53 protein-coding genes, 7 tRNA genes and 1 pseudogene (1 of these 61 only partly in view) are annotated in these 55,401 nt (G+C 66.1%); 22 read left to right on the top strand and 39 right to left on the bottom strand.

The annotated features are described in order from the left end of the window. Window positions 1–688: the 3' portion of a ChaN family lipoprotein gene (locus tag AC5P7A_RS20520; RefSeq protein ID WP_495220554.1), read on the top strand. 113 nt of this gene lie to the left of the window's left edge; only the last 688 of its 801 coding nucleotides appear in the window; the start codon falls outside the window, past its left edge; its stop codon occupies window positions 686–688. After that, the gene (locus AC5P7A_RS20515) at window positions 681–1,394 is read left to right on the top strand and encodes an energy transducer TonB family protein (protein ID WP_049406194.1); all 714 of its coding nucleotides are present in this window, start codon (window positions 681–683) and stop codon (window positions 1,392–1,394) included. Before AC5P7A_RS20520 ends, AC5P7A_RS20515 begins: the two co-directional genes overlap by 8 nt. Here AC5P7A_RS20515 and AC5P7A_RS20510 read toward each other — a convergent pair. From AC5P7A_RS20510 to AC5P7A_RS20475, 8 genes are all read right to left on the bottom strand, one after another. After that, window positions 1,391–1,825 (bottom strand): RidA family protein, encoded by a 435-nt coding sequence (locus AC5P7A_RS20510; protein ID WP_075075601.1) that lies wholly within the window; start codon window positions 1,823–1,825, stop codon window positions 1,391–1,393. The two genes, AC5P7A_RS20515 and AC5P7A_RS20510, sit on opposite strands and share 4 nt — an antisense overlap. Window positions 1,826–2,010: 185 nt before the next feature. After that, complete coding sequence (locus AC5P7A_RS20505; protein WP_032957286.1) at window positions 2,011–2,913, bottom strand: cation diffusion facilitator family transporter; 903 nt, start codon at window positions 2,911–2,913, stop codon at window positions 2,011–2,013. A gap of 28 nt (window positions 2,914–2,941) precedes the next feature. Then, a complete protein-coding gene (locus AC5P7A_RS20500; RefSeq protein ID WP_032957288.1) occupies window positions 2,942–5,230 on the bottom strand; it encodes an Orn/Lys/Arg family decarboxylase in 2,289 nt (762 codons plus the stop codon). 20 nt (window positions 5,231–5,250) lie between these two features. Next, window positions 5,251–6,603, bottom strand: coding sequence for an arginine/agmatine antiporter (gene adiC / locus AC5P7A_RS20495; RefSeq protein WP_021204506.1), 1,353 nt, complete (start codon window positions 6,601–6,603; stop codon window positions 5,251–5,253). Between the two features lie 76 nt (window positions 6,604–6,679). After that, window positions 6,680–8,113, bottom strand: a complete 1,434-nt coding sequence (locus tag AC5P7A_RS20490) for a DcaP family trimeric outer membrane transporter (RefSeq protein WP_495220553.1) — start codon at window positions 8,111–8,113, stop codon at window positions 6,680–6,682. A gap of 525 nt (window positions 8,114–8,638) precedes the next feature. Continuing rightward, window positions 8,639–9,481: a thiol:disulfide interchange protein DsbG gene (gene dsbG / locus AC5P7A_RS20485; protein WP_032957294.1), complete on the bottom strand. Its 843-nt coding sequence runs from the start codon at window positions 9,479–9,481 to the stop codon at window positions 8,639–8,641. Between the two features lie 30 nt (window positions 9,482–9,511). Next, window positions 9,512–10,315, bottom strand: a complete 804-nt coding sequence (locus AC5P7A_RS20480) for a redoxin family protein (protein ID WP_032957295.1) — start codon at window positions 10,313–10,315, stop codon at window positions 9,512–9,514. An 81-nt stretch (window positions 10,316–10,396) separates the two neighbouring features. Further along, on the bottom strand, window positions 10,397–11,464 hold the full coding sequence (locus AC5P7A_RS20475) for a GlxA family transcriptional regulator (RefSeq protein WP_180834939.1): 1,068 nt from the start codon (window positions 11,462–11,464) through the stop codon (window positions 10,397–10,399). A gap of 186 nt (window positions 11,465–11,650) precedes the next feature. On the opposite strand from AC5P7A_RS20475, the gene AC5P7A_RS20470 reads away from it, so the two are divergent. The 7 genes from AC5P7A_RS20470 (at window position 11,651) to AC5P7A_RS20440 (ending at window position 12,962) form a co-directional block, all read left to right on the top strand. After that, window positions 11,651–12,049, top strand: coding sequence for a heavy metal-responsive transcriptional regulator (locus AC5P7A_RS20470; protein WP_014647531.1), 399 nt, complete (start codon window positions 11,651–11,653; stop codon window positions 12,047–12,049). 78 nt (window positions 12,050–12,127) lie between these two features. Continuing rightward, window positions 12,128–12,203: transfer RNA gene (locus tag AC5P7A_RS20465), tRNA-Ala, on the top strand. 54 nt (window positions 12,204–12,257) lie between these two features. Next, window positions 12,258–12,333 (top strand) — tRNA-Glu (locus AC5P7A_RS20460). Between the two features lie 184 nt (window positions 12,334–12,517). Continuing rightward, window positions 12,518–12,593: transfer RNA gene (locus AC5P7A_RS20455), tRNA-Ala, on the top strand. A 49-nt stretch (window positions 12,594–12,642) separates the two neighbouring features. After that, window positions 12,643–12,718, top strand: a tRNA-Glu gene (locus AC5P7A_RS20450). 45 nt (window positions 12,719–12,763) lie between these two features. Continuing rightward, window positions 12,764–12,839 (top strand) — tRNA-Ala (locus AC5P7A_RS20445). A 47-nt stretch (window positions 12,840–12,886) separates the two neighbouring features. Further along, window positions 12,887–12,962: transfer RNA gene (locus tag AC5P7A_RS20440), tRNA-Glu, on the top strand. Between the two features lie 101 nt (window positions 12,963–13,063). Here the strand turns inward: AC5P7A_RS20440 and AC5P7A_RS20435 are convergent. Then, a complete protein-coding gene (locus tag AC5P7A_RS20435; protein ID WP_014647532.1) occupies window positions 13,064–13,480 on the bottom strand; it encodes a GNAT family N-acetyltransferase in 417 nt (138 codons plus the stop codon). A 76-nt stretch (window positions 13,481–13,556) separates the two neighbouring features. Here AC5P7A_RS20435 and AC5P7A_RS20430 point away from each other — a divergent pair, with 76 nt between their 5' ends. Next, window positions 13,557–14,513 carry an SOS response-associated peptidase family protein gene (locus AC5P7A_RS20430; RefSeq protein WP_049404942.1) on the top strand — a complete coding sequence of 319 codons (957 nt, stop codon included), beginning with the start codon at window positions 13,557–13,559 and terminating at the stop codon, window positions 14,511–14,513. Between the two features lie 123 nt (window positions 14,514–14,636). On the opposite strand, the gene AC5P7A_RS20425 is transcribed toward AC5P7A_RS20430, so the two are convergent. Further along, complete coding sequence (locus tag AC5P7A_RS20425; RefSeq protein WP_032957303.1) at window positions 14,637–15,017, bottom strand: response regulator; 381 nt, start codon at window positions 15,015–15,017, stop codon at window positions 14,637–14,639. Between the two features lie 132 nt (window positions 15,018–15,149). Here AC5P7A_RS20425 and AC5P7A_RS20420 point away from each other — a divergent pair. Together AC5P7A_RS20420 and AC5P7A_RS20415 are read left to right on the top strand one after the other, a co-directional pair. Then, window positions 15,150–15,235, top strand: a tRNA-Leu gene (locus AC5P7A_RS20420). A gap of 305 nt (window positions 15,236–15,540) precedes the next feature. Continuing rightward, complete coding sequence (locus tag AC5P7A_RS20415) at window positions 15,541–16,980, top strand: GGDEF domain-containing protein (RefSeq protein WP_014647535.1); 1,440 nt, start codon at window positions 15,541–15,543, stop codon at window positions 16,978–16,980. On the opposite strand, the gene AC5P7A_RS20410 is transcribed toward AC5P7A_RS20415, so the two are convergent. Next, window positions 16,977–18,803 (bottom strand): methyl-accepting chemotaxis protein, encoded by a 1,827-nt coding sequence (locus AC5P7A_RS20410; RefSeq protein WP_495220552.1) that lies wholly within the window; start codon window positions 18,801–18,803, stop codon window positions 16,977–16,979. The genes AC5P7A_RS20415 and AC5P7A_RS20410 overlap by 4 nt on opposite strands. A 580-nt stretch (window positions 18,804–19,383) precedes the next feature. On the opposite strand from AC5P7A_RS20410, the gene AC5P7A_RS20405 reads away from it, so the two are divergent. From AC5P7A_RS20405 to AC5P7A_RS20395, 3 genes are all read left to right on the top strand, one after another. Then, window positions 19,384–20,472 (top strand): DUF5694 domain-containing protein, encoded by a 1,089-nt coding sequence (locus AC5P7A_RS20405; protein ID WP_495220551.1) that lies wholly within the window; start codon window positions 19,384–19,386, stop codon window positions 20,470–20,472. Window positions 20,473–20,534: 62 nt separating this feature from the next. Next, entirely contained in the window at window positions 20,535–20,825 is a 291-nt protein-coding gene (locus tag AC5P7A_RS20400) for a putative quinol monooxygenase (protein WP_046431272.1), read from the top strand. 19 nt (window positions 20,826–20,844) lie between these two features. Next, window positions 20,845–20,991, top strand: coding sequence for a hypothetical protein (locus AC5P7A_RS20395; RefSeq protein WP_153643295.1), 147 nt, complete (start codon window positions 20,845–20,847; stop codon window positions 20,989–20,991). Between the two features lie 140 nt (window positions 20,992–21,131). Here AC5P7A_RS20395 and AC5P7A_RS20390 read toward each other — a convergent pair whose 3' ends face one another. The 14 genes from AC5P7A_RS20390 to ppsR form a co-directional block, all read right to left on the bottom strand. Then, window positions 21,132–23,321: a PAS domain S-box protein gene (locus AC5P7A_RS20390; protein WP_014647539.1), complete on the bottom strand. Its 2,190-nt coding sequence runs from the start codon at window positions 23,319–23,321 to the stop codon at window positions 21,132–21,134. Window positions 23,322–23,528: 207 nt separating this feature from the next. Further along, the gene (locus tag AC5P7A_RS20385; RefSeq protein ID WP_495220550.1) at window positions 23,529–25,916 is read right to left on the bottom strand and encodes a Tex family protein; all 2,388 of its coding nucleotides are present in this window, start codon (window positions 25,914–25,916) and stop codon (window positions 23,529–23,531) included. Between the two features lie 207 nt (window positions 25,917–26,123). After that, window positions 26,124–26,339 (bottom strand): hypothetical protein, encoded by a 216-nt coding sequence (locus AC5P7A_RS20380; RefSeq protein WP_005410085.1) that lies wholly within the window; start codon window positions 26,337–26,339, stop codon window positions 26,124–26,126. A 751-nt stretch (window positions 26,340–27,090) separates the two neighbouring features. Beyond that, complete coding sequence (locus AC5P7A_RS20375; RefSeq protein WP_169412771.1) at window positions 27,091–27,543, bottom strand: hypothetical protein; 453 nt, start codon at window positions 27,541–27,543, stop codon at window positions 27,091–27,093. Continuing rightward, complete coding sequence (locus tag AC5P7A_RS20370; protein ID WP_014647543.1) at window positions 27,540–27,743, bottom strand: PspC domain-containing protein; 204 nt, start codon at window positions 27,741–27,743, stop codon at window positions 27,540–27,542. Before AC5P7A_RS20370 ends, AC5P7A_RS20375 begins: the two co-directional genes overlap by 4 nt. Before the next feature lie 64 nt (window positions 27,744–27,807). Continuing rightward, on the bottom strand, window positions 27,808–28,176 hold the full coding sequence (locus AC5P7A_RS20365; protein WP_014647544.1) for a YfeK family protein: 369 nt from the start codon (window positions 28,174–28,176) through the stop codon (window positions 27,808–27,810). Between the two features lie 33 nt (window positions 28,177–28,209). After that, complete coding sequence (gene phaC, locus AC5P7A_RS20360; protein ID WP_046431281.1) at window positions 28,210–29,277, bottom strand: class III poly(R)-hydroxyalkanoic acid synthase subunit PhaC; 1,068 nt, start codon at window positions 29,275–29,277, stop codon at window positions 28,210–28,212. Continuing rightward, on the bottom strand, window positions 29,274–30,353 hold the full coding sequence (gene phaE / locus AC5P7A_RS20355) for a class III poly(R)-hydroxyalkanoic acid synthase subunit PhaE (protein WP_495220549.1): 1,080 nt from the start codon (window positions 30,351–30,353) through the stop codon (window positions 29,274–29,276). Before phaE ends, phaC begins: the two co-directional genes overlap by 4 nt. A 22-nt stretch (window positions 30,354–30,375) precedes the next feature. Then, a complete protein-coding gene (locus AC5P7A_RS20350; RefSeq protein ID WP_014647547.1) occupies window positions 30,376–30,990 on the bottom strand; it encodes a CDP-alcohol phosphatidyltransferase family protein in 615 nt (204 codons plus the stop codon). A gap of 455 nt (window positions 30,991–31,445) precedes the next feature. Beyond that, the gene (locus AC5P7A_RS20345) at window positions 31,446–32,807 is read right to left on the bottom strand and encodes an MATE family efflux transporter (RefSeq protein ID WP_495220548.1); all 1,362 of its coding nucleotides are present in this window, start codon (window positions 32,805–32,807) and stop codon (window positions 31,446–31,448) included. A 118-nt stretch (window positions 32,808–32,925) separates the two neighbouring features. Continuing rightward, entirely contained in the window at window positions 32,926–33,543 is a 618-nt protein-coding gene (locus AC5P7A_RS20340; RefSeq protein ID WP_032956104.1) for a DUF2239 family protein, read from the bottom strand. Between the two features lie 124 nt (window positions 33,544–33,667). Next, window positions 33,668–34,156: an NUDIX hydrolase gene (locus AC5P7A_RS20335; protein ID WP_014647550.1), complete on the bottom strand. Its 489-nt coding sequence runs from the start codon at window positions 34,154–34,156 to the stop codon at window positions 33,668–33,670. Between the two features lie 41 nt (window positions 34,157–34,197). Continuing rightward, window positions 34,198–34,707, bottom strand: coding sequence for a DUF1249 domain-containing protein (locus tag AC5P7A_RS20330; protein WP_032956108.1), 510 nt, complete (start codon window positions 34,705–34,707; stop codon window positions 34,198–34,200). A gap of 178 nt (window positions 34,708–34,885) precedes the next feature. Beyond that, a complete protein-coding gene (gene ppsR / locus AC5P7A_RS20325; protein ID WP_014647552.1) occupies window positions 34,886–35,707 on the bottom strand; it encodes a posphoenolpyruvate synthetase regulatory kinase/phosphorylase PpsR in 822 nt (273 codons plus the stop codon). Between the two features lie 144 nt (window positions 35,708–35,851). Here ppsR and ppsA point away from each other — a divergent pair, with 144 nt between their 5' ends. Next, a complete protein-coding gene (gene ppsA / locus AC5P7A_RS20320; RefSeq protein ID WP_014647553.1) occupies window positions 35,852–38,230 on the top strand; it encodes a phosphoenolpyruvate synthase in 2,379 nt (792 codons plus the stop codon). 148 nt (window positions 38,231–38,378) lie between these two features. Further along, complete coding sequence (locus AC5P7A_RS20315; RefSeq protein WP_136191781.1) at window positions 38,379–39,272, top strand: mechanosensitive ion channel family protein; 894 nt, start codon at window positions 38,379–38,381, stop codon at window positions 39,270–39,272. A gap of 89 nt (window positions 39,273–39,361) precedes the next feature. On the opposite strand, the gene AC5P7A_RS20310 is transcribed toward AC5P7A_RS20315, so the two are convergent. The 5 genes from AC5P7A_RS20310 to AC5P7A_RS20290 form a co-directional block, all read right to left on the bottom strand. Further along, window positions 39,362–40,477: an alkene reductase gene (locus AC5P7A_RS20310; RefSeq protein WP_014647555.1), complete on the bottom strand. Its 1,116-nt coding sequence runs from the start codon at window positions 40,475–40,477 to the stop codon at window positions 39,362–39,364. 200 nt (window positions 40,478–40,677) lie between these two features. Further along, window positions 40,678–41,550 (bottom strand): EcsC family protein, encoded by an 873-nt coding sequence (locus AC5P7A_RS20305; protein ID WP_046431294.1) that lies wholly within the window; start codon window positions 41,548–41,550, stop codon window positions 40,678–40,680. 170 nt (window positions 41,551–41,720) lie between these two features. Further along, window positions 41,721–42,293 (bottom strand): oligoribonuclease, encoded by a 573-nt coding sequence (gene orn, locus AC5P7A_RS20300; RefSeq protein ID WP_014647557.1) that lies wholly within the window; start codon window positions 42,291–42,293, stop codon window positions 41,721–41,723. 75 nt (window positions 42,294–42,368) lie between these two features. Further along, window positions 42,369–42,893 (bottom strand): tRNA adenosine(34) deaminase TadA, encoded by a 525-nt coding sequence (tadA, locus tag AC5P7A_RS20295; RefSeq protein ID WP_014647558.1) that lies wholly within the window; start codon window positions 42,891–42,893, stop codon window positions 42,369–42,371. Between the two features lie 75 nt (window positions 42,894–42,968). Next, complete coding sequence (locus AC5P7A_RS20290) at window positions 42,969–43,328, bottom strand: winged helix-turn-helix transcriptional regulator (protein ID WP_049441669.1); 360 nt, start codon at window positions 43,326–43,328, stop codon at window positions 42,969–42,971. 78 nt (window positions 43,329–43,406) lie between these two features. Between AC5P7A_RS20290 and AC5P7A_RS20285 the strand changes: the two genes are divergently transcribed. Together AC5P7A_RS20285 and AC5P7A_RS20280 are read left to right on the top strand one after the other, a co-directional pair. Continuing rightward, complete coding sequence (locus AC5P7A_RS20285; RefSeq protein ID WP_111205482.1) at window positions 43,407–44,174, top strand: NAD(P)H-dependent oxidoreductase; 768 nt, start codon at window positions 43,407–43,409, stop codon at window positions 44,172–44,174. 68 nt (window positions 44,175–44,242) lie between these two features. Next, window positions 44,243–44,680: an acetyltransferase gene (locus tag AC5P7A_RS20280; RefSeq protein ID WP_495220547.1), complete on the top strand. Its 438-nt coding sequence runs from the start codon at window positions 44,243–44,245 to the stop codon at window positions 44,678–44,680. A gap of 33 nt (window positions 44,681–44,713) precedes the next feature. Here the strand turns inward: AC5P7A_RS20280 and AC5P7A_RS20275 are convergent, their stop codons facing one another. Beyond that, window positions 44,714–45,220, bottom strand: a complete 507-nt coding sequence (locus AC5P7A_RS20275; RefSeq protein ID WP_049441675.1) for a GNAT family N-acetyltransferase — start codon at window positions 45,218–45,220, stop codon at window positions 44,714–44,716. Window positions 45,221–45,480: 260 nt separating this feature from the next. Here AC5P7A_RS20275 and AC5P7A_RS20270 point away from each other — a divergent pair, with 260 nt between their 5' ends. From AC5P7A_RS20270 to AC5P7A_RS20260, 3 genes are read left to right on the top strand one after another with little or no spacing between them, the layout of a single operon-like run. Further along, window positions 45,481–46,137, top strand: coding sequence for a hypothetical protein (locus AC5P7A_RS20270; RefSeq protein WP_229653708.1), 657 nt, complete (start codon window positions 45,481–45,483; stop codon window positions 46,135–46,137). 43 nt (window positions 46,138–46,180) lie between these two features. Then, window positions 46,181–46,834 (top strand): hypothetical protein, encoded by a 654-nt coding sequence (locus tag AC5P7A_RS20265; protein WP_014647564.1) that lies wholly within the window; start codon window positions 46,181–46,183, stop codon window positions 46,832–46,834. After that, entirely contained in the window at window positions 46,831–48,159 is a 1,329-nt protein-coding gene (locus AC5P7A_RS20260; RefSeq protein WP_049408125.1) for an XVIPCD domain-containing protein, read from the top strand. The genes AC5P7A_RS20265 and AC5P7A_RS20260 overlap by 4 nt, the downstream gene beginning before the upstream one ends. Window positions 48,160–48,213: 54 nt before the next feature. On the opposite strand, the gene AC5P7A_RS20255 is transcribed toward AC5P7A_RS20260, so the two are convergent. The 8 genes and pseudogenes from AC5P7A_RS20255 to AC5P7A_RS20220 all read right to left on the bottom strand — a co-directional run. After that, a complete protein-coding gene (locus AC5P7A_RS20255; protein WP_425604365.1) occupies window positions 48,214–49,482 on the bottom strand; it encodes a hypothetical protein in 1,269 nt (422 codons plus the stop codon). 96 nt (window positions 49,483–49,578) lie between these two features. After that, the gene (locus AC5P7A_RS20250) at window positions 49,579–50,586 is read right to left on the bottom strand and encodes an XVIPCD domain-containing protein (protein WP_075075582.1); all 1,008 of its coding nucleotides are present in this window, start codon (window positions 50,584–50,586) and stop codon (window positions 49,579–49,581) included. A 57-nt stretch (window positions 50,587–50,643) separates the two neighbouring features. Further along, window positions 50,644–51,180 carry a hypothetical protein gene (locus AC5P7A_RS20245; RefSeq protein WP_014647568.1) on the bottom strand — a complete coding sequence of 179 codons (537 nt, stop codon included), beginning with the start codon at window positions 51,178–51,180 and terminating at the stop codon, window positions 50,644–50,646. A gap of 490 nt (window positions 51,181–51,670) precedes the next feature. Beyond that, a complete protein-coding gene (locus AC5P7A_RS20240) occupies window positions 51,671–52,684 on the bottom strand; it encodes a hypothetical protein (protein WP_227863895.1) in 1,014 nt (337 codons plus the stop codon). 366 nt (window positions 52,685–53,050) lie between these two features. Further along, window positions 53,051–53,527 (bottom strand): DUF4189 domain-containing protein, encoded by a 477-nt coding sequence (locus AC5P7A_RS20235; RefSeq protein ID WP_197606893.1) that lies wholly within the window; start codon window positions 53,525–53,527, stop codon window positions 53,051–53,053. 3 nt (window positions 53,528–53,530) lie between these two features. Then, window positions 53,531–54,055 (bottom strand): DUF4189 domain-containing protein, encoded by a 525-nt coding sequence (locus AC5P7A_RS20230; protein WP_401729547.1) that lies wholly within the window; start codon window positions 54,053–54,055, stop codon window positions 53,531–53,533. Window positions 54,056–54,362: 307 nt separating this feature from the next. Beyond that, window positions 54,363–54,851 carry a DUF4189 domain-containing protein gene (locus AC5P7A_RS20225; RefSeq protein WP_495220558.1) on the bottom strand — a complete coding sequence of 163 codons (489 nt, stop codon included), beginning with the start codon at window positions 54,849–54,851 and terminating at the stop codon, window positions 54,363–54,365. A gap of 66 nt (window positions 54,852–54,917) precedes the next feature. Next, a pseudogene (locus AC5P7A_RS20220) lies at window positions 54,918–55,401 on the bottom strand (TrbL/VirB6 family protein); the annotation flags it as partial.

The following is a 55,401-nucleotide window of genomic DNA, read 5'->3' as shown; positions in this document are numbered from 1 at the left end:
GGACGAAGCCGCGTTCGTGAAGCGTGCAGCGAACGCCCCGCGGCTGCTGCTGGGCGAACGCCACGACCTGGCCGGTGACCACGCCGCCCAGCGCTGGCTGCTGCACGCGCTGCAACGGCAGCGTCCACAAGGCGCGCTGGTGATGGAGATGATCGCCAGTGAACGCCAACCGCGCCTGCAGCGGGTGCAGCGCTGGCTGGCCAAGGGCAACCATGCCGATGGTGCGCGCCTGCAGGCGCTGCTGGGCTGGGATACACGCTGGACATGGGCCACCTATGGCGGGCTGGTACAGGACGCCACCGCCGCCGGCATCCCCCTGTTCGGCGGCAACCTGTCGCGTGCCGAGGTCAATGCGTTGCTTGCCTCCAACACGTCGGTGCGGTTTCCGATGCCCACCGCCCGGCAACGCCTGTCGGCCGTGGTGCTGGCCCAGCACGCAGACGCCGCACCGATGCTGGAAGGGATGCTGGCCGTGCAACAGGCCCGCGACACCCGCATGGCACAGGCACTGACCGCAGCCCCTGCACCCGCGCTGCTGGTGGCCGGCCGCTGGCATGTACTGCGCGGCACCGGCGTGCCGGGCTACCTGCCACCGGAGGTACCGGCACTGGTGATCGCGCTTGCGTCACCCGACGAAGGCGTCGATGCGGCCGACGCCGATCTGCTGTGGGTGCCGGGCGATGAGTGAACGCGGCCAACACTGGCAGGCGATTGCCATCAGCATCGGCCTGCACCTGTTGCCCTTGCTGCTGTTGGTGCACTGGATGGCCGCGCCACCGTTGCTGCCGCCGCCTGAGCAGGATGTGCGCATCAGCCTGCGCCTGCTGGCACCGGCTACGCCTCCCCAGCCGGTCGAAGAGCGCCTGGCCGACACCCCCAGCCAGGCGCAGCAGGCGCGCGCGTCGCAACCGGCGAAGTCGCCCCCTCCGCCAAAGCCCACCGCCGCGCGCGAGGGCGAGGTGGCCGCCAGCGAGCTCGGTGGCCCTGGCCGGCAAGCCCTGCCGGTCGCCCCGCCTGCGGCCGTGACCGATGCGAGTCCCGCACCGGCATCGATCACGGCCGCGCCGCCCGCTCCCGACGCACCACCGGCGGACTTCCAGGCCGGCGCCGCCAGCGACCAGTGGGAAGCCCGCCTGATGGCGCGGCTGGAGCGTTATCGCTACTACCCCGCCGTCGCGCGCTCGCGCCGGCAGCAGGGAACGACTTGGGTCAGGGCCAGCATCGATCGCGAGGGACGCCTGCAGGCCCTGCGGCTGGAGCAGTCCAGCGGCCAACCGATGCTCGACGACGCCGCACTGCAGACGTTCCGCCGCGCGCAGCCGCTGCCGCCCATTCCCATGGAAATGAAGGCACCGCAGGAACTGGTGGTGCCGGTGGAGTACTACCTGCGCTAGGCGGCGTAGGCCTCCGCCTCGATCTCGAACAGCATGCCGTCCAGCGCCAGCCGTGGCACAGGAATCAGGGTGCAGGTCGGCGCTGCGCCGTTCGGCCAACGCCGCCGTACCTGCCGGGCGATGATGCCCAGCCGGTCCTCGTCGTGGTCGACCACCAGGATGCGCAACCGCGCGACATCGGCCAGGCTGGCCTGCGCCGAACGCAATGCGATCTGCAGGTTGTCCAGTGCCTGCTCGACCTGTTCCCCGAAGCCGGGGGAGAGATGACCATCGGCATCCTCACCGCCCTGCCCGGCGATATGGATCACCCGCGCCGGCAACCGCACCACGGCCACGTGTGAGTACCCATTGGCGGCAGGGTCGTAGAGGCCGGGAGGATTGAACAGCTCCAGCAGGCCGTGACTGAGGTCCGGGGTGGTCAGCAGGTTCATGCCGCATGCCTCATGGGGAATGCGAGGCAGTCTGCGACCTCAACCAGAGTTGAGGTCAAACCGATCCGCTGCAACAGTCCGGTCCGCCATGCGCAACGATCGTGCCCACGTGTAGAGCCGAGCCCACGCTCGGCTGCTCAGCGCGAATGGCAGCCGAGCATGGGCTCGGCTCTACCGTTCCCGGCTCACGTCCACGCCGGGTCTGCGGTGAAATCGATGGTCAACCAGAAAGTACTGCCCCGCGCATCCAGCCGCACCGCGATCTCATCGCGCATCGCATCGACTTCGCCTACCGACCCCAGCGGCGTGATCGGGTCAGCCAATACATGGATCTCGATGAAGCGCATCCGCCCCATCTTCGCCACATGGCTGGTGAAACCGGCATAGCCACGCTCGGCCACGAACGCCTGCATCACCTGCTGCACGCGCCGGTCCAGATCATCCGGCGCCACCTGCAGCACTTCGCGCATGGCCTTCCACGCGCTGCGCGCCGGCACCGGCAGCATCGCTAGGCTGATCAATGCCAGCACGATCGAATCCAGGTACGGCACCCAATGGTGCCACTCACCACCGTGCAGGACCAGCGCCAACACGAAGGCCAGCACCACTGCCAGGCTCATCAACCCGCCCAGCAGCCAGCCACGCACATCCAGCCATAACAGCGCCGAGCGCAGATGCCGCGCCCGCTGCGCAACGAACGCCGCCATCGCCAGGTTGCTGGCACTCAGCAGCGCCGCCCACCACAGCGCGGGCCCGAATTTCACTTCGTGCCCGCCCGTGGTCAGGCCGATCACCGCGTTGGCCAGCGCATACACGCAGGCCAGCGACAGGATCACACCACCCAGCGCTTCGACCATCGGCTCCAGGTGCCAGTAGCCATACTGGAAGCGCGGGCTTTGTTCCCGCGCCACCAGCCGCAGCACCGACAACGACACCAGGGTCAGGGCGACGTCGACCAGGCTGTACACGCCGTCGAACAGGATGGCCTGCGATCCCACCAGCAGGCCACCGCCGAAGCCGACCGCGCTCACCGCAAGGGTGACCCCGATCGAGAACGTCAGGATGCGTTGCTCGCGCGCGGTATCCATCGTTCGCCGATGAGCCGACCGTTACGGGTCAGGCCTTCAGCACCTCCACCTTGTACGAGACCGCATCACCCTCCTGCTCGATGATGAGCCCGTGCACGTCCGATTCGAAGCCCGGGAAACGGGCGTTCTGCTCGCGGGCGATGCGCAGCGACTGGATGATCGGCTCGTCGCTGTCGCCGAAGCGCTCGCCCGGCATGATGGTCGGGATGCCCGGCGGGTACGGCACCAGCATGGTCGCCGCGATGCGGCCACTGATCTGCTCGATGTCGACCCGCTCGATCTCGCCCTTGACCAGGTGGTTGTAGGCATCGGCCGGGGTCATCACCGGCGTCGGCAGGTCCACGTACATCTCGCGCATCACCTTGGCCACGGCAAATTCCTGGTTGAACGCATGCAGCGCGTCGCACAGGTCACGCAGGCCCCAGCCGGCGTAGGCATTCGGATAATCGGCGGCCAGCGTCGGCAGTGCCTGGCTCAGCGGCGCATTGCGGTCGTACAGTTCCTTGAACGCCATCAGCTCGGTGACCAGGGTGCTCCACTTGCCCTTGGTGATGCCCATCGAGAACAGGAACAGCACCGAGTACAGGTTGGTCTTTTCCACGGTGATGCCGCGGCCCCACAGGAACTTGCTCAGCACCGCCGCCGGGATGCCCAGCCTGCCCATGCTGCCGTCCATTGCCAGGCCAGGGGTCAGCAGGGTCACCTTGATCGGATCGATCAGAACATAGTCATCAACCAGGTTCTCGAAGCCGTGCCAGTGCGCGTCCGGCCGCAGGTACCACTCCTCGCGCTTGGCCACCAGCGGTGCCGGCGTATCGCCCTTGTCCAGGCTGCGCTCGACCTGGGTTGGCTGCCACACGCTGAACCACCAGTCGTCGCGACCGAGATCATCGCGGACGTGCAGCATCGCGCGGCGGAAGGCAATTGCCTCGTCATGCATTTCCTGCACCAGCGAACGGCCGGCGTCGCCTTCCATCATCTTCGAGGCCACGTCACAGGCGGCAATCACCCCGTAGTGCGGGCTGGTCGAGGTGTGCATCATGAACGACTCATTGAAGCGCTCGGCATCAAGGTTGCGTTGCGCCGAGTTGCGGACGTGGATCATCGACGCCTGCGAGAACGCAGCCAGCAGCTTGTGGGTGGAATGCGTGGTGAAAATGATCGCATCCTGCTCACGCGGCTTGCCCTTGGCCATGCCGTAGTGGTTCTCGTAGAACGGGTGGAACGCGGCGTAGGCGTACCAGGCTTCGTCGAAATGCAGGAAATCAACTGCGCTGCCGATCTCGTCAGCGATCTTCTCGGCGTTGTAGCACAGGCCGTCGTAGGTCGAGTTGGTGACCACCGCGATGCGCGGCTTGGAGCCGGCCTTGTAGGCGTGGCTGGCCAGCGGATTGGCGGCGATGCGCTGCTGCAGCGACTCCGGCGTGAACTGGTCCAGGCTGATCGGGCCGATGATCCCGTGCGCGTTGCGACTGGGCGTGAAGTACACCGGCACCGCACCCGTCATGATCAGCGCGTGCAGCAGCGACTTGTGGCAGTTGCGGTCAACGAACACCACGTCGCCGCGGGCCACCGTGCCATGCCAGACGATCTTGTTGGCGGTGGAGGTGCCATTGGTGACGAAGAAGGTGTGGTCGGCACCGAAGTTGCGTGCCGCCTCGTTCTCGGCATCCTTGATCGGGCCGGTGTGATCGAGCAGCGAGCCCAGCTCCGGCACCGAGATCGACAGATCGCTGCGCAGGGTGTTCTCGCCATAGAACTGATGGAATGCGCGGCCGACCGGCGACTTGGTGAATGCCACGCCGCCGGCATGGCCCGGCGTATGCCAGGAATAGTTCGACTCGGCCGCATGATGGATCAGCGCCTTGAAGAACGGCGGCAGCAGGTTCTTCATGTAGTCTTCGGCCGCGCGCATCACCTGCCGCGAGATGAAGCTCTTGGTGTCTTCGAACAGGAAGATGAAACCGTGGATGTACTTGAGCAGCTTGCTCGGCACCTTCTCGATGGTGCGGCGCTCGCCGTACAGGAACACCGGCAGATTGGCACGGCGTGCGCTCTGCTCGCGCAGGAAGGCGGTCAGGCGCTGGAACTCGCCATCCACCTCTTCGCTGCCATCGATCGAGATCAGCACCGCCGAGGCCGCCACGTAGGTGCGGGCACCGGCCCGGGCGTCATCCAGGTTCAGCCCGCACAGCACGCGCTGGTCGTTGCTGCGCAGCTCTTCCACCAGCGCACGGATCAGGATGCCACCGATGCGCGGCGACTCGTAGTCGTTGTCGATGACAATGACCGGGTAGTCCAGGGACTTGAAGTACACGTTGATTCTCCTTGTCGAACTCAGGAATGCCGGGCACCGGCGCTGATCGCCGAGGCCTCGCGGGCGCGCTGCCGCTGCTGGCGGCGCTCCTCGCTGAAGAAGGGATAGAACACGGTGATGAACAGCACGAACAGGAAGGCGTACTGCACGATGGTCCCCGACGAGCCGTAGATCGCCCACAGGCAGTACACGACGGTCAGGCTGGTCAGCGTCCAGAACGCACCGGTGTGGACCAGGGTGTGCGAACGCTCGACCACGAAGTAGCACGCCACGCACGAGTAGATGTAGGGCAGCAGGGTCAGCACCACGGCCGCCGACGTGATCACGTCGAACTGGGCCGACGCGGTTTCCGAGGTGGAAGTCACCAGCACCGCCAGGGTCATCAGCACCGCCACGATCAGCACGCCCTTGACCGGCACGTCGTCCTTGTTGGTCTTGCTGAAGATGCTCGGGAACAGGCCGTCATCCGACGCTGCCTTGGCACTCTGCGCGGTCAGCAGGATCCAGCCACCCAGCGAGCCGGCGGCACCGATGAAGGCGCACAGGCTGACCAGCGCGCCGCCCCAGCCACCGACCGCCTTGGCCGCCGCCAGCGCGAACGGTGCGTCGGACACCTGCAGTTCCGCGTTCGGCACCATGCCCATGATCACCGACGAACTGGCGATGTAGGCGATGGCAGCCAGGAACACGCCGGCCAGCGTCGCGCGGGCGACGTTCTTCTCCGGATTTTCGACCACACCGGCAGTCACCGATGCAGACTCGACGCCGATGAAGGCCCACAGGGTCAGTGCCGCGGCGCTCGAGATCGCACCGAAGTTCGACTCGCCAGACACGTTGTAGGCGCCCTTGAAGATGTCGGCATCGAAGAAGAACCAGCCGAAAATGGCGATGCCCAGGATCGGCACCAACGCAAAGCTGGTGGTGACCGTCTGCACGCGGCTGACGAAGGCCGGACCGATCACGTTGGCAAAGCTCAGTGCCCACACCAGCACCAGCACCGCGATGCAACGCACCAGCGGCTCGGACAGGATCGGGAAGAAATAGCTGAAATAGCCCACCGCCGCGATCGGAATGGCGACGTTGCCGATCCAGTTGGCGAACCAGTAGATGGTGTTGGTCTGGAAGCCCATGTACGGCCCGAACCAGTCGCGCGCGTAGGCATAGGGACCGCCCGCCTTGGGTGCGAGCTTGCCCAGCTTGGCGAACACGAAGGCCAGCAGCAGCGCACCGGCGGTGGTGATCAGCCAGCCCCAGATCGAGGCGGTACCGATCTTGGCCAGGCTGGACGGCAACAGGAACACGCCTGAGCCCATCATGTTGCCGGCGACGAGGAAGGTGGCTCCGACCACCCCGATTTTCTTTGCTTCTGCCATGACGATCTCCGGTACTGGCATGAGCCCGGCAGCACCGGGCGTGGGGACGGTTACGCTGGCGTACGACCGCTGGCGTCTATTTGATGAAGTTGTATTGCAGGCTGCCCTGCACCCGGACCGTGTCGCCGCGTGCGCCGCCCTGCTGTTCCAGCCGGCCGTACAGCAGCTCCATGCCCATCGTCCAGGACGGCGCCGGGCTCCAGATCAGGTTGAACACGCCGTAGCGGCTCTGCCGGAATGCATCAGCGGCGAGTGCGGCGTTGCGCTCCAGGGTCAGCTGGCCAAAGATCATGTTGGAGCGCCACAGCGCGGACCAGTAATGGGTGTAGCCGACGAAACCGCCGTGCAGGTCCAACGCGGCGAGGCGGCCATCGGCACCGACCACTGCGTCCAGTCCGGAGCCGGTCAGGTCGGCGGTGTAGCGACTGAGGCCGCGCCCGCCGAGTACGCCGAACAGCAGCAGGTCGCGCTCGCCCACTGACGCCGAGCCGCTCAGCTGCAGGCCACCGGCCATGCGCCGGTCGCGCTCGCCATCGCCGTCGTAGGCCAGGCTGCGTGCCACCGCGCCCAGCTGCAGGTGGCCCCAGTCGCGCTCCAGGCGCGCGGTCACGGTCACATCGGGCAGGCGGTTGACTGCCGTGCGAGCATCGCTGGCGCCGGCGAGTTCAGTCTTCGGGTCTTCAGCAGCGACGGTCAGGGTGTTGCCCTTGCCTATCGCAAAACTGTGGTGGATGCCCGCCACCAGCAGGTATCCGGCGCCGCCCGGCCCGGCGAAGTCAAGCGTATCGGGCAGGCTGTCCGGGTCCATGAAGCTGGAGTAGCCATAGCCGGCATAGGTGTTGCCAAGCTGTCCATAGGCGTGTCGCAGGCGGAACTCATACCCCTCACTGCTGCCGTAGAAATCGTTCTCCAGGTAGAAACGCAGGTTGCCGTGCGTGGTCGGGCGCCGCGCCTCGAAGCTGAAGCGGGTCTGCTTGGCATGGATGTTGAAATTGGAGACATCGCGATGGCTGCCACCCACCGGCATCGACGACGGAATGAACTGATCTTCGTCACCGGCCGCACGCGAATCGGCAATCGCATCGAGCTTGGCGTAGCCGCCAATGCGGATCACCGTATCGGTGCCGGGAATGGTGAAGAAGCCTTTCAGATCGGGGTCGGTCGGACCGGCTGCGCTGTCGGGACGCGACGCCGCCGTTGAGGGATCGGCCACCGATTCGCGCTGCGGCAGCACCGGTTGCGCCACGCCCGGCACCTGGGTCGGGTGCAGCATGCTGGCGCTGCCGCCCGCCGTTGCTGCCGGGGTCGGGGCCTGCGCCACGGCGGCAGGCGCTGAGCCCTCGCGCTGCTCAAGCCGATCCAGGCGCTGCTGCATGCCTTCCAATGCCTGGCGCATGGCAGCGATTTCCTGCCGCAACGCCTGCGCATCTTCCTGGCCATGCTGCTGCGCATACGCTGGCGCGATCGCCAGTGCGGTCGAACAGGCCAGACTCAGTACAGCCAAGCGCATTGCATCCTCCCTGGACAAACACTCGCAGCGCGCTGGCCGGATACAGGCGCACAGTGCCCTGGCCTCGCGTTGCCGTTGCTGGAAATGCGGATACTGCGTTGACGACACCGGCCAGCCTGCATCCGGCAGGCAACAGGACGATGACACTGCCCTGCCCGCACCGGTGTCGAGTCCATCAAGGCCGCGCTGCCAGAGAGGTGGCGACCGCAGCGGTCTGGGTAACAATCGGGGAGTGAGAGTGTCGTGAATGGCTGTGCCGACCGCCCTGGTTCAAGGCATGTCTGGCGCGGCATCCATGGCGCGTTGACGCTGTATTCCATGCGTCAACAGGCTAATCCGCCTGTCGTTTTTGACCTTGATTGGAATCAAGGCGCGATGCTTGATGTCAGTCACGATTCAGATGTGACGACGAACAGCTGCTGCGCAGCCCTGCTGCCCTCTCCGCCCGCCGCAGGAGCGCCGAAATGCAACAGGCCCGCATGCTGCCATGCGGGCCTGTCGGTTACATCACGACGTTGGCGGCGATCAGCGCGGACCCAGCACCGTCTGCAGGTCGGCGCCCTGCGGCAGGCCCGCGCGACGCTGCACCTGCCCTTGTGCATCCTGGAACAGGATGCCCGGCGTGCCCTGGAAGCCCATCTCGATCATCAGGACCTGGTTGGCATCAAGCTTGCCTGCGATCTCGCGACTGATGCTCGGTAGCGCCTTGATGCCGCCACGGTCGAACTGGTGCTCATTCTCCAGCAGCGCCGCGCTCGGATCACGCGCCGCGAGGATGGCGGCGGCCTTGGCCGGGCTGTCCTCGCGGATCACGCCAACCATGATGTGGCGCAACTGCACCTTGCCGGCGTCAACCCACGGACGCGCCGCTTCCCAGAACTTGTGGCAGTACGGGCAGTTGGCATCGCTGAAGGTATAGACCACACGCGGTGCATCGGCCTTGCCGTCACGCACCCAGGCGCTGGCTTCCAGCTTGGTCCACATCTTGGCCGACATCGGTGCAGCGACCAGCTTCTCCACCGCCTCGGCGGCCACATCGTTGCCTTCGGCATCGAACAGGCTGCCCACCAGCACATGCTTGCCGTCGGCGGTCACGTACGCGGCGGCGGGCTGCTGCCCCCCCACCACGCCGGCGAAGCCACGCAGGCCACCCGGTGCATCAAACTCGGCAACGACTTCGAAGCCGTGCTTCTCGATGCCTTTCAGCACTGCGGGACGGTCACCCTTGGCCGCGGTGGCCGGAGCGCCGGCGGCCGGCGCTGCCGCCGTCTTGCCCGGCGGGGTCTGGGCCTGGCTGCAGGCGGCCAATGCCAGCATGACCGGCAGCAACAGCACCGCCGGAGCGATGCGCAGGGAAGTCGACAACATGGGAACTCCGTAATGAGATGCCCGCGCAGGCTACCGCAGCCGGCGCAGTTTGTGTTCAAGACCCGCGGCCGTCAGTTCGCCAAGGTGCAGTTCACGCAGGCGACCTTCGGCGTCGAAGAACAGCGTCGACGGATAGGCCTGCACACCCAGCACGGTTGACGCCGAGGCGGTATCGTCCAGCAGCACATTGCCCAGCCGGAGCTGTTCGGATGCAATGAAACCCTTCACTTCGTCCAGGGTTTCCCCCTGGTTGAGGAACACGAACTGCACGTCGGTGTGGGTCTGCTGTGCGGATGCCAGCACCGGCATCTCGCGCCGGCAGGGCCCACACCAGCTGGCCCAGAGATTCAGCACCAGTGGCTTGCCCCGGAACTGCTGCAGGTCGATCACGCGCCCCTGCAGATCGGCCACCTGCACCGCCGGCAGCGGCATCCGCTGCTCCTGCCAGGCTGACAGCAGGTGGCTGCCCACCACCCACGACACCACGCCCACCAGTGCGCCCGCCAGCACCGGCGCACGCAACGCGCGCCAGAGCCGCAGCCGCCAGGTGCCCCACGCCAGGCCCGCAGCCAGCACGACTGCAAGGTGATACCCACCGTCGGCGATCTGCAGGATGCTCCACGGGGCCTCACGGTAAAGCGCGAAGTTCAAGGCGACGAAGCTGATGCGTCCGCACAGCAGGCCGATCAGCAACATGTCCAGAACCAGGCTGGCCGCGGAAGGCACTGCCATCCCGTCTTTCCGACGCGGCCACAGGCGTGCTACCGCCATGGCCAGCAGCACGCACATCAGGATCAACACCACCGGCATCGGTACCGGTCCCACACTCGACATCAGCCCACCGGCCCCATCATCCGTTACCTGCATGGTCGAAGCGTCGCGCCCAGGTTGCAAGCGCGACGCCTACTGCAGGCATCAGGCCACGCTGCGCGGCATCTGCATGCCGGGCGCCGGTTGCAGCCCGCGCAGGCTGCCTGCCACCGATGACAACAGCGGCCGCTCGCGCCGCTTGTTGTGGACCAGCCGGCGATAGTTGGCCGGCGTCATTCCAACAATGCGCAGGAACAGACGACGGAATGCGCTCTGGTCGGCATAGCCCACGCCCCAGGCCACTTCATCGATGCCCGCCCCCTGCTGCAACAGCGTCTGCGCCTTGGCGATACGCAACCGCTGGCAATACTCGATCGGGCGCAGGCCGGTGGCCTTCAGGAAGCGCCGCTGCAGGGTGCGCGGCTCCAGCCCGGAAATCTCACAGATCGCACCGAGCGTGGCGCCGCGCGCAGCGGTGGTATGCAGCCAGCGTTGCGCCTTCAGTACGTCGCGATCGCCGTGGGCGAAGTTGGCACTGAAACGCTCGAGATCCTGCTGGATCGCCGCCGGAACCGTGATCCCCAGCTGCTGCGCCACGGAACTCGCCACGCCCTGGCCGTGCAGCCGGTACAGCAGGCGCAGGGCGAGGAAGCGCCAGGCCTGGGAACCGGCCACCGTCAGCAGGTCGCCGTCATCGACCAGCGCGCGCTCGCTGGGTACCCAGCTGGCCGACTGCCCCTGCAGGCCCGGATGGCGCCCGAGGTCCGGACCACTGACGGTGCGCCCAGCCAGCAGACCGGCGCGTGCCAGCATGCTGACACCGTCGCTGGCGGCAGCCAGCAGACTGCCACCGTCGTAATGCGCGCGCAGCCAATCCAGCAGCACCTCATCGGCGCGCAGGCAGACGCCCTGGCTGATCTGGCCAGGCACGGCGATCACGGCGGGGATGTCCGCCTCGAGCATCTCCGCGCCGGCAATGCGATGCACGCCGGTCTGGCTGGCCGGCACGATCCAGCGGGTCACCAGGACACGCTTGAACGGACGGCGCTGCTGCTGGGCAAGCCGGTTGGCGACATGTGCCATCTCGGTCAGCACGGAGGCGGCCGACGGGTCGCCTCCTGGGTATTCGACCACCGCGACCTCGACGAATCCTTCGTTCCTGAATCCTTCCACAGACCATCTCCTCGGTTCGTTGCAGGCCGTCCAGCGGCCGGTTCAGGCGCAGGGTAGGAACTGCCACGACGGTGGGGCTATGAAGAAAGTTGCAAAGTGCGCTGAATGCGCCGTCAGCGACGAGACCTTGACCCTAGACCAGACTCAAGGCTTCACAATGAGCGGCAGCATCCGCAGGAATCCGCCATGAACATTGGTCAACTGGCACGCCGGGCCGGCGTGCCGATCGATACGGTGCGCTACTACGAACGCCAGCAGTTGCTGCCCACGGCGGCACGCTCGGCCGGGGGCTACCGCATCTTCGGTGAGCAGGACCTGCGCCGGCTGCGCTTCATCCGCCGCGCCAAGACGCTGGGCTTCAGCCTGGAAGAAATCGCCGAACTGCTGGCGCTCAGTGACCGCCACTCACAGGACATGGGCAGTGTGCGCGACACGGCGCAGGCCCGGCTGCAGGACATTGCACAACGCATGGCCGAACTGCAGCGCATGCACACCGCGCTTTCTCAGCTGGTCGACGCCTGCCCCGGCCACGGCACGCTGGATCAGTGCCCGATCCTGGCGGCGCTGACCGACGACGCGGCATAGCAACGCGCGTGAAGAAAAGTGCAACAAATGCTTGCCAACCCCCGGGGGCAAGGCTATTATTTCGCTCCTCAGCGACGTGGGGCCATAGCTCAGCTGGGAGAGCGCCTGCATGGCATGCAGGAGGTCAGCGGTTCGATCCCGCTTGGCTCCACCAATCTTTCGGCATTAGGCCGTCGAAAGGTCGCTAAAGAACATTGATGAGAATTGCGTCCCCATCGTCTAGAGGCCTAGGACATCACCCTTTCACGGTGGCGACCGGGGTTCGAATCCCCGTGGGGACGCCACTCATCACGAACAACGAGGACCCGGCCGATAACCGGGTCTTTTTTGTTCACCGCCTACCGGCATTCAGGTTGTGGCGTTGCGGTTCCCCTGCCCTCGTGGCGACGGTCGAACCGGAACGAAAAAAGTTCAAAAAAAACTTCCACAAACGTGAACACGCAGGTATGATAGGCGGCTCGGTAACACGGGGCCATAGCTCAGCTGGGAGAGCGCCTGCATGGCATGCAGGAGGTCAGCGGTTCGATCCCGCTTGGCTCCACCACTTTCGACATTAGGCCGTCGAAGGTTCTACAACTTGAAGTTTTTCGTGCGTCCCCATCGTCTAGAGGCCTAGGACATCACCCTTTCACGGTGGCGACCGGGGTTCGAATCCCCGTGGGGACGCCAGTTTCAAAACGGACTCTGCTCCCGGCAGATCATCCGGAGTTTCATGGGGCCATAGCTCAGCTGGGAGAGCGCCTGCATGGCATGCAGGAGGTCAGCGGTTCGATCCCGCTTGGCTCCACCACTTCGACATTAGGCCGTCGAAGGTTCTACAACTTGAAGTTTTCGTGCGTCCCCATCGTCTAGAGGCCTAGGACATCACCCTTTCACGGTGGCGACCGGGGTTCGAATCCCCGTGGGGACGCCAATTCTTGAAAACCCCGACTCCGATCGGGGTTTTTCTTTGCCTGTGATTCCTGGGAAGGCCCTATCCACGCATGGTGTGGATGGCTTCACCCCGATTACGGCTCAGAACCGCCGATACATCCCGATCGATGCCGGTGCCGTGGGCGCGAAACCAAACTGTGCGTACAACCGATGCGCCTCGCCATCGGCCAGCAGGCTGACGTACGCCGATGGCGGCAGGTTGGCCTGCATCCAGCCATCCAGGCGCCGCATCACTTCCTTGCCCAGGCCCTGCCCCTGCAACCGCGGCAGCACCGCGATATCACAGACCTGCAGGTGGCAGCCGCCATCGCCGACGATACGGCCCATCGCCACCAGCTCAGTGCCCTGGTAGGCACACACGCCGAACAGCGTATTGGGCAGCGCGCGGGCGGCCGCTTCCCGGGCCTTGGCACTGAGGCCTGCAAGCACGCGCAACCGGCAGTAGTCCTCGACCGTGGGCACGGCTTCGCGGAACTGGCAGGTGATGGAATCAGTCATGCGGCATCTCCAGATGGGTCGGGCTATCCTGCCGCATCCACGTCGCAGCCGCTGCGACCCAGGCCCCCAGAGTCCCATGTGCTATTCCGCCCTGATCCGCGCTGACTACGCCAAGCTGGTACGCGAGTTCGGCGCCATCCTGTCGCTGGAGGAGTTCGCCGAACTGTACGCACACGATCCAGGCAAGAAGCGGCCGAAGACGCCGAAGGCGATGGATGACGGGTTCGCCGGTGCGCGTACCGAACAGGGCCGGGACATCGTGGCGAAGATCCAGCAATGGCATGCGCAGGAGCAGCAGGCGCTGGAGGCTGAACTGGTCCGGCAGCGCGAACGACGCGATATTGCCCATGCCACGCTGGCCACCCGGCCCACGCAGAAAGCGCGCAATGACCTGCGCGTGGCTGGCAACCGCATCGAGCGCGCGCAGGCCCGGCTGGACGACCTGCATCGGGTGCAGCTGCTGCCGCGCGACAACCGCATTTTCCCCGGCACCTACGCGCCGGTGATGGTCAGCGAGAACGGCCGGCGCGTGATCAAGCCGATGCGCTACCAGTGCCGGTTGCCGGACAAGCCGGCGCGCAACGACGTGCTGTACCCCGGCACCTACAACGCGCGGCGCGACAGCCTGGAAGGTTACTGGCGGGGTGCGTTCGGACTGCGCCACGGCGTGGTGGTGGTGCAGGCTTTCTACGAGCACGTGCCCCGCCACGCCATCGCCGGCCGCAGCCTCGGTGCCGACGAAAAGGAGCAGGACGTGGTGCTCGAATTCCGCCCCGATCCACCCCGCGACCTGCTGCTGGCCTGCCTCTGGGCGGAATGGGAAGGACCGGAAGGCCGCCTGCTTTCGTTTGCCACGATCACCGACACACCGCCCAGCGACGTCGCCGCTGCCGGGCATGACCGCGGCGTGGTACCGATCCGCAGGGAACACCTGGACGCCTGGCTCAACCCCGAACCGGATGATCTGGCGCGCCAGTACCGCATCCTCGATGACCGCGAGGAAATCCGTTACGTGTACGAGGAAGCGGGCTGAGCGCCGGACGCGAATGAAAAACCGCGCGTGGGCAGGGCTCCTGGATCAGGGGTTGCCGCCGCGCATCGCAGACGTGAGGATTCAGCCCCCGCAGCTTCCCCCTGCCGGTGCGTGGCGAGCGGCTCAGGCCTTGGCGCTGGAGCGTCCCACCGCACGCGCCAGCGCCCGCGACAGATCGGCCGACAGGTACGGCTTGACCAGCAACAGGCCGGCCAGCATCGGCGCAGGCAGCTGCTCGGCCAGCATCCCGGTGGCCAGCACGAACGGAATGCCACGCGCCGAAAGCGCTGCAGCCACTGGCTCACTGGTCTCGTTGCGGGCCAGCCGGTAATCCAGCAGGGCCACGTCAGGAGTGCTCTGCTCCAGCAGCCGCAGGGCCTCGGACACACTCGCGGCAAGCCCGACCACAGTCGCACCGGCATGCACCAGCTGCATCTGCAGCAGGGCCGCACTCATCTCGTCGTTCTCGACCACCAGCACCCTCAGGTCCTGCAACACTGTCATCAGCTACCGCTCCTGGAGGCAATTGCACGTCGGGAGTATAGCTACCAAGGGGCCAATGCCGACAGGAACCGCCCTGATAGGCTCTCCTACTAGGCATCTCCTGCCGACCTCGGTTACACTCGCACGCTGCCTGCCGGTGTGGCGGAATGGTATACGCAGCTGACTCAAAATCAGCCGGGGGTGACCCCATGAAGGTTCGAGTCCTTTCACCGGCACCACTGCATCAAAGGCCAGGTCCATGACCTGGCCTTTTGCATTTCCCGGACCGGAGCGCCGACACTGGCGAGGATGCCCCAGCATGCCCCTCCCACGCTCGCCGACATACTGCGCGCCCATCGCCACGTGCGGGGGCAGCCCCGCGACTTCTGGACGTACGCCCACGGCAACGCCGTCGTGTCACCCCGATGAAACGAAAATGTGACAGCCGACAAGGTTGCGAATAGCACTAGCGCACACTTTTCTTGCCAGCCTCACCTACTTCTGCCTATCGTGATCCCAGCCGGATCTGGGGGCGGGGGAATGCATGACGTTGCGTGCGGCACTGTTTTTCATGGTCACGCACGCGCTCGTCATTGCCTTGATCGGCCCGCAGGACCCGGTTGGCTCCTACCTGATGCTGATCACCGCCCCCCTTCTGGCCGCTCTGGCCTGCGTGCGACGCGCGCGCGACAGCCAGGCGGCCTGCAAGTGGCGAACGCTGGGCGCTGCCGTCGGCCTGTTCTCGCTGGCCCTGCTGGCCCTGCTGTATCGCAATGTGGCCGGCCTCAGCCCTGCGCAGATGACCGCCTCGTCGCTGATCCTGTATGTGTTCTACCGGATTCCGCTGACCTACGTTGCCGCCAGCCCAGGCGGCGGCAACCGCTGTATCCGTGCGGTGGACCTGGCGGTCATCGCGCTGCTGTGGTTGCTGTACTTCGTGCATACGCGGGCGATGGCACACCTCAACACCGCATTGTGGACGCAATGCCTGCACACCCTGAGCAACGTGCAGAACAGCCTGGTGTTCTGCTTCGCGCTGATCCGCTTCCTGGCCGAGGACAATGCCGACCGCCGCGACTTCTTCCGCACGTTGACGATCTACGCGCTCGGCTACTTCCTGATGGCGCTCTACATCAATACCTGGCAGCCGCAGGTACCCGATGGTGGCTGGGGCGACCTGCTGATCAGCGGGCTGTTCGTGCTGCTGGCAGTGCTGGCCGGCAGCACGTACCGCCCACCGGCGGTGGCTGTGCCGCGCAACCTCCGCCGCATCGTCGATGCCGGCGTGCCGCTGATGCTGCCGTTGCTGCTGATGATGGTGGCGCTGCTGGTGGCACGCCTGCAGCCGACCCTGGCCACCGTGGGGTTCATCGGTGCCATGCTCGGCCATGCCCTGCGCAGCGTGCTCACCCAGGTGCAGATCCAGCGTGAGCGCGACGAGCTGGCGCTGCTGGCCCGGCGCGATCCGTTGACCGGGCTCGGCAACCGGCGCAACTTCGATGAAGCGCTCGGCAGCGCGCACGGCCGCGCCCGTCGCCAGGGCGTGGGGCTGGCGGTGCTGATGATCGATATCGACCACTTCAAGCGACTCAACGACACCTACGGGCATCCGGAAGGTGATCGCCGCCTGCAGGCGGTCGCCGCGATCCTCGACGGCTGCCTGCAACGCGGTGATGACCTGCTGGCCCGCTACGGCGGCGAGGAGTTCATCGCCGCCCTGCCCGCGCCCGACATCGGCCACGCCCTGGGCCTGGGCGAGCGCCTGCGCGCCGCCGTGGAAGCCGCCGCCCTGCCCGCTGCCCAGGCCCACGTGACCATCAGCATCGGCGTGGCCTGGCAGGCCGCGCATGATGAGGGTGACCCGCGCAGCCTGGTCGAGCGTGCCGACCAGGCCCTGTACCGGGCCAAGCATGCCGGCCGCAACTGCGTGCACGCCGCCCCGGCCGTCGAGGCCGGGGAACAACACGCCGACCGCCGCGCCTAGACCGCGCGCAGCACCGCCGCACCATGCATGTGCCCCGCCCCACCCTGCACGCGGAAGCTGGCCACCGTCTGCAGCAGCTGCGCCGACTGTTCTTCCATGCTGCGCGCCGCGGCCGAAGCTTCCTCGACCAGCGCGGCGTTCTGCTGGGTGCCCTGGTCGATCAGATCGACGGCATGGTTCATCTGCTGGATGTCGTCGCTCTGCTGCTGCGCGGCCGTGCTGATCTCGGACATCAGGTCGCTGACCCGGCGCACGTTGACCACGATCTCGTCCATGGTGCGGCCGGCGCTCTCAACCTGCGCGGTACCGGCACCGACATTGGCCACCGACGCATCGATCAGCTGCTTGATCTCCTTGGCGGCACTGGCCGAGCGCTGCGACAGTTCCCGGATCTCGGTGGCGACCACGGCGAAGCCACGCCCGTGTTCGCCCGCACGCGCGGCTTCCACCGCGGCGTTCAGGGCAAGGATGTTGGTCTGGAAGGCGATGCCGTCGATCACGCCGATGATGTCGACGATGCGGCGCGAGGACGCGTTGATCACCGCCATGGTTTCCACCACTTCGTGCACTACGTTACCGCCGCGCGCGGCGACATCGGCGGCACCACCAGCCAGCTGACTGGCCTGCCGTGCGTTGGTCGCGGTGCGCTGCACGGTCTCGGCCAGGCCCTTCATCGACACCGCGGTCTCCTCCAGCGACGCTGCCTGCTGCTCGGTGCGCTGCGACAGATCGCTGTTGCCCTGCGCGATCTCGGTGGCACCGACGGCGATGGTGTCAGCGGCGAACTTGATCTGGCCGATGATCGCGGCCATCGCCTCGACCAGCGAATTCACCCCTTCGCACAGCTCGGCGATCGGCCCGGTCTTGTCGGCGGTGGCCACGCGCCGGGTCAGGTCGCCCTCCTTGGCGGCCGCCACCACTTCACGGGTCTGCGCCACGGCACGCTGCATGGCCTGGTTCTCATGCACCTGCGCGGTGATGTCGGTGGCGTACTTGACCACCTTGAACGGCTTCCCGTTGAGGTCCAGGATCGGGTTGTAGGACGCCTGGATCCAGACCTCGCGTCCGCCCTTGCCGAGGCGCCGGTACTGGCCGGCATCATATTCGCCACGGCCGAGCTTTTCCCAGAACTGCCGATACTCGGCACTGCTGCGATACTCAGGTTCGACGAACAGCGAGTGGTGCTGGCCACGCACATCATCCAGGCTGTAACCGGTGGCAGCCAGGAAGTTGTCGTTGGCCGACAGGATGCGGCCATCCATGCTGAACTCGATCACCGCCTGCGACTTGTCGATCGCCGCCAGCTGGCCGGCCGAGTCGGCCGCCTGCAGCTTCTGCGCAGTGATGTCAGTGGCGAACTTGACCACCTTGTACGGACGCCCCTGTCGGTCCAGCACCGGGTTGTACGAGGCCTGGATCCAGATCTCGCGCTGGTTCTTGCCAAAACGCCGGTACTGGCCCGCGTCATATTCGCCACGACCCAGCCGCGCCCAGAAGTCACGGTATCCGGCGCTGCGCGCCTGCTCGGGGTCGACGAACAGGGAATGATGCTTGCCCTGGATCTCCTCCAGCCGGTAACCCATCGCCTGCAGGAAGTTGTCGTTGGCCTGCAGGATGGTGCCATCAAGGGCGAACTCGATGACCGCCTGGACCCGGTGCAGCGCCGCGACCTGCGCCTCCAGCTCGGCACGGCCATCGGCCGCCGCCTCGACGCCGCTGCGGTGCTGCGGTGCCAGCGCGCCCAGCAGGGCGCGCCACGGCGACCAACGGGTATGCAGCTCGGCCGGCGCCTGCGCGCCCGCCGTAAAGCCTGGAATGAGCATTGTCTGATCCTCGGTGTCCGGTAAGCGGTTGCGACCCGACGGGCGGGATGCCCGGCGGCAACTTCAGTTGCTTGGGACTACAGGTACCGGCAGGCACCCCTCGAGCGGCTGGCAAGAACGTCTGGTGCGGGTGCGATCGGCATAGGGAGCGGCGGAACACACAGCGCGGGCCGCCCGTCGGGGGCAGCCTGGGGTCCTGCAGCGGGCGACTTGAGCGGGATCCAGAGGGAATATCGGCGATGCGATCGGTGGCTTTAGCCGGATTCCGCGACGTCCGTCGCATCTTCAGATGCTGCTGCAGGGATGCGGTAGACAATCGCGATGCACTTCACATTCTGCTCACGCGCGACAGGGGCACCGCCGAGCGGTTTCGCCAGGCGCCGGCTGGGCAGGTTCTGCTCGGCACCGGGTGTCGTCAGGGCATATGTCGCGCGTTGTCGCCGTCACTGGGCATAGCCTTGCCCGGCACGCGGATGCAGTTCAAGCGGAAAAGGTTTGCATGACCAACGGGAGATCCGATGGCAGATGAAACTGGCCAGCATGCAGCGAACCGCAGGACGCTCACTGACACGGAGATCGCATGTTCCCACGCCTGGCCAGTTTCCTCATCCTGGGCCTGTGCAGCAGCGGCGCCTTCGCTGCCGACGCCACCTACCGCCCCAGCTTCCATCCCGACCAGCTGAAGGGCCCGCCTGCCGGGCGCCCGAACGAAGTGCTGGTACTGGGCACCACCCACTTGTCCGGCCTGCCCAAGTCCTTCCAGCCCGCCTTGCTTGAACCGTTGCTGCAGCGACTGGTCGCCTGGAAGCCCGAGCTGATCGCCACCGAAGACCTGTCAGGCCTGCAGTGCGATTTCATGCGTCGCTACCCGGCACGCTATGCGGAGAGCGTGGCCACCTACTGCTTCGACACCACCGCTGCGCAGGCTGCGACCGGACTGGACGTGCCTACGGCGAACACCCAGGCCGAGCACCTGCTTGCGACCTGGCCGGACGAGCCGACGCCCGCCCAGCGTCGTCGGCTCGCAGCATTGTTCCTGGCAGCGGGTGAACGCGGCTCGGCGCAGGTGCAGTGGCTGCGCCTGCCTGCGTCCGAGCGCAAAGGCGGTGATGGACTGACACCTGCCTTGGTCGAGATCCTCGAAAAAGGCCTGGTTCGCCGCAATGAAACCCACCTGATCGCCGCCGAGGTCGCCGCCCGCCTCGGGCAGGAACGCCTGTGGGCCGTGGACGACCACACGGCCGATTCGCCCACGCCCGCCGAGGATGAAGCGGCGGCCAGCGCGGCCATCACCGGTGCCTGGAACAATACGCACTCGCGCGCGCGGCGGGAGGCCGATGAACGCCTCGTGGCCGATCTGGACAAGCCCGCCGGTGTCATGGCGCTGTATCGGGACTACAACAGCCCGGCGGCGGCGATGGCCGCCTACCAGAGCGACTTCGGCGCGACGCTCGTCGAGCCGTCCTCCAAGGCGTTCGGCCGGATGTACGTCGGTTACTGGGAAACCCGCAACCTGCGCATGGTCGCCAACATCCGCGACGTGCTGAGCCAGCATCCTGGCAGACGCATGCTGGCCATCGTGGGTGCCTCGCACAAGGGCTACTACGAGGCCTACCTCAATCAGATGCATGACGTGCGGCTGGTCAGTGCGGACACGGTATTGCGTTGACGGGAACAGGTGCCGGCCATGCGCCGGCGCTATCCTGCAAGGCCCGATTCGCAGGTGCCGACATGCTGAAAGTGATCGCCGAGGATTTCATCCATCCCGATGCGGTGGACACCGTGCTTCCCCTGTACCGGGAGCTGGTCGCATGCACGCTGCGCGAGCCGCGCTGCCTCGGCTATGAACTGTTCGTCGACCAGAAGGATCCGGGCCACTTCATCTTCATCGAGCTGTGGCCCGACCGCGCCGCGCTCGACCTGCACTGTGCCAGCGAACACTTCCAGCGCCTTGTGCCACAGATCAATGCCTTCCAGTGTGCGCCGTGCCGGTTCCTGCTGATGGATGCCGTACGGGTGTAGTGCCTGCAGCGGGATGCACATGATCGCTGCGGCCATGCCGCCACAGCAACAGGCAGGCCGCAACCGTGCAGGACAGGCTCAGGACCAGCAGCGCGACTGCACCTTGCTGCAACACGGGCAACAACGCCCGTGCGTGCAGGTCGCCGCGCAGCTGTTCGGCGCGTAGACAGGCGGCCAGCGCCAGGCACCAGCCGATCAGGGCCGGAATGAACTTGCGTACCGCAACCGGGTTCCAGGCATTCATGGAGGTTACCTGCGTGAGTGGAGTGCGCGCAGTATTCGCGCGCGTCCTCTCACAGGCTGAGATCAGTCCTCCGCGGCGTCGGGATCGTCACCCGGAAGCTGGGACAACTCGCCCTGCACCTGCACGTTGTTGCGCCCCATCGCCTTGGCCCGGTAGCACTGGGCATCGGCCGCAGCCACCGCCTGGTCCACGCTCATGCCGCCGGCCAGCGGCGCGATACCGATGCTGGCACCGATCCGCAGCCGGTCCTGGTCCCACGGAATGGACAGCGCGGCCAGGGTGTGCAGCAGCTCGCCCCCGATGCGGGCCGCACGCCGCGGCGTGCAACCGGACAGGATGACCGCGAATTCGTCGCCGCCCAACCGTGCCACCACGTCCGAATCGCGCACGCCATGGCGCAGCACGCTGGCCACCGCCCACAGCACGGCATCGCCGGCCAGATGGCCCCAGGTGTCGTTGACCGGCTTGAAGCGGTCCAGATCGATGTACATCAGCGAGGCAGCCTGGCCGGTGCGCTCCACGCGGGTGATCGCCTGCTGCAGGTGTACCTCGAAACCGCGGCGGTTGCTCAGTTCGGTGAGCGGATCGATCTCGGCCAGGTGGCGGGCTTCGCGCTGGCGTGCCCGCTGCTGGGTGTCGTCGCGCAGCACCCACACCGCGCCGCGCACGTGGCCTTCGTCATCGCGCAGCCAGGCGCGGGTCAGGTCCACCGGCACCGTTGCCGTGCCCAGGCGCAGCAGCAGGTCGGCGTGCAGGTCCACCGCGTTGCTCTCCGGGTCCAGCAGCACCGTCACATCCAGTACCGAACCGGGCGCGTACTCGGTGGTCAGCGCCAGCACGTCCTGAACCTTGTGCCCGGCCAGCGACAATGCGCCATCACCGGCCAGGGTGCGCACCGCAGCCGCGTTGGCGTAGTCGATGCGGCCATCAAGGCTGACGCTGAGCACCAGGTCGGCCACCGCATCCAGCGTGATTCGGCTGCGTTGTTCACTCTCGAACAGGCGCTGCTCGCTGCTGCGCTGGGCGGTGATGTCCTGGATCTGCGACACGAAATGCAGCGGTTCGCCATGCTCGTTGCGCACCAGCGACACCGACAGCCGCGCCCAGATGATGCGGCCGTCGCGGTCGAGGTAGCGCTTTTCCAGGTGATAGTGGCTGCGTCGCCCGGCCAACAGGTCCTGTACCAGGGCCAGGTCGGTCTGCAGGTCATCGGGATGGGTCAGGCGCTGGAAATCGACCTGCAGCAGCTCTTCTCGCGGGTAGCCCAGTATCCGGCACAGCGCGTCGTTGACATCCAGCCAGCGTCCTTCCAGCGACACCAGTGCCATGCCCAGTGCGGCGGAGGTGAACGCGCCAGCGAACTTCTCTGCCGAAAGTCGTGCTTCGGCGCGTGCCTGCAGGATCTCGGTAATGTCGATGGCCATGCCGACGTAGCCGATGCGCGTTCCATCGGCACTCTCCATGCGGCTGATCGACAGGCGTACCTGGCGTGACTGGCCATCCTTGCGCAGCAGCGTCCACTGCCGCGAGTAGGTCTGCCCGTCGGCACGCGCGCTCAGCGCCTCGAACACGCCGGGAAGATTGCCATCAGCATCAGCCAGCGGCTGCAACCACGCTTTCAGTTCGGCTGGATCGTGGAAGGCGTCGAGCCGGCGCTGGCCGACCACCTCCGCCGCGCTGTAGCCCAGCAGGCGCTCCGCCCCCGTGTTGAACAGGGTGATGGTGCCATCGGTATCGGTGGCGATCACCGCCACCTCATCGGACGCATCGACCACGGCCTGCAGGCGCTGCCGGGTCTCGGCCGCGTCCTGCCTTGCCTGCTGCAGTTCGGTGACATCGGCATGGGCACCGGCCATCCACAGCGGCTTGCCCTGCCCGTCCCATTCAAAGACCCGGCCACGGTCCTGGATCCAGATCCACTGGCCGTTCCTGTGGCGCATGCGCAGCAGGCAGGCGTAGTTGTCGCTGCGCCCTTCGAAATGGTCGTCCAGCGCTGCATCGGACAGCGCAATGTCATCGGGATGGACCAGCTTCAGGAACGTCTTCTGGCAGATCGGTTCCAGCTCATCCAGGCGATAACCGACAATCTCGGCCCAGCGCGCATTGACCCGCATCTCGCCGGTCTGCACGTTCCATTCCCAGGTACCCGCAGCGGTACCGTCGATGATCATCGCCAGCCGGCGACGCTCTTCAGCCAACGCCTGCAGGCGGCGCTCCAGCAGTCCATTGCCGTGGGTGCCCTGGCCCGGCATCACTCCGGTCCCCTGCCGGCACGGGCAGGCGCCGACCGCAGCGAAGCACTGCGGCCTGCAACGAAGACGGCGGGTCGTGCTGGCGTCATGGTCCTCCCCAGCGACAGCGGGGAGGCCAAACGCCCCCCTCAGGCGCAAGTGTGCGCAATCACGGGGAAAACCGACAAGTCCCCCGACCCGGATCAACCGTGACGGGGGGCACGATCCTCAGCTGCGCTTGGCCCGGGCAAAGGCTTCGGCCAGGGCATTGTTGGCCGGCGGCGCAGACTGGGCCGGACGGCCGCCAGCGCCCTGGCCGCGGTTCGGTCCACGGTTCTGGCCGCCAGCGTCACGGCGCGGCCCTTGGCCCTGGCCCCGCTCATCGCGCTGGCCCGGGCGGCTGGTGGCCTGGCCCGGGGTATCGTCCAGGCGCCGGGTCAGGGCGATGCGCTTGCGCGCCACGTCCACCTCCAGCACCTTCACCTTGACGATGTCACCGGCCTTGACCACGTCGCGCGGGTCCTTCACGAAGGTATCGGCGAGCGCCGAGATGTGGATCAGGCCGTCCTGGTGCACGCCGATATCGACAAAGGCCCCGAAGGCGGCCACGTTGCTGACCACGCCCTCCAGCACCATGCCCTCGCGCAGGTCCTTGATGTCCTCGACGCCCTCGGCGAAGCGCGCCGCCTTGAACTCCGGGCGCGGGTCGCGGCCCGGCTTTTCCAGTTCCTTTAGGATGTCGCGCACGGTCGGGACGCCAAAGGTGTCGTCGGTGAACTGTTCTGCCTTCAGGCCACGCAGGAAGCTGCCGTCACCGATCAGCGCCTTGATCGGGCGCGCGGTGCTGGCCACGATGCGCTCAACCACCGGATAGGCTTCGGGGTGTACCGCCGAGGCGTCCAGCGGCTGGTCGCCATCGGCGATGCGCAGGAAGCCGGCGCACTGCTCGAAGGTCTTCTCGCCCAGGCGCGCGACCTTCAGCAGGTCCTTGCGGCGCTTGAACGGGCCGTTGTCGTCGCGATGGCGCACGATGTTCTCGGCCACCGTGGCCGACAGGCCGGACACCCGGGACAGCAGCGCGGCCGAGGCGGTGTTGACATACACGCCGACCGCGTTCACGCAGTCCTCCACGCGCGCGTCCAGCGCCCGCGCCAGGCGGTACTGGTCCACGTCGTGCTGGTACTGGCCGACACCGATCGCCTTGGGTTCGATCTTGACCAGTTCGGCCAGCGGGTCCTGCAGGCGACGAGCGATCGATACCGCGCCACGCAGCGACACGTCCAGCCCCGGGAACTCCTTGGCCGCGAACTCGGAGGCCGAGTACACCGAGGCGCCCGCCTCGCTGACCACGACCTTCTGCAGCTTCGGGTTGGCGGCAGCCTTGATCGCTTCGCCGGCCAGCTTGTCGGTTTCGCGGCTGGCGGTGCCATTGCCGATCGCGATCAGCTCCACGTTGTGCTTGGCGCACAGCTGCTTGATCGTCTGCACCGACTGCTCCCACTGGCGGCGCGGTTCGTGCGGGTAGATGGTGTCGGTGGCGACCAGCTTGCCGGTGGCATCGACCACGGCGATCTTGCAGCCAGTACGGATGCCGGGGTCCAGGCCCAGCACAGTCTTCGGGCCGGCCGGTGCGGCCAGCAGCAGGTCCTTCAGGTTGTCGCCGAACACCGCGATGGCTTCGGCTTCGGCCTTTTCGCGGGCCTGGTTGAACAGGTCCAGCAGAAGATGGGTGTGCAGCTTGGCGCGCCAGGTCAGGCGGCAGGCATCCAGCAGCCAGCGGTCGGCGGCACGCCCCCGGTCGGCGATGCCGGCCTTGCGTGCCACCCGACCCTCGGCGTACTGGTGGCCCGCTTCGGCATCGCTGCCCGGGTCCAGTTCCAGGAACAGGATCTCTTCGCGGCGCGCGCGGAACAGCGCCAGCAACCGGTGCGAGGGAATCTTCGCCAGAGATTCGGCATGTTCGAAATAGTCGCGGTACTTGGCGCCTTCGGTTTCCTTGCCCTCGGCCACGCGGGCACGGATCACGCCGGTCTCGCCCAGCCAGGTGCGCAGCTCGCCAACCAACGCGGCATCTTCGCCCCAGCGCTCCATCAGGATCGCGCGGGCGCCTTCCAGCGCGGCCTTGGTGTCGGCCACACCCCTGTCGGTATCGACGAAGGTGGCCGCGAACGTCTGCGGGTCCTGCGTCGGATCGGCCAGCAGGCCATCGGCCAGCGGCTCCAGACCGGCCTCGCGGGCGATCTGGGCGCGGGTACGTCGCTTGGGCTTGTAAGGCAGGTACAGGTCTTCCAGCCGGCTCTTGGTATCGGCGGCCAGGATGTCATTGCGCAGCTCGTCGCTGAGCTTGCCCTGCTCGCCGATGCTGGCCAGCACCGCCGCACGGCGGTCCTCCAGCTCGCGCAGGTAGGTCAGCCGGGTTTCCAGGCTGCGCAGCTGGGTGTCGTCCAGGCCACCGGTCACTTCCTTGCGGTAGCGCGCGATGAACGGAACGCTGGCGCCCTCGTCGAGCAGGCCGACGGCGGCGCGTACCTGGGCGGACTGGGCACCGATCTCGTCGGCGATGGTCTGGGCGATCTGCTGGGCGAGCGCGCTCTGGGCGTTCTTGGCGTCGTGCATTGCTTCAGGTCTGAGCCGCGTTACGGGAAGAGCCCATTCTGGCAACCGACGACGGAGCCGGACAAGGCATTGACAGGGGACGGGGTTCAGCGGCGTAGCCGGAGTGGACGCCGGCATCCTGGCAAAGAGCGGGCCCGGACTGGCCCGGGGCTGGGATGCCGGCGCGGGCGCGCGATGGTGGGCGCGCCCTGCCGCGTGTTGCGAAGGTCAGCGGTAGTGGCGGGCAGCGCGCTGCATGACGATCTCGTCACGCATGCCTTCCAGGGCCATCAGGCGGACCTTGCCGACACCCTGCAGTTCCATGAACCGCTCCGTGTAGAACTCCGGCCCCAGCGCGGTGTCGGCGCGGGATTTGCTGAAGCCGTAGGGCACCACGCCCTTCTCGCCATCCTTGCTACCACCGACATAAAGAACGATTGCCATGTGATGTATTCCTCCAAATTGCTACTGCGTACTGCACTCGATGAGCGATGCTGCGAGCTCATCGGGGGAGAGCTTACCGCGTCGAACCTGACTGGAACGTCACGAAGGCTAATGACGATCGGTTGCATGCAGATGACTGCGGGATCGCAGCAGAATGCTTACGGATCCTTAACTTCCGGCTAACGATCCGTGGGGGATTCCCGCCAACGGCGCAGCCCCTCGTGGGTGGTCGTGTAACGCGTTTCATGTGATTGGGCCGCGCACCCACCTCGCCCGGCCCCTGACAGTTTTTCGGGCACGTCCAGCCACGGAAAAGAAAAAAGAAGACCAAAAGCAAAAGCGGAATGGCCGGCTCGCTTCTTGTAGAGCCGAGCTCACGCTCGGCTGCTTTCCGGCCAGTCCGCGAAGCCGAGCGCAGGCTCGGCTCTACACAAGCAAGCGCAGCGCGCGACCCGCTTTTGCTGTTCTTTATCTCTTCTGTGGCTGGACGCGCACGGAATCTGTCAGCGGCCGGGTGGGTGGGGGTGGCGGGGTATCCGCGGCATGGGTCGGGCGCATGCGCCCGACGGGTTGGGCAGGACGCCCAACCCCGGTCTTGCCGTGTGCGCAGGACAGCGCACACGTGCAAGCCGCGGCCAAGCCCCCCATGGATGGGTTCACGGCGTCCCCGCTGGCCCCACCCACCCGGCCAGCCCCCAGGAAGCAGGCATTCCGCGACCAAGCCACGAGGGGCGGCGTCGTTGGCTGGAAACTACGGCCACCAGCCGTGCCCGAACCGGGCGAAATGATCGGCCGCCCGCTCGAACGGATTGCGCGCACTCACCCCGCCACACAGCAGGTACACCGGCAGGTACAGCGGCCCCAGCACCATGTACTGGTAGACATGCGCACGCTCATGGTCGTCCAGCCGGATCAGCGGCTCCACGCCCCACCCCGCCTGATGCGCGTAGGTCCGGCAGGAAATGCCAAGATCGTGGCCCGTGTGCAGGATCACATTGCCCAAGGTGATCGCCCCACCCGGCCCCCACGGCCAGCGGTCGAACACCAGCGCGCAGTCACGCCCGCTCCAGCGCAATGTCGCGCCGCCGAGCATGCCGGCCAACCCACCCATCAGGCCGATCAGGGTGTTGGGCAGGGTCCACACCGCGCCCAGCACCTGCAGCGCGCGCAGCCAGATCGGCCAAGGCCGGGAGGCGGTGTTCAATCGGCCTCGTTCGGCATCAGCAGCCACAGGATCAGGTAGACCAGGATGCCGGGGAAGGCCGCCGAGGCCAGCGACAGCAGCACGTAGACCACCCGCAGGAGGGTGGCATTCCAGCCGAAGCGATGGGCAATGCCACCCATCACGCCGGCGATCATGCGGTCGTTCAATGAACGCGACAGTGTCTTGGGCGTGGTGTTCATGGCGGCGGCTCCGGGCAACGGACAGGGCAGTCGAGCGTGGCTCGACTCTACACCCTGCCCATGTCTACGGCGTGCGGTGACGCAGCGCCTGCAGGCGCGCACCGAACCAGGTGGCTGCGGTCTGTTCAGGCTGCCCCGGGCACTGGATGCGATAGGGTTTGCCGCTCATGCTGCTCTGGCTGGCGGCGCGCTCGATGAACTGCTCGGCGCTGTCCACCATGTCCTTCTTCAGCAGATAGTCGTACTTGCGCTGCAGATGCGCGCGCGCATCGCCGCCGTCGTACCAGCTGCCATTGCGCTGGAACCGGCACTGGGAGCCGTCCAGGCTGGCGATCAACTGGGCGATCTCCCGCCGTGCATCCGCACTGGGTGCGGCCTGGGCAAGGGGCGCTGCCAGCAGTACCGCAAGAATCAACAAAACCCGGTACGTCATCATCCCTCCAAGTCAGTCGAGCAGGGCTCGACTCTACAGGTCGCGCGCCTTCAGCCAACCATCGATCGTGGCCGGCACTTCGCGCTGCGCGCGCCCGGACACGTAGATGCCGATATGGCCACCGCGGAAGCTGGACTCGGTGTAGTCGTCCGTGCCCAGGCGCCCGCGCATCGCGCGCGAGGCGTCCGGCGGCACCAGATGATCCTGCTCGGCGTAGATGTTCAGCACCGGCAGCGTCACCTGCGACAGGTCCACTGCTTCCTCGCCGATCCTTACCGTGCCCTTCATCAGGCCATTGGCCTGGTAGAACTGCTTGATGAAATCGCGGAACGCCTCGCCCGCCAGGTCCGGCGAATCGAAGATCCACTTCTCCATGCGCAGGAAGTCCTCCAGCGCCGCCTTGTCATCGAGGATGTCGAGCAGGCCGACGTACTTCTGCACGTTCAGGCGGAACGGCTTGAGCATCAGGTAGCTGGCGTTCATCAGGTCGGCCGGGATGTTGCCCAGCGTATCGACCAGCAGGTCCACGTCCACCTGCCGCGCCCAGTGCGAGAGCATGTTGTCGGCGGTCTGGAAATCGACCGGGGTGACCATGGTGATCAGCTTGCCCAGCTTCTGTTGGCGCAACGCTGCGTAGCACAGCGCGAACACGCCGCCCTGGCAGATGCCGAGCAGGTCGACCGGGCCACCACTGCGCACGCGCAGCGCATCGACCGCTCCGTCGATGTAGCGCAGCAGGTAGTCCTCCAGGGTCTGGAAGCGTTCGGACCGGTCCGGGTAGCCCCAGTCCAGCACGTACACGTCCTGGCCCAGCGCCAGCAGCTTCTGCACCAGCGAACGGTCGGCCTGCAGGTCGACCATGTACGGCCGGTTGACCAGCGCGTAGACGATCAGCAGCGGCGTGCGCCGGGTCGGCGCCTGCTCACCGACGAAGCGATACAGCACCACCTTGCCGTCGCGCCAGACTTCCTCGCGCGCGGTCACGCCATAGTCCACGTCTTCCACCTGCGGCAGCAGCTTCAGCCCTTCCATCAGCTTGCGCTGCATGGCCAGGCTCTCCTGCATCAGGTCATCGGCGTTGAAGCCCAATGGTCCCTTCATCGGTCACGCGCCCGAGCGGAAGCGCGAGGTGCGGCCTTCTTCGCAGATGTCTTCTTTGCAGATGTCCTCTTCGCAGGCGCCTTCTTTGCCGGCGCGGCCTTCTTCGCGGCCTTGCGCGCAGTTGGCTTCACCTTCGCCGGCGCCGGCTGCGCCACCGGATCGACCTCAGCGGTTCCAGCCAGCACAGCCACCTGCGCCTGCAGGCGGCGCAGGCTGCGCTCCAGCTCGGCGATGCGGCGGTGTGCGGCATCCATCTCGCTCCGGGTCGGCAGGCCGATCCGTTCACTCATCTGTTCCACCTCCCGCTGCAGGCCGGCGCGCAGGCGCATCTGCGCGTTGCCCAGCGAGGCGTACACCTGCTGGAACGGTTCGGACATGGCGACCTTGGCGTAGGCCTCCTCGGCAACTTCGATCCACAGGTCGAACATCGCGCGGGCGCTGGTCAGCTGGCTGCCGGGCTGTTCGTGCTCGGCCAGGCGCTGCTCGAACAGCGCAAAGGCTTCGTCCAGTGCCTGCTTGATCTGATCGACATAGGCGCGCGAATGCTGCTGGTATTCCTCCTGCGCACGCAGCAGGGCCTGCCAGCGCGCCTGGTGCTCGCGGCCGGGGCCGAATGCCGGGCTCTGCAGCCACGGGCCCGCCTGCAGCTGGAACTGCTGCAGCCAGGCGGCGAATTCGGGTATCGCGGCGCCGGCGTGCGTGCTGCCACGGGCGCCCTGCAGCATCCACTGGAGCATGCCGTCGCCCTGCCCCTGCACCGCCTCGCGCCAGGCCTGGGCCACATCGGCACTGCTGGCGTCGCGGCCCGCAAACCGCGCGGCGACCTCCTGCATGGTGCCGTACCAGCTGCCCGCCTGTTCGCGGAACCGGCGCACGGCATCTTCCGGCGCGCCCTGCGCCTGCTCGGGCAACAGCTGGCCCCACCAGTCGAACAACCGCTGCCAACTGCCGGGATCGTCACCGGCGGGTGCGCCGGGCGTGCTCGCATGGCGCAGGGCATCGCCCCAGGCGCCGAAATACTGCCGGGCCAGGGTTTCGAAATCGCTGCTGCCGGTGTCGTGGGCCGAGCTGGTCATCGCAGGCCTCCGCAGGGCTGGCTCATGGCTTGGGAATACGCAAGGTCTTGCTGATCATCAGCGACCCGGACAGGGCGAACAACAGCACCATCGGGTGCAGCTGCCACGGGCCGATCTGCCACTGGCCGAACCAGATGTTCTGGCCGATGGCATCGGTGCCGGCGGCAATCGCCAGTACGATCACCAGCACCAGGCTGGTCGGGATCGGGGTGCCCTCGAAATACGTGACCTTGCCCTCGTCGCCGGCGAGCGCCTCGGCAGTGACGTTGTAGCGTGCCAGGCGGCTGACGCCGCAGCAGACGAAGTAGCTCAGCACCAGCCAGTCCCATCCGCCCTGCATGCCGCAGGCATAGGCCAGCGCCGCCGGCGCCACGCCGAAGGAGATCACGTCGGACAGCGAGTCCAGCTCGCGGCCCAGGGTGGAGCTGGACTTGCGCCAGCGCGCGATGCGCCCGTCGAGGGCGTCGAAGATGAAGGCCAGCGGGATCAGCGCCATGCCGAACAGCAGATAGCCGCGCTCGCCGTCCTGCAGGAAGCGCATCGCGGCAAAGACCGCACCGGTGCCGCAGAAAGCATTGGCCAGGGTGAACCAGTCGGCCAGCTGGAATTCGCGCAGCATCGAGAAGTGACGTTTCATGGGGTCTCACGGAGCATCAAGGCCCACAGGTTACCGCGAGCGCCGCCGCTGGCGACAGCGCTGGCTCAGCCGATCCTTCACCGCCCCCTCACCCGCCGTCACCGGCGGTGAATTTTTCGCCACCCATCTTGACAGCCTAGGGGGGTGGCGCCTGTCGGGGCTTATCCACAAAGTTGCCCACGCGTAATCCACACCCCCTGTGGACAACCAGATCTCACCGACTGCGACGGTGGACATTTCCTCATCACTCGTCCGCGGGGTTTCCCTACTTCCCAAGCCGCAGAGTCGGCGCTATGGTCACCGGCGGGCCCGCCGCCGCCGCGTCCGATTCCTGGTGACGGGCGGCGATGATGCCGGATGCTTCCACCTGCCGCTGGCGCAGCGGCCCTGAAGTGGTAGAGCCGGCCGCTGGCCGGCTGCCCCGACCGTTCCGCGTTGCCGGCCAGCGGCCGGCACTACCCAGCCTGCACCCGCCGCCAGCGCTCGAAACAGAACACCTGCATCACCAGCATCGCCAGCAACCCCAGCGGCCACGCCCACCACACGCCGGCCAGCCCGTGCTGCGCCTGCATCCACATCGCCAGCGGCAGCTCCAGCAGCAATACCGCCGCCATGCCCAGCAGCGCTGGCCGCCATACCGTGCCACTGCCGCGCATCACTCCTACCAGCACGGTGCTGCCGCCCATCGCCAGCACGCCCCATGCCACCGTGCGCAACTGCAGCGTCGCCAGTTCACGCGCTTCGGCAGCCACCAGGATCAGGCCGGTCAGCCAGGGCGCAAGCACCATCACCAGCAGCACCACTGCACTCAGCATCGCCAGTCCAAGCAGCACGCCGGTGCGGGCGATGGCCGGCAGCCGTGCCGTACGCCCTGCACCCATCGCATGCGCCGCGAGGATGGTGGCGGTAATGCCCAGCGACATCGCCGGCAGCTGCACCCAGCTCATCAACTGGTTGACCGCACCGTAGGCGGCCGTGGCCGTGTAGCCGTAGCGGTTGATCCAGCCCAGCAATACGATCTCGGCAATGGCCAGGCTGAGCATCTGCAGCGAAGACGGTACGCCGATGCGCAGCATCGCGCGGATGAGCGCGCCATCGAAACGGATGGCACGCAACTGCTCGCGCCGTGGCGCCAGGGGATGTCCTACCCGATGCCAGCGCCACAGCAACCAGCCCAGGGCCAACAATGAGGCAAACGCCGCCGATACAGCCGCACTGGCCGACCCCAGCCGCGGCAGGCCGGTCCAGCCCAGGATCAGCAGCGGCGTGCACAGCAGGCCGACCGCCGTGGCCAGCAGCAGCGCCTGCAGCGGCGTCTTTGCATCGCCCACTGCGCGGCTCACGGCAGTGGCCAGCCACAGCAGGAAGAACACCGGAGCCGCCAGCAACAGCACGCGCGCGTACACGATGGACTCGCCGAGGATCGCTGCCGGCGTGCCCAGTGCCGCCAGCAGCTGTGGCGCGAAACCGCCGCCCAGGGCCATCACCAGCACCGACAACAGCAGGATCAGCGCCACCGCGCTGCCGGCCACCGCGCGCGCCTGTTGCGGGCGGCCCGCGCCCCAGGCCTGGCCGATCAGCACCATCGCGCCCGTGGCCAGGCCCATCACCAGGGCCAGCAGCAGGAAAAAGACCGGGAAGAACGCCGCGGCCGCAGCCACCGCCTGTGTGCCAAGCAGGTGGCCGAGATAGATGTTGTCCAGCGTGCCTGCGGCCAGCTGCAACGCATTGGTCAGCAGCATCGGCAGCAGCAGCGTCAGGTAGGTGCGCCACAGCGGGGGTGCTGCCGGAGGTGTCGGATGTACAGGGGGGCTCATGGGATTCTCTGGGCAAGGCGCCGCCCTGCCCGGCGTTTCCGCCAGCAAAGCAAGCACAGGGGAAGCGGGCCGCGGCCCGCGATCAGATGACGCCGTCGCTCAGCAACGGCGCGATGGCTCAGCCGTCAGCGTCTTCGAACGCCAGCCGCAGGGCGTGGTCGCGCACATCCCTGGGCCAGGAATGCAGCGCCGCTTCCAGGCCCGCGCGGTCATGCGCGAACAGCACCCGAATGGCCTCCTCGAAGCCCGGCAGGTCACCGGCGATGGCCTGCAGGAAGTGATAGGTACGCTCGCTGTGGCGGCGCTGCCGATCCTCGTCGGCACCGGCACGGCTGGCCGCTTCCACCAGCCTGCGCAGCACCACCGAAGCCCCACCCGGCTGTTCGGCCAACCACGCCCAATGCCGCGGCAGCAGCGTCACTTCGCGGGCGACCACGCCCAGTCTGGGGCGGCCACGGCCACGCGGGGTTGCGGGCGCCTCTCCGGTAGTGACGTCGGCATCCGCCTCCACGGCGGAGGGAAACGCTTCGGTCACCCGTGCCAGCAGCTCTGTGTCGCTGCCGCGCGTGTCGAAATCGCGGGTTCGCCCGCTGGCGTTGTCGAACACCAGCAGCGGACCGGCTGCGTTGTCGGCACGCAGTTGTTTCAACGCCAGCGCTGCCACTTCCGGCGTGCCGGAAGCGACCAGGCGATGGCCGTCGAAACAGCTGAAGGGAGGAAGTCGGGACACAGGCATGGCAATGGCATCAGAGGCGATGCGTGAATATTGCCCGGGTAATTTCACCGAGTCAATATTGTCCGGGTATTAATTTGCCAGAAGAGCGTGCCAACCAAGGTTGGCACCCACCCGATTCGTCACCTCACAGCCGGCTGTAGGACCAACTGACCATGCGGCCGTCCTTGTACGGCATCACGCCGTGGAACGGGCGCGGGTCGGCGTCGAACACCAGCGGCAGGAAGTTGCGGTCGCCCTCCCACATCGGCAGCGTGTCCAGCTTGTCCAGGTCCACCCACTCCAGCGTGCCCTCGTGGTTGCCGCCGTGCGGGGTGCCTTCGAAAGTGTCGATGACGAACACGAAGCCCAGCCAGTCTTCACCGTGCTTGCCGAAGCCCGGCCAGCTGAGGGTGCCGCGCAGGCGCATGCCGGTGCAGTCGATGCCGGCTTCCTCGGCGATCTCGCGACGCATGCTGGCTGCCACGTCCTCGTCCGCTTCGATCTTGCCGCCCAGCCCGTTGTACTTGCCCAGGTGGTGGTCACCCGGACGGGTGTTGCGATGGATCATCAGCACCTGGCGACGATCAGGCGACAGCACGTAGCCCAGGGTGGCGACGATCGGGGTGTACGGCATGGGCGGCATCCAGCGGCAGGTCAGCCGTGGATTATGGCCGATCAGCGCACCAGCGACAGGCGGCGCTCGGCGGGTGTGCCTGCGCCATCGGGATCGCGGCGCAGGGTGGCCACGCCGTGACCGCGCTCAGCCAGGTATTCCAGCCACTTGCCGAGGAAGGTGTTCATCCGCATGCGGTGGCTGATCAGCTCGGCCGGCGGCGGGTACAGGCCCATCGTGTCCTGCCAGCGGCGGCCGACGTAGCAATGGGTGGTCTCGGCCTGGCGTGCGTCACGGTAAAGACGCACATACGCCGAGGGATCCGGCTCACCGGTGACCGGGTCAGCCAGGTCGTAGGTCAGGCGCAGTTCCACCGTGTAGCGGTGGCACTCGATCACGTCCAGGCGTACGTCCAGGCCGTCGCCGATCGAGGAAATGTAGCTGCCCGCCACCAATCCGGCCGGTTCGAACAGGCGCACCAGATGGCGGTAGTTCTCCGCGTACAGGCCCATGAGCCAGCTCAACCGGCTCAGGCGGGGAATACGTTCGGTGCGGGGCGAGGCTTGGGCCATGGGTCGATCCTACACGTTGGTGCTTCAACGTGGGGGCGCCTCAAGCCACAGCCAACCCGACAACGACGATCCCCGTGTAGAGCCGAGCCCATGCTCGGCTGCTGTTCGGGAAGAACCCGGCGGCCCAGCCGAGCGTGGGCTCGGCTCTACAGGGCGAAGTGCGGCGCGCCGGAAAGGCTCAATACAGCTCGCGCTGCAGCCCCAGCGTGGCCAGCACCTTGCTGGAAATCTCCTCGATCGAGGTATGCGTGGTGCTCAGGGTCGGGATCCGCTCCATGCGGAACATGGTCTCGGCCGCAGCCACCTCGCGCTTGCAGGTCTCCAGGTTGGCGTAGCGCGAGTTCGGACGGCGCTCCTGGCGGATCTGCTGCAGCCGGTCCGGATCGATGGTCAGGCCGAACAGCTTGCGCCGGTAATTGCGCAGTCGCGGCGGCAGGCGATCGCTTTCCAGGTCTTCGTCGGTCAGCGGGTAGTTGGCCGCGCGTACCCCGTAATGCAGGGCCAGGTAGATGCAGGTCGGCGTCTTGCCCGCGCGCGACACCGCCACCAGGATCACGTCGGCATCGTCGTAGTTCACCGCGATGCCGTCGTCATGGGTCAGGGCGAAGTTCATCGCGTTGATGCGACGGTGGTAGGTATCGAAATCGACCATGCCGTGGGCCTGGCCGACCCGGGCCAGGCGCGGGCTGGCCAGTTCACGCTCCAGCGGCTCGATGAACGGCGCGAACACATCCAGCATCAGCGCCCCGCTGTCGGCCAGGATCAGGCTCAGGCTCTGGTCCACGCAGGAGTTCACCACGATCGGCCGGACCTGGTAGCGCTCCCCTGCCGCCTGGATCCGGGCACAGGCTTCACGCGCTTTTTCGGGGTCGTCGACAAACGACATGCGGTCGGTAATGAAGCTGAACCCGGAGAACTGGGTCAGCAGGCTATGCCCAATGGTTTCAGCGGTGATACCGGTTCCATCGGAAACGTAGAACACCGGACGGATGGTCGACATGCGCGCTTTTACCCCCTACGAAGCTTAAAAAGGCCGCCAGCACAAGCTTGTGCCGACGGTGCTCTGCCCGGCATCATATCGGCTTCTTCCTACGGACGCGGCCACTCAGCCCGCCTCGGGCGATGGCCAAACGGAGCATCGCGCTTGAACGAGAACATCCTGTGGTTGCACGAACTGCGTCTGGCCGATCTGGCCCGCGTAGGCGGCAAGAATTCGTCGCTGGGCGAGATGATCGGCAACCTGGCCGGTCTGGGCGTTTCGGTGCCGGGCGGTTATGCCACCACCGCTGAAGCCTTCAAGGACTTCATTGCGCACAACGATCTGTCCAAGCGCATCTTCGACAGGCTGGCCACGCTGGACGTCGAGGACGTCAACGCGCTGACCGCCGCCGGCAAGGAAATCCGCAGCTGGGTGATCGATGCGCCGCTGCAGCCGCAGCTGGACCAGGACATCCGCACCGCTTACGCCAAGCTGAGCGCCGACAACGGCGGCGGCGATGTGGCCGTGGCCGTGCGTTCCTCGGCCACCGCCGAGGATCTGCCGGATGCCTCCTTCGCCGGCCAGCAGGAAACCTTCCTCAACGTCACCGGTGCCGACGACGTCGTGCACAAGGTCAAGGAAGTGTTCGCCTCGCTGTACAACGACCGCGCCATCGCCTACCGCGTGCACCACGGCTTCAAGCATGAGGATGTGTTCCTGTCCGCCGGCGTGCAGCTGATGGTGCGTTCGGGCGTCGGTTCGTCCGGCGTGCTGTTCACCCTGGACACCGAGTCCGGCTTCCGCGACGTGGTGTTCGTCACCTCTTCGTTCGGCCTGGGCGAAATGGTCGTGCAGGGCGCGGTCAATCCCGACGAGTACTACGTCTACAAGCCCACCCTGCAGGCCGGCAAGCCGGCGATCCTGCGCCGCTCGCTCGGCAGCAAGGCGATCCGCATGGTGTATTCCGATGTTCCGGGTGAGCGCGTCAGGATCGAGGACACCCCGGCCGAGCTGCGCAACACCTTCTCGATCAGCGACGAGGACGTGCAGGAACTGTCCAAGCAGGCGCTGGTCATCGAAAAGCACTACGGCCGCCCGATGGACATCGAGTGGGCCAAGGACGGTGTCAGCGGCAAGCTGTTCATCGTGCAGGCGCGCCCGGAAACGGTGAAGTCGCGCAGCCACGCCACCCAGATCGAGCGCTTCGCGCTGACCGAGAAGGGCGGCAACGTGCTGGCCGAAGGCCGCGCCGTCGGCGCCAAGATCGGCTCGGGCGTGGCCCGCGTGGTGAAGACGCTGGACGACATGAACCGCGTGCAGCCGGGCGACGTACTGATCGCCGACATGACCGATCCCGATTGGGAACCGGTGATGAAGCGCGCTTCGGCCATCGTCACCAACCGTGGCGGCCGTACCTGCCACGCCGCGATCATCGCGCGCGAGCTGGGCGTGCCGGCCGTGGTCGGTTCGGGCAACGCCACCAAGGTGATCGAAGATGGCCAGCTGGTCACCGTCAGCTGCGCTGAAGGTGATACCGGCTTCATCTACGAAGGAAAGCTCGGCTTCGAGCGCACCACCACCGATCTGGGCAACATGCCGCCGGCACCGCTGAAGATCATGATGAACGTGGCCAACCCGGAACGTGCCTTCGACTTCGGCCAGCTGCCGAACGCCGGCATCGGCCTGGCCCGCCTGGAAATGATCATCGCCAGCCACATCGGCATCCACCCGAACGCGCTGCTGGAATACGACCGCCAGGATGCGGCGACCAAGAAGAAGATCGACGAGAAGATCGCCGGCTACGGTGATCCTGTCAGCTTCTACGTGGACCGCCTGGCCGAAGGCATCGCCACGCTCACCGCCTCGGTTGCACCGAACCCGGTGATCGTGCGCCTGTCGGACTTCAAGTCCAACGAGTACGCCAACCTGATCGGCGGCAGCAACTACGAGCCGCACGAAGAAAACCCGATGATCGGCTTCCGCGGCGCCAGCCGTTACGTCGACCCGAGCTTCTCGGCCGCCTTTGCGCTGGAGTGCAAGGCCGTGCTGCGCGTGCGCAACGAAATGGGCCTGGACAACCTGTGGGTCATGATTCCGTTCGTGCGCACCCTGGAAGAAGGCCGCAAGGTCGTCGAGGTGCTGGAACAGAACGGCCTGAAGCAGGGCGAGAACGGCCTGAAGATCATCATGATGTGCGAAGTGCCGTCCAACGCACTGCTCGCCGACGAGTTCCTGGAGATCTTCGACGGCTTCTCGATCGGCTCCAACGACCTGACCCAGCTCAGCCTGGGCCTGGACCGCGACTCGTCGATCGTCGCGCACCTGTTCGACGAACGGAACCCGGCAGTGAAGAAGCTGCTGTCGATGGCGATCAAGGCCGCACGCGCCAAGGGCAAGTACGTCGGCATCTGCGGCCAGGGCCCGTCCGATCACCCGGATCTGGCCGAATGGCTGATGCAGGAAGGCATCGAGTCGGTGTCGCTGAACCCGGACACCGTGGTCGATACCTGGCTGCGCCTGGCCAAGCTGAAGGCCAACGGCTGATGCCGTAATGGGCTGACGTCGCTTTCATCGACGTCCGCACATACTGCTGCCGCACGCAAGCCCCGCCTCTGCGGGGCTTGCTGTTTCTGGCGTCCGTGCACGCCACGCGCACCTCGCGCCTGTCCCTCAGCAGCAAAGGAACTCCCGCATGATCGCCGCCGCCCGACCCGCCCCCGCCGCAACGCCCTGGTTCCACTCGCTCAACTGGGAGCGCCTGCTGGAAACCTACGGCGTACCGTTGCTGGCCGCGATCGTGGTGCTGCTGGTGGGCCTGTGGGTGGCACGGCGCCTGTCCAACGCGATGCCGCGCGCTACGGCTCGCATGGGCGTGGACCCGATGCTGGGCAGCTTCCTGCGCAACGTGGTGTATGCCGCATCGCTTGTGATCGTGGTGGTGCTGGCGATCGGCACGCTGGGCGTGCAGATCACCCCGTTGCTGGCCGTGCTCGGTACCGCTGGCCTGGCCGTCGGCCTGGCATTGAAGGATTCGCTGTCCAACATCGCCTCGGGCGTGATGCTGGTGACGCTGCGACCGTTCCGCGTGGGCGATGTGGTCACCGTGGCCGGACAGACCGGCACGGTGCGCGAAGTGCGCATCTTCCAGACCGTCATCACCGGTGCCGACAACCAGCACACCACCATTCCGAACACGTTGATCACCGCTGCACCGATCATCAACCTCACCGCCGAACCGACCCGCCGCGTCGAACTGGTGATCGGCATCGGCTATGAAGACAACATCCAGCTGGCGCGCGATACCGCGCTGGCGTTGATGAAGGCCGACCCACGCGTGCTGCAGACACCGGCACCGGACGTGGTGGTGTATGAGCTGGGCGCGCACGCCATCAACCTGGGCATCCGCTGCTACGTGAAGTCGGCCGACTGGTTCGGTACCAAGGTCACGCTGCTGGAGCAGCTGAAGCTGGGCTATGACAAGGCCGGCATCAACATCCCGTATCCGCAGCAGGACATGCACCTGTACCTGCATGGAAAGGATGGCGGGGTGATAGAGGCTGACGCGCTGGTGCGCGACAAGCCCTGATCCATGCCGGTAGTGCCGACCAACGGTCGGCACCCACCCATCGGCGATACGACATCGGAATGCCGGCCGCTGGCCGGCAGCGTCCAGGATCAGGCCGCGACGCTCTCTTCCAGCGTCGGATAATCGGTGAAGCCCGCCGCGCCACCGCCAAAGAATGTCGCACGATCCGGCGGATTCAGCGCCGCACCGGTACGCAGTCGCTCCGGCAGGTCCGGGTTGGCGATGAACGGCCGGCCGAAGCCGATCAGGTCAGCCCAGCCTTCAGCCAGTGCCTGCTCGGCGCGTTCGGCGGTGTACTTGCCGGCGTAGATCAGCGTACCCGGGTAGACCATGCGCAGCGCCTGCTTGAACGCCACCGGCATCAGCGGTGCATCGTCCCAGTCGGCTTCGGCGATGTGCAGGTAGCCCACGCCCAGCTCACCCAGCAGGTGCGCCGCGGCCAGATAGGTCGCCTGTGGCGTATCGTCCACCGCGCCCTGCAACGTCGTCAGCGGCGCCAGACGGACACCGACGCGGTCACCACCGGCTACGGCCGTCACCGCCTGCACGACCTCGCGCAGGAACCGCAGCCGGTTCTGCAACGCGCCGCCATAGCCGTCGGTGCGCCGGTTGGCCTGCGAGTCGATGAACTGGTTGATCAGGTAGCCATTGGCCCCGTGCAGCTCCACGCCATCGAAGCCGGCGGCCAGTGCATTGCGGGTGGCCTGTGCATAGTCGGCGACGATGCCCGGAATCTCGTCTTCGCGCAGCGCGCGCGGCATCGAGTGCTGGATCATCTCGCCCACGCCCGCTTCCGGGCCAGCGCCTGCAGGGTCGACAAACACCTTCACGCCTTCGGCCAGCAGCGCCGACGACGACACCGGTGCGGCACCACCCGGCTGCAGGGCCACGTGCGAGACCCGGCCCACATGCCACAGCTGGGCGTAGATGCGGCCGCCAGCGGCATGCACGGCATCGGTCACCCGGCGCCAGCCCTGCACCTGTTCCGGGCTGTGGATGCCCGGGGTCCAGGCATAGCCCTGGCCCTGCGGGCTGATCTGGGTGCCTTCGCTGACGATCAGGCCAGCACTGGCGCGTTGGGCGTAGTAGGCGGCCATGTCCGCGGTGGCGACGTTGCCGTCGGCGGCACGCGAGCGGGTCATCGGCGGCATCACGATGCGGTTGGGCAGGGTCAAGGCGCCCAAGCGGTGGGGAGTGAACAACATGGCGGCGATCTCTTGCGGGGGGGACTGCCGCAAAGGATGGGGATGCCAGCTGCCAGGCAACAGGCATGTACTGGCAAAACAATTGTTCCCCCAAGGCAAGGATGACCGGCAGAGCCCCTTCCTGCGGAACGGGATCCGACCCCGCGCGCAACCGGGGTCGGATCCCTTTGCAACGCAAAGGGCTCCGACCCCGAAGCCGGTTACAGCGTGGGCTCGATCAGCACGCCGCCATGCGCCACGCGGTCATAGCAGGCGCGCACCACGTCTTCCCCGTACTTCAGCTCCAGCCGACGCACGATGAAGTGGCCGCGCGCCATGTCCTGGTAGTAGTCGGTGAACATGGTATTCAGTGTTGCACCGGCGGCGGCACCGACGATCGGCACCGCCTGCGCAGCGAATTTCTCGGTAACCACCACGCCGAAGCGCGCCGCCACCTTTTCCACCATCTTCGCCAGCAGCTTGCCAGCTTCCTTTGGCGCCACGCCCAGGGTCAGGTCGCGGCCGGTCACCACGCGCCCGGCCAGCTCGGCCGACAGGTGGCGCATCACATCCGTGGTGAAGCCGCGGGCCAGGTAGTAGCCGGTCTCGCTGGCATCATCGCGCGGCGAGTTGCCGCCCAACGCGAACACCTCCAGGCACGCCTGGCGGGTGCTGAACTCGGACAGGTCGAAGCCCTCGCTGCGGGCCACGTCGGCCACCGCACGCATCATGATGGTGGTCGACACCGGCAGCTCGATGAACAAGGCCGCGAAGCCGAAGGCCCCACCGACCGCGCCCGAGGTGGCCGCCGCCAGTTTGTGCCAGCGGGTGGACGCCCCCTTGCCGGGGCTGTTGTCCATGCTCCACAGCGCGGCCTGCGCCGATTTGCTCAGCGCCGCCTGCACAGCGCCGTGGATGCGGTTGGAGACCGAGCTGGGCAGCGCCTTCACCGCGAACTCCAGCGGCGTGCCGACCAGGTTGGCCATGCGCGCGGTCAGGGTCGGCGCTTCCAGCAGGGCCACCGCGCGCTGCAGGTCGGACCAGTCGCGGGCGTCATGGGCGATGTCGCGGGGGAGCAGGATCGGCTCGTTCATGGCGCCGATCTTAGCGCCAGGAAGTTGAACGGTTCGTCGCGGGGTACGACAGAGGGGGCAGAGCCCTTTCCGCAGGAAAGGGATCCGACCCCGGCGCCTTGCCGGCCAGCGGCCTGCACTACCCGTTGGCGTGTCATCCGATAGCGCCGGGCCATGCCCGGCGTCGTTGTTCAGGCAACCGGCAGCCCCGACAGCGCGCCCATGAACTGGCGGTAGTGGCGCAGCTCAGCGATCGAATCGTGCACGTCGCTCAGCGCGGTGTGGTTGCTGTTCTTGCCGACGCCGGCGGCCACGCTCGGCGCCCAGCGCTTGGCCAGTTCCTTCACCGTGGACACGTCCAGGTTGCGGTAGTGAAAGTACTTCTCCAGTCGCGGCATCTGGCGGTGCAGGAAGCGGCGATCCTGGCAGATCGAGTTGCCGCACATCGGCGACAGGCCGGCCGGGATCCACTGCGCCAGGAAGTTCACCGTCTGCGCCTCGGCCTGGCCCAGGGTGGTGGTGCTGTCCACCACGCGCTGCCACAGGCCCGAGCGGCGGTGCTGGTTGCGATTCCACTCGTCCATCGCTTCCAGCGTTTCCAGCGGGTGGTGGATGGCGAATTCCGGCCCTTCGGCCAGCACGTTGAGCTGGGCATCGGTGACCACGGTGGCGATCTCGATGATCGAATCGTTGTCGGTATCCAACCCGGTCATTTCCAGGTCGATCCAGATCAGTCGCTCGTTGGCCGCGCCGTTGTCCGCCATGTGTCGCCTCGTTGCTGGGCAGGCGCGCGGCCTGCCGGTGATGGAAAGAGGCGCCCATCATACCGGTTCGCCCCCTCAGGCCTCACCGGCATGGTCTTCCAGCAGCAGCGGCGGCTTGCCACGCTTGGCACGGAAATAGTTGGTCAGGCGCATGCTGGCCTCCTTGGCCAGCACCCCACCGTGGATCTCCACCCGGTGGTTGTGGCGGGCATCGCCCAGCAGGTCGAACACGCTGCCGCAGGCGCCGGTCTTGGGGTCGCTGGCGCCGTAGACCAGGCGGGCAACGCGTGCATGAACGATGGCCATCGCGCACATCGCGCACGGTTCCAGGGTCACGTACAGGGTGCTGCCGAGCAGCCGATGATTGGCCAGCCGCGTGCCACCGGCCCGCATGGCCACGATCTCAGCATGCGCACTGGGATCGTGCGAAGCGATGTTGAGGTTCCAGCCCTCGCCCAGCAGCTGGCCATCGGCGCCCACCAGTACCGCACCAACGGGGATCTCGTCGTACTCGCGCTGCGCACGCTCGGCCAGCGCCAGCGCATGGCGCATCCAGTGTTCATCGGCGTCGTGCACCGGTACACCCAGGGCGTCGGTCATGGCGGTTCTCGCGTGTCTGCAGGGCCAGGATGGCCGCCGGGGCCGCATTGTACGCCCGCGGCCGTGCAGGCGCCGCTAACGCGTGTCGAAGCGCTCGCGGGCGGCGTCCAGCGCCGGGAAATTGTGCTCGGCCCAACGGTCCAGGGCGGACAGCGTGTCAACCAGTCCACGTGCGACCTCGGTCAGCCGGTATTCCACATGCAGTGGCTTGCTGCCCAGATCACACCGCTCGACCAGGCCGTTGCGCTCCAGCTGCCGCAGGGTCTGGGTCAACACCTTCTGCGAGATCCCTTCGATCTTCCTCAGCAGCGCGCCATTGCGTTGCGGGCCCTGCGCCAGCGCCGGCAACAGCAGCATCACCCACTTGCCGGAGATCAGCGCCAGCGCATCGCGTGCCGAGCAATCGGCGGCATAGACATCGCCCGGGTAGGCCATGGTTACCTCAAGGTGCGTAATTGCCGGGGCACTCCGGCATCGCGAGGATGGTCGCACACTCCACCAACACCTCGCCCCATGCGCGCCCTCATCCTGCTTGCCCATCCCGAACCCCGCTCGTTCAACGCCCACCTGGCCGCACAGGCCGCCGAACAGCTGCGGCATGACGCGCTGCAGGTGGACGTGGTCGACCTGTATGCAGAGGGCTACGATCCGCTGGAAGCGGCCCGCCATCATTCAAGTCGCTTGCAGCCCGGCCGTTTCGATGCCCAGCGCGAACAACGCCACGGCGCCGAACAGGGTCGGCTGCCCGCCGATGTGCAGCGCCATCTGCAGCTGCTGCAGGCCGCGGATCTGGTCATCCTGCAGTTCCCGCTGTGGTGGTTCGCGCCGCCGGCAATCCTCAAGGGCTGGCTGGATCGCGTGCTGGTCTACGGGCCGATGTACAACAGCCGCCTGCGCCACGAGCACGGCGCGATGCGCGGCAAGCGTGCGTTGCTGAGCGTCACCACCGGCTCATCGGCACGGGCCTGCGCCGTCGACGGCCGCGAGGGAGATACCCGGTTGTTGCTGTGGCCCTTGATGTACAGCCTGCGCTACGTCGGCTTCGACGTGCTGGAGCCGCATCTGGTGCATGGCGTGCGTTCCGGGCTGGCAGCGGAGCACGTGCAGGCACACGACGAGGCATTGGCTGCAGCAACCCACTACTACCGCGAACGCCTGGCGCAATGGCCGCGGTGGCCCACCGTGCCCTTCAACGACAGCGGCGATTTCGAGGATGGCGTGGTGCTGCGCGCGGAGGCCACTGCCTACAGCCCCTTCATCCGCCATCGCAACACCGGATGAATCCACGCCTGCGCGCTGGGTCGGGACGCGCCATACTACGCGCTCTTTGCAAGCACCTTGGTGAACCCATGACCACTCTCCGTCCCTCGCGCGCCGACGACGGCGCCGCCCTCGTCGACCTCTGGCGCCGCGCCGTCGATGCCACCCACGACTTCCTCAGCGCCGAGGACCGCCAGGCCATTGATGCCGAAGTTGCCGGCTTCCTGCCGCAGGCTCCGATGACCGTGGCCGTCGACGCTCAGGACCGCCCCCTTGGCTTCATGCTGATCGACGGCACGCACATGGAAGCGCTGTTCATCGATCCGGACGTACGCGGCACCGGTATCGGCCGGCAGTTGCTGCAGCACGCGCTGGCCCTGCATCCGCAGCTGAGTACCGACGTCAACGAACAGAACGCGCAGGCCGTCGGCTTCTACCAGCGCATGGGCTTCGTCGAAACCGGACGTTCACCGCTGGATTCGCAGGGCCGCCCGTATCCCCTGATCCATCTCCGGTACAACGGCTGACATTCGACGGATGTTCGAGGCCCGCCCCGATCATCAGGCCGTGGCCTCGAATGCCGGCGAGTACTGCACCTCTCCCTGCGCCATCGGTGGCCGCAGGCACAGCGCCTGGAAGTACTCTGGCGGCACACCCGGCAGCACCAGGCCCGGCTCGGCGCGGAATCCGAATCGACCGTAATACGCGGGTTCTCCCAGCAATACGCAGCCCTGTGCCCCCTGCTCACGCAATGCGCCGAGCGCCGCGTGCATCAGCGCCGCACCGATGCCCTGCCCCTGCCAGTCCGGCAGTACCGAGATTGGCCCGAGGCCGAACCAGCCGGTGCTGCCATCGCTGATCGTCACCGGCGACAGCGCGATGTGCCCGACGACCTGTCCGTCCTTCTCGGCGACCAGCGAAAGACTCAACTCTCCACGCGAACGCAGCGCATCCACAATGAACTGCTCGGTGTGGCTGCTGTGCGGGGCTTCGCGGAAGGCCGCCTCGGTGAGTGCATGGATGACCGCGTGGTCTTCGCGGGTTTCAGGGCGGATCGTGCAGTTCAAGGACAACACCTTTGATGAAGTGATGGACATGTGAATGATCGATTCCGGTCACGGATTCAGCTGCGAACCTGCGTCCGGCGTCAGAGCCAACGCGACGATCGGATGCCCTGTGCGGCAAGCGATCTGCCGGCGGCGCGCCCCGGGAGCGTCAAAAATCCGTCTCCAAGGGGTGGCACAGGGCTCCCGGCACGTTCCATAATCGAGAAACCTGCCACCCAGGAAGGATAGATGGACACGGACGCACGATGCAGGATCGGGCCATGGGTGTAGCGCACCTCGCACACAGGGGACGGCCGCTGCTGGCAGTGCTCGCCCTCGTCCTGCTGGCGGCATGCTCGCCCTACGCCGATGCAGAGCGCGACGTCGCCGCGGGTGGACGCGGCCTGGCCAAACTCAACCCGGCGCCGAAGCAGGCCTATGAGCTGGTGCTGACACTTAAGGGCGCGCCAGGCCCGTTCGCCGTTGTTGAGGGCGTGGCCCAGTACGACGCCATCAACTACGCAGACTGTGGACGGATCGTGCCTGCAACAGGCACTGCAGGCCGCATCACCAGCCAGGAGCCCATCACCCTGCACAAGGTCAGCGAGAACGAGTACCGCGGTACGTTTTACCTGGACCGTATGCTGGATGAGGACTACTACGGGCGTGGCGTCTGCCATTGGACGCTGACGGGTGTCGGTGCGATGTTGCGCGCCACGACCAGCAAGGCGGATACGCGATTCCTGACGTTCATCGACAAGAAGCGCATGGAGTACGACTCGCCTCTGACGCTTTATTACCCGAACCTTGTCTATCCGCGCGCCGACACTGTCGCCAACTTTGGCGCCAGTGGCGAGGAAGCTCCGTCGGGGTACAGCGAAGAGCTGCGCAATGCGCTGTTCTCAACCACCACCACTGTGCAGAAGCTCGTGCCATGAGCCGCCAGTGCCACATTCACCCTTACACACCAGGAGGCCGACATTGCGCCACAAGATGATTCCGTGCCTTGCTCTACTTCTGTTGACCGCCTGCCATCCGGAGACCGCCATGAACCAGGAACGTGCCGCTGCTGAAGCCGATGTCGCCCAGGGTGGGCGCGGCCTCGCCAAGCTCAACCCCAGCCCGCGCAAGGCCTATGAACTGGTGCTGCGCCTGAAGGACGCCCCGGGCGATTTCGCGGTGGTCGAAGGTGTCGCGCAGTACGACGTCACCAACGAAGACCAGTGTGGCTATATCGAGCCGGCCACCGGCACGGCTGCACGGATTACCAGCCAGGAACCGGTGGAACTGCGCAAGGTCGCTGATGGCGAGTACCGGGGCACTGTATACATCGACCGCATGCTGGATGAGGATTACTACGGTCGCGGTGTCTGCAAGTGGGAGTTCACCGGTGCAGGCGCGATGCTGAAGGCGACGGGGGCCGAGGGCGAGACGCGTTTCCTTTCATTTATTGAAGCAGCGCCATTCGTGAAAGGCGAGACCGAGACTCGCCACTATCCTCGTTCGGACTATCCGCGCGTGAACGAGATTCCTGACTACGGCGCAAGCGGCCAAGAAGACCCCACCAAGTTCCGCCCTGAGCTGCAGAATTCGCTGTTCTCGGCTTCACTTGAAGCCAATGAGGTCCGCCAATGAGCCTCAGCAGCCAAGACTATGCGGGTATTTCCGACGACGTGTACAAGGACCGTGCGGTCGGTCGACGCGCTCCCGGCAAGGAAGAGCTCGTAGCGATCAACGGGCATGAGTACAAGATCCTCGAGCACGTTGATAATCGATTGAACGGTTATCAGGGAACGATCTACCAGCGAGTCGACACCAATGAAATTGTCGTCGCACATCGCGGCACCGAACAGATCGCCCGCGATGCGATCCTGACCGATGGTGGCATGGTTGTCGCCCGCACCAACGTCCAGGCACCGGACGCCATCGCGCTGACCCAACGCGCCCTGGCCTACGCCAAGAAGGAGGGACAGGATCTCGGACAGCGCCCACCCGAAGTCACCGTCACCGGCCACTCTCTCGGTGGCGCGCTGGCCCAGATCACCTCGCACCATTTCAATGTCAAGGGCGAGACCTTCAACGCCTATGGCGCGGTCAGCCTCAGCTACCGCATCCCGGAAGGCGGCAACACCATGATCAACCATGTCATGGCCTCCGATCCGGTCAGCTCTGCCTCGCCGCACTTCGGCCAAGTGCGCATCTACGCCAAGCCGGATGAGATCAAGACACTCGCCGCAAACGGCTTCAGCAATCACTCGTTGCGCGCCCTTATCCCGGACAGCCCGCTCGTCGCAGCAGGCAGCTCGTTCGGCGCGCACAAGCTGGGCAACTTCCTCGGCGACGGCTCGGTGCTGAAACACCCGGAAACGCAGAAGCTGGCAAAAGACAACGCCAGGATGATCGAGGAGTACCGCGACGACGTTGAATCACTGCGCCGTGGTGTCACCCGCGCGGCGCGCGGCATTCCGGGCGGCGCGGTCGATCTGTACGACCATATCCGCGGCCCGCTGCAGCCCGGTGAGCCGGCACGCCGCGAAGCGGAGAAGAACGGCCATCACACCAGCATGTTGCGCATGGACGATGCCAACCACGTGGGTAACCCACTGTTCAACGACGCGATCCGTGGCGTGCACGCGCAGGACGTCCGCGTCGGCCGAGTACCAGACGTAATGAGCACGCAACTGGCCGGCAGCCTGGCCGCCGAAATGCATGCGGCGGGCGGCAAGCGCATCGACGAGGTGGTCATGAATGCCGATGCCTCGCGCAGCTTCGCCGTGCAGGGCCAGGGCGGTGACCCGGCCCACCTTCGCGTGTCAGTGGATACGGCGGTGGCGATGAACACACCGCTGGAACAGAGCAGCCAGCGCATCGACCAGCAGGCCGCAGGTCAGCGCCTTGCACTGGAGCGCGACCAGCAGCTGGAACAGCAGCAGAACCAGACCCGCAGCCTGCAGGCCTGATGGACAGCACGGGAGCCGGTAATTCCGGCTCCCGTTGTACATCGGCACTCTGGTTCAGGGGCTGGAGGCCGCCACCGGCAGCGATGCTCCGGCCGTCACGAACAGATCCGGCCCGGAATCCGGGAATCCACCGCAGGCGCGATCGCCGGGCGCCACCGGATCACAGGGCCACTGCGCCCGCGCGACTTTGTCGCGCAGCTCGAAGCGATCGCCGGTCCAGACCACGAACGCGATGTGCTCGCGGTTCCAGTCACCGTAGGCGCGCGGACCACCCTTCTGCGCCGACTCCGGATACTGCACGAACCAGCGCATGGCCGGGCCATACTGCAACTTGCTGTGGTCCAGGCTGATCCGTCCCTCACGCGAGAGCTGGCGCGCACGATCAGCTTCCGCCTGCTGCGGCATGGCCGGCATGGCATCGGTGGTTACATCCCTCGGCGCCGCATCCCCGCGGACCTGGTACACACGCTGGGCCACATGGGCCTCGCGGCATTCACCCGCTGGCACGCGGACCGGCTCCGCGCCGTACTCATCCCGGTTGGCGACCTGGTCGCTGCAGGTGAACGGCGCCGACACCAGGTAGAACGTGCTGTCGGCGTCGCGCCCTTCCAACGAGCGCACCCAGATGTCGCCCATCCGCACGATGAAGTCCGGGCGCTGGCCGTAGCCCGGCACCGCCTTGAACCAGGCCTTCTGCCGCACCTCACGCTCGCGCCAGCTGCGCGGCAGGTGGATGTCCTGCTCGGGCAGCGCGACCAGCATCGCAGCCAGATGCGCCGGCATGGTGCCCTGGCAGGCGCCGATCAGCAGGTCGCCCTGGCTCGCCAGCCGCCCGGCCAGATCCACCGGGCAGCGGGCACCGAGCGCACGCTCGGTCGCCTGCTCGGGCGGCAACGGCACGATGGCCAATGCAGGCGGTGCCGGCGCTACCGCCGGGACCGCTGACTCGACGACTGTAGGCGGTGCAGCCACAGGCGCCGCCGCTGCGGGCGGAACGGGCGCAGGCGCCGGGTCCGCAGCCGGCGCCGGCTGCGTGTCCACCACCGGTGTCGCAGGGGGTGTCGCGGCAGCCGGTACTTCGGGAGCCGGCGCCGCGACAACGGCGTCGGCCGCCGCGGGCGCTGCAACGGGCGCCGCCCCTGCAGGCGCCTCAACGGTAGCCTCGGCAGCGGGGCGCGTCTCCACGACGGGCGCCGCTGCCTCCTGGGCTTGTGCCGACGCTGCGGCAAGTCCAAGTGACAGCAGCCAGAGCGGCGGCAGGCGACGCACGGGTGCATTGCAGCGGGCAGCGGCGTGGCGGGCATTCGGGGGAACGATTCGCATGTGGTGTCCTTACGGGTGGGTTTCCATGTCGGCGCCACAGGGCGCCACGCGTCGTACGTAAAGCGCCAGCGGGCACCCTGCCCGCCGGCATCGGTGTTACAGGGATCGAGAACGCTGCTCCTGCTCGCGGGCGAGCGCGGCCGCCGGGTCCTGCTGGGCGACATTGGCAGCCAATTGCTGGCTGCTCTGCGCCAGCGGCTGCTGCGCCGCCTGTTCGCGATCGACCGATGCGCGCAGCATGGCCGGATCGCCCAGCGCGCCCTGTACAGCAAACAGCGTGCGACCGTCATTACCCGCCAGGAGATGATCGATGCGCGACATCCCCGCCTTCTGCGCGCTCAGCGCCAGTGCGCCGGCGGCATTGTCCAGTTCCTGCACGCTGCGCAGACCGCTTTGCGGCCCCATCTGCTGCAGGTGCTGGCGCGCTCCCGAGAACAGCGTGTATCCCGGCTCGCCCGGTTGCGACATGTCGCGTCCCGTTGTGGGCTGGGCAGGCGCCCCCACTTCGCCACGCTCCAGGCGCGCCATCACATCGGGGGTCAGCTTCTGCTGCCACACGTCAAAACGCTGCTGGCGGGCTTCGATGCCGTTGAGCGCGCCATTCAGGGCACGCGTCGCTTCGCGCACGTCCTCGCGCGCCGCTTCCGGCACCCGCGTCTGCCACTGCCACACGGCAATACGGCCTGCGTGCTCGGGTTGCGCGGCCAGCTCCGGCTGATTCACCAGGTCCAGGTCCAGCGCCTTGCCGGCACGCTCGTAATTCTCCTTGCCGACCAGCGGCAGATAGCCACGGCCGTGATACTTCAGTGCATCACCGGGCGCGTCATTGCCCATGCGCCCGCCATACATCAGTTCGGCCAGGTTCTCCGGCCGCCCACGCAGCGCCTCCTGGCGGGCGCTCTCAAGCGCGCCGTTGCCATTGCGCCACGCTGCTTCCACCGGGATCTGCGAGATGCCCCGGGTGAAGTTGAAACTCTCGTTGAGACGGCTCAAGCCACGGGATTCATGCCCGGCCTGCGCCATGAAGTTGGCCAGTTCCCGGGACGAAGTCATGCCGGCCTCCGTGGCCTGCCGCAACAGCAACGACTCCCTATCCTGCGACACGGTGAAACTCCTGCTCGATCATCGTTGGATACTCCCGCCTCCTCACAGGCATGGCACTCAAGGCAAGCTCACGTCGGCGACGACGGACGGATCGAAATCCTCGAACCGCACCCGGCCAAGCTCGGCCGCGGAGAAATCGCGCGTGTGGGTTGCTTCGGTTTCGGTGTCCACCACCTTGCGCTGCACGCCATGCACCCAGCACGCCTGCTCGGCAGGTGCATACCGGAAGGTGTAGATGCTGCTCCAGCGTTCGCGGCTCCCGCCGTTGGTGATCACGCTGAACGCGCCGTCTTCAATCGTCACGTAGGCGAAGGGATCACCGGCAATGCCACCGCGCGTTGAGCACGGCACCAGCTTGTCGTTGCGTGCCGCCAGCTGCCAGCGGCCCGTGGCATCGCCCAGCAGCAACAACAGGACCCGGTTCGGTCCGTGCTCGCCGGGCAGCAAGCCCTCCGGAGGAGGTTGATCGATCACCAGGAGCTGGTCCTGGAAACCATTACCGGTCAGATCGCCGCGTACGGCTTCCAGCAGGTTCGCGCCGGACGGAACGAACGCCAGGGCATTGTCCATGTGCGTGCCACTCCCCTTCTCCATCCCCTGCAACTCCTTCAATCCCGTCTTGCCAGTTCCCGAGCGGAGGCCGGAAACGGGGCGATGCCTCGCACGTGCCCTGCGGCCGCCATGGCGGATGATAGCCCCGAGCCCACGGCAACCGCGATGGTGGCAAGCGTCACCCGCACCGCGGGGGGACACAGTCCTCATGGACGGAAAAGCTCCTGTGTTCGATGGCACCGGCGCGTCGGGATTTTGACGCGCACGCAGCTTACTTCGAGGAGGCAGCGCTCGTCGAAGGGTGCTTGGGATGAAAAGCGCACTTGATCACAGAAACAGCGCGGTTAACGTGAATGGTGGCTTATCCGACAATCAGACACGCGGTGGATGGCACCGCAGGTATGGCTCGCATTCCCACATACGGTCTGGTCCGGCCGGGGCGATGTTGCACGGAAAGCCTACGCCGCTTAAGTCGACGGGTGCGGGACCCAGCACAAGCCATGCTTCCTCGCGTTGTGGCCAGCAATCGCGCTCAGCGCAACTGCTGGGCGCATGCGGCCCCCTGTGTGGCGTAGTCGCGGACGTAGCCGTCCGTCGTCAGCACCGTGATATCGCATCGATTGTTCACGTCACTGACGACATGCCCATAAGCATTCAATCCCTGCACACGCTCGCCACGATGCAAGTACAACGTGCGCGAACCATCGGCCCCGTTCTCCACACGATCCGGTGGGCCCCACGTCCGCACGAATTCCTGCTCTGTCTTGCCGATCCACAGGTCCATGAGATTGTTGCGACCCACTCGGTTGGCTGCGCGCCGCGACTCATCCAGAGCTTTGCTGGTTTCACTCTGGCCGCGCGCCACAGTCGCTTCCAGGCTACGCACAGTACGATCCATTTCAGCGTCGCCCGGCAGATAGGTGAATGCTGGACGTTTGCCGTCCTTCCACAGGCTGGCCCAGATGAAATCCACAGGCGATTGCCCGACGTCACCGATGGAAAAGAAGCCACGCTTCATCATTTCCGCTGGCGCCTTGGCCTTGGGATCAGGCCCAACTAGACAGGCAAACCGCACCAGTTGCACCTGCCAGGGAGCAATCGCCTCGGCCTGCGGTTCGAACTTATCCGGCGGGACGTTCTCCATTGGCCGATCGCGCCACTGGATCAGGCTCGTCCTGATGGCCACGCTGTTCTGCGAACAGTTCACCCAGTACTTTCTGACCAGTCGATTCGGTTTGGTCGCGTTCTCGTAGACGGTATTGACCTGGATTTCGTACACCGGCTCCGGACCCGCAACTGGGTCACCGGGCTTCGCCGGCTTCCTGCGGCGCAACTGCTTCAGGTACGCGTTCTGCTCTGCCGGCGTGGCACGCTGCAGAAAACCGACCAGATCCGAGCGGTCGGCGAGCGATTGTGCATCGACCACCCACGCCTCGCGGTTCGGCGTTTCGCCACCGGTGAAGATGACCCAGCTATCAGCGGCATGGGCCGACGAGGCGAACAGCAGTCCGCCAATCAGCGAGGCAACACGGCCGGGATTCGGCATGATTCGTTCCTTCGAATGGCGCGAAGACCTACGGCATCGCGAATGGGGCCTTATAGCACGGCCTGGCGCGTCGCATCGAGGGACGCCCACCTAAGCGCAAAGCCTGCGCATCAAGCGAGAGCAAATGAGGGGCTGAAGCGTCAACATTTTTGACGCGAACGCACCCTACTTCGAGGAGGGATTGGTCGCCTAACGGAACTTGGATTGAGAGGCGATCTTGATTGAAAAAAAGCGCAATCACCATGAGTGGCTACCTACGTGACTCAAGCGCCAAGCAGCAGTCTCACCTAGAGACAGATACCACCAATCTGCCAGAATGCGATAGACGCTGGACGTCGGATGTATCAACGCAGCTCCATCGAGCAATCAGAATTCTTGGAAGATCGGCTCACTGCAATCGGTGTACTTGATCGTGCACTGCCCACCGCCGTGAGCAGCACAGTACTTCAGAACCTCAGTGGAAGCGGCCTCTCTCGTTGGGCCGCCGGCCATTGAAATCAAGCCTTTAGAGCCCGGAGCCGGATCCGCGTAAGCGACGCACTGGTTCTTATACGTTATCCCTACAGTGCAATCCTTCGCACCATATGTCGCACACCGGGACTGAGCCTCAGCGACAGCCTCGGCCTTTGATCTCTTTCCAACCGAAGCTCCCACATCACCGGTCGCAACAGAACGGGATATGGCTCCCCAGGCTTTGATCCACTTACCTATCGCACGCGGCCCGCAACTCCCCTCACCATGAGAGGCTGGAATCGGGGCACAGCCACCCGCCCCCTGCCCGCCGATCGGGTACTGCCCAAGAGGACATCTGAAGAGCCCCAGCGAGCACTCCCCAGCGCTCATCAACTAGAATTCCTGAAATTCAGGTTCAGCGCAATTCTCGAAGATCACCTGGCAATCGCTGCCTCCGCCATTCTCACATTGTTTCAATGCACGGGCTTTTGATTCTTCAACTGTCGGCGAGCTACTGAAAAGAGTTCCCCCTGTCCCCGACTTGGGCACCACTGCAACTGCGCACTGATTCTTATAGGTAAAAGCAACTTTGCAGCCGCTAGCCCCCCCTTGCGCACAGACTGCTTCGGCCTCCATCGCAGCCAAAGACTTACTCTTTTTTCCTGACGACGCACCGGATGCGCCGCTTGGGGATAGCGCAATGGCACCCCAAGTCTTTATCCAACGGCCGGTTGCTTTGGGCCCAGTATCCGCGGCAGCTGCGCCGCCAAGTATAGGAGCACACCCACCAACACCCTGGCCACCGATGGGATACTGACCAGGTGGACACCGCCCCTCGGCCCGGACCGACTCAGACGTGAGCGCAGTACCCGCCACCACAATTGCTGCGACCAAATATGCTGCTATTGAACGCCTCATATCGGGAATCTCCTAACACCAAAAGCAGAGAGTTTTACTTAACGGGCAGATCCGAACTTCCCGTCGGTCAAGCTATTTCCATCCTTAGCAATTGGAATGACAGGCATGCTTGTTGGCCGCGGCAAAACAGGGTAGTACTTCTGCGACTGCCGGCTCTGGAAAGCCGAGGCTTCAGAAATGCTGCGCGCAACGAGGGTTGTTCAGAGCATCCCTAGTGCTGCTGTGAATTATGGCTGCAATGTGTCTAGGAAAGTCGGGGTGATTGACAAAGCCGCCGAATGAAATCCCAGTCAAATCCAAAGGAAACTCAGAATGCTTCGAACAGGGGCTCACTGCAATCGGTGTACCTAATTGTACAAGTTCCGCCACCATTCTCTGCGCAATACTTCAAAACTGCCTCAGTAGCAACCTCTCTCGAAGAACCACCTGCCATTGATATCTTTCCGCCAGAACCCGGCTCGGGAGCTGCCAAGGCAGCACACTGATTCTTGTACGTAAGACCCACAGCGAAGTCCTGCGCGCCATAAGCTGCGCATCGAGATTGAGCTTCCGCGACAGCTTCTGCCTTCGCACGTTTCCCAACCGATGCACCGACGTCACCCGTTGCAACCGAACGAGAGATGGCCCCCCATGTTTTTATCCAGCGCCCGGTCGCCCTAGGACTCGGTGGTTCAGTTCCACCCACGCCCCCGGGGATTGGAGCACAGCCACCAACCCCTTGGCCACCAATCGGATACTGACCAGGTGGACAGCGGCCCTCTGCATATGCGAGTACAGGCAAGGCGAACAGAAGCATCGGCAGAACGAATTTTCCAAAATTCATGAACTCTACTCAATAGCCATGTAATGAAGCCAACTCAAGTTAAGGATTCCCAACAAGAAGGCTAGCGATTCGCCCCTCGAAGGCCCGTATCCTGGTCCCCAAAGTGGAGTTCTGCGGCAATGTCATGCGCGATATCCCAGCTGTCGCATCCTGAATGTTGGTGGGTGCACTTGTATTACTAGATGGCTTATCCGGCGTGTAATAGCTACCCGGCGGCTGCCCATTAGGTCCCGGCGCAGCAGCAACCGGACTGCCACCTATCTGCGAATATGCCATGAAGCTACCCAGCGTGCCCTGGAAGAACATGGCCGCCATTGGGGGCGCAGTCAGAATCAAGGTCGTCAGGATCAATCCCATGCCGCCCTGCTGCATCGCCTGGCTAGTCATGCCGTCGCTGGAGGCGCCTTCGAGCAGGAACTTGTTGACCAGGGCGGTGGACCAGAACGCGGTCGAGACACGGATCACCATGTCCAGCGCGATCGATACCATCGCTGCCAGTACCGCCATCGAGAACATCGTGCCG

The organism is Stenotrophomonas sp. YJH_SMC_65 (assembly GCF_059369475.1).
This window is presented reverse-complemented; position numbering and strand designations above follow the sequence as displayed.

Bases quoted from the DNA above. Each gene is read 5' to 3' on its own strand.
- AC5P7A_RS20515 (WP_049406194.1), top strand. From the start codon at position 681: ATGAGTGAACGCGGCCAACACTGGCAGGCGATTGCCATCAGCATCGGC.
- AC5P7A_RS20510 (WP_075075601.1), bottom strand. From the start codon at position 1,825: ATGAACCTGCTGACCACCCCGGACCTCAGTCACGGCCTGCTGGAGCTG.
- AC5P7A_RS20505 (WP_032957286.1), bottom strand. From the start codon at position 2,913: ATGGATACCGCGCGCGAGCAACGCATCCTGACGTTCTCGATCGGGGTC.
- adiC (WP_021204506.1), bottom strand. From the start codon at position 6,603: ATGGCAGAAGCAAAGAAAATCGGGGTGGTCGGAGCCACCTTCCTCGTC.
- AC5P7A_RS20490 (WP_495220553.1), bottom strand. From the start codon at position 8,113: ATGCGCTTGGCTGTACTGAGTCTGGCCTGTTCGACCGCACTGGCGATC.
- dsbG (WP_032957294.1), bottom strand. From the start codon at position 9,481: ATGTTGTCGACTTCCCTGCGCATCGCTCCGGCGGTGCTGTTGCTGCCG.
- AC5P7A_RS20480 (WP_032957295.1), bottom strand. From the start codon at position 10,315: ATGTCGAGTGTGGGACCGGTACCGATGCCGGTGGTGTTGATCCTGATG.
- AC5P7A_RS20470 (WP_014647531.1), top strand. From the start codon at position 11,651: ATGAACATTGGTCAACTGGCACGCCGGGCCGGCGTGCCGATCGATACG.
- AC5P7A_RS20435 (WP_014647532.1), bottom strand. From the start codon at position 13,480: ATGACTGATTCCATCACCTGCCAGTTCCGCGAAGCCGTGCCCACGGTC.
- AC5P7A_RS20430 (WP_049404942.1), top strand. From the start codon at position 13,557: ATGTGCTATTCCGCCCTGATCCGCGCTGACTACGCCAAGCTGGTACGC.
- AC5P7A_RS20425 (WP_032957303.1), bottom strand. From the start codon at position 15,017: ATGACAGTGTTGCAGGACCTGAGGGTGCTGGTGGTCGAGAACGACGAG.
- AC5P7A_RS20415 (WP_014647535.1), top strand. From the start codon at position 15,541: ATGACGTTGCGTGCGGCACTGTTTTTCATGGTCACGCACGCGCTCGTC.
- AC5P7A_RS20410 (WP_495220552.1), bottom strand. From the start codon at position 18,803: ATGCTCATTCCAGGCTTTACGGCGGGCGCGCAGGCGCCGGCCGAGCTG.
- AC5P7A_RS20405 (WP_495220551.1), top strand. From the start codon at position 19,384: ATGTTCCCACGCCTGGCCAGTTTCCTCATCCTGGGCCTGTGCAGCAGC.
- AC5P7A_RS20400 (WP_046431272.1), top strand. From the start codon at position 20,535: ATGCTGAAAGTGATCGCCGAGGATTTCATCCATCCCGATGCGGTGGAC.
- AC5P7A_RS20395 (WP_153643295.1), top strand. From the start codon at position 20,845: ATGATCGCTGCGGCCATGCCGCCACAGCAACAGGCAGGCCGCAACCGT.
- AC5P7A_RS20390 (WP_014647539.1), bottom strand. From the start codon at position 23,321: ATGCCGGGCCAGGGCACCCACGGCAATGGACTGCTGGAGCGCCGCCTG.
- AC5P7A_RS20385 (WP_495220550.1), bottom strand. From the start codon at position 25,916: ATGCACGACGCCAAGAACGCCCAGAGCGCGCTCGCCCAGCAGATCGCC.
- AC5P7A_RS20380 (WP_005410085.1), bottom strand. From the start codon at position 26,339: ATGGCAATCGTTCTTTATGTCGGTGGTAGCAAGGATGGCGAGAAGGGC.
- AC5P7A_RS20370 (WP_014647543.1), bottom strand. From the start codon at position 27,743: ATGAACACCACGCCCAAGACACTGTCGCGTTCATTGAACGACCGCATG.
- AC5P7A_RS20365 (WP_014647544.1), bottom strand. From the start codon at position 28,176: ATGACGTACCGGGTTTTGTTGATTCTTGCGGTACTGCTGGCAGCGCCC.
- phaC (WP_046431281.1), bottom strand. From the start codon at position 29,277: ATGAAGGGACCATTGGGCTTCAACGCCGATGACCTGATGCAGGAGAGC.
- phaE (WP_495220549.1), bottom strand. From the start codon at position 30,353: ATGACCAGCTCGGCCCACGACACCGGCAGCAGCGATTTCGAAACCCTG.
- AC5P7A_RS20350 (WP_014647547.1), bottom strand. From the start codon at position 30,990: ATGAAACGTCACTTCTCGATGCTGCGCGAATTCCAGCTGGCCGACTGG.
- AC5P7A_RS20345 (WP_495220548.1), bottom strand. From the start codon at position 32,807: ATGAGCCCCCCTGTACATCCGACACCTCCGGCAGCACCCCCGCTGTGG.
- AC5P7A_RS20340 (WP_032956104.1), bottom strand. From the start codon at position 33,543: ATGCCTGTGTCCCGACTTCCTCCCTTCAGCTGTTTCGACGGCCATCGC.
- AC5P7A_RS20335 (WP_014647550.1), bottom strand. From the start codon at position 34,156: ATGCCGTACACCCCGATCGTCGCCACCCTGGGCTACGTGCTGTCGCCT.
- AC5P7A_RS20330 (WP_032956108.1), bottom strand. From the start codon at position 34,707: ATGGCCCAAGCCTCGCCCCGCACCGAACGTATTCCCCGCCTGAGCCGG.
- ppsR (WP_014647552.1), bottom strand. From the start codon at position 35,707: ATGTCGACCATCCGTCCGGTGTTCTACGTTTCCGATGGAACCGGTATC.
- AC5P7A_RS20315 (WP_136191781.1), top strand. From the start codon at position 38,379: ATGATCGCCGCCGCCCGACCCGCCCCCGCCGCAACGCCCTGGTTCCAC.
- AC5P7A_RS20310 (WP_014647555.1), bottom strand. From the start codon at position 40,477: ATGTTGTTCACTCCCCACCGCTTGGGCGCCTTGACCCTGCCCAACCGC.
- AC5P7A_RS20305 (WP_046431294.1), bottom strand. From the start codon at position 41,550: ATGAACGAGCCGATCCTGCTCCCCCGCGACATCGCCCATGACGCCCGC.
- orn (WP_014647557.1), bottom strand. From the start codon at position 42,293: ATGGCGGACAACGGCGCGGCCAACGAGCGACTGATCTGGATCGACCTG.
- tadA (WP_014647558.1), bottom strand. From the start codon at position 42,893: ATGACCGACGCCCTGGGTGTACCGGTGCACGACGCCGATGAACACTGG.
- AC5P7A_RS20290 (WP_049441669.1), bottom strand. From the start codon at position 43,328: ATGGCCTACCCGGGCGATGTCTATGCCGCCGATTGCTCGGCACGCGAT.
- AC5P7A_RS20285 (WP_111205482.1), top strand. From the start codon at position 43,407: ATGCGCGCCCTCATCCTGCTTGCCCATCCCGAACCCCGCTCGTTCAAC.
- AC5P7A_RS20280 (WP_495220547.1), top strand. From the start codon at position 44,243: ATGACCACTCTCCGTCCCTCGCGCGCCGACGACGGCGCCGCCCTCGTC.
- AC5P7A_RS20270 (WP_229653708.1), top strand. From the start codon at position 45,481: ATGGGTGTAGCGCACCTCGCACACAGGGGACGGCCGCTGCTGGCAGTG.
- AC5P7A_RS20260 (WP_049408125.1), top strand. From the start codon at position 46,831: ATGAGCCTCAGCAGCCAAGACTATGCGGGTATTTCCGACGACGTGTAC.
- AC5P7A_RS20255 (WP_425604365.1), bottom strand. From the start codon at position 49,482: ATGCGAATCGTTCCCCCGAATGCCCGCCACGCCGCTGCCCGCTGCAAT.
- AC5P7A_RS20245 (WP_014647568.1), bottom strand. From the start codon at position 51,180: ATGGAGAAGGGGAGTGGCACGCACATGGACAATGCCCTGGCGTTCGTT.
- AC5P7A_RS20240 (WP_227863895.1), bottom strand. From the start codon at position 52,684: ATGCCGAATCCCGGCCGTGTTGCCTCGCTGATTGGCGGACTGCTGTTC.
- AC5P7A_RS20235 (WP_197606893.1), bottom strand. From the start codon at position 53,527: ATGAGCGCTGGGGAGTGCTCGCTGGGGCTCTTCAGATGTCCTCTTGGG.
- AC5P7A_RS20230 (WP_401729547.1), bottom strand. From the start codon at position 54,055: ATGAGGCGTTCAATAGCAGCATATTTGGTCGCAGCAATTGTGGTGGCG.
- AC5P7A_RS20225 (WP_495220558.1), bottom strand. From the start codon at position 54,851: ATGCTTCTGTTCGCCTTGCCTGTACTCGCATATGCAGAGGGCCGCTGT.